Genomic DNA, 57,671 nt, shown 5'->3' with positions numbered 1-57,671 from the left:
CAAGGCCGATACGGCCGCCGGCCAGTTCCGCGCGGACGGCGTCGCCGTCACGCTGTACAACCCCGCGTATCGCGCGAAGAAGGCGGCCGCCACGCCCGCCGCCACCGCGCGCGATTTCGTCGCGTCGCAGGCGACGCAGCTCGGGCTCGACCCGGCCGCGCTCGCGAGCCTCGCGGTCACGTCGGAGCGCGACGACGCCGATTTCACCGTCGTGCGCTTCCAGCAGCAGGCGGCCGGGCTGCCCGTGTACGGCAGCGACATCGCGGTGACGGTCGCGAAGGACGGCCGCATCCTGTACGTTGCGAGCAACACGATCAACGGCGTGGTCGCCACCGCGCGCAAGGCGCAGGCCGTCGACCAGCAGCAGGCGCTCGACCGCGCGCGCGCGTATCTCGGCGTCGGCGGCTTCACGAACCTCGACGCGCAGCTCGTCGCGTTCGTCGACAAGGCCGGCACGCATACCGCATGGAAGGTGCGCGGCCGCCCGCAGGACGGCCCGAAAGGCGACTGGGAACTGCTGATCGACGCGGGCAGCGGCGAAGTGCTGCGCGCCGAGGACAAGGCGTTCTATGCGACCGACGGCACCGGTTTCGTGTTCCGGCCGGATCCGCTTTCGTCGACGAAGAGCAGCTACGGCAGCACGGGCTACAAGGACAACAACGACGCGGACTCCACGCAGCTCACGGCCTCGCGCGTGCGCGTGACACTGAAGGATCTTGCGCAGTCGAATTCACGCTACGTGCTGTCGGGCCCGTACGCGTCGTGCGTCGATTTCGATGCGCCGCGCGACAACGCGTGCCCGGCACAGGCGACGCCCGCGTTCGAGTTCACGCGCGGCAACCTGTACTTCGAGGCGGTGAACACGTATTACCACATCGACACGTTCCTTCGTTACGTGAACCAGACGCTCGGCATCAAGGCGATGCCGTATCAGTACACGGGCGGCGTGCAGTACGACCCGCACGGCGAATCGGGCGACGACAACTCGTCGTATTCGTCGAGCAGCGGCCGGCTCACCTTCGGGCAGGGCGGTGTCGACGATGCGGAAGATGCGGACGTCGTGATCCACGAGCTCGGCCACGGCATCCACGACTGGGTGACCAACGGCGGCCTGTCGCAACAGGAAGGCCTGTCGGAAGGCACGGGCGACTATCTCGCCGCCGCGTACAGCCGCGACTTCAACCAATGGAGCCCGTCGGACGCGCAGTATCACTGGGTCTACAACTGGGACGGCCACAACGAATACTGGGGCGGCCGCGTGACGAACTGGAACGTCGGGCGCACCTACGCGCAGGCACGCGGCGCGGAGATCCACACGGCCGGCCAGTACTGGGCGTCGTGCAACCTCGTCGCGCGCGATGCGATCGGCGCGCAGGCGATGGACAAGGCGTTCCTGAAGGGGCTGTCGATGACCAACAGCTCGACGAACCAGAAGGCTGCCGCGCAAGCGGTGCTGACGGCCGCCGCCGCGCTCGGATACAGCAGCGCGCAGCTCACGGCGATCGGCAACGCGTACAACAAGAGCTGCACGTACGGCGTGACCGTGCCGCAGAAGTCGTAATTCCGCAGCAGGCGGGGCGGCGTCGCACGACCTGCGGCGCGCCCTCTTCCTCGACATCGCCATCCTCACGAGATCGAACATGCCTACTCTGACATTGACCCGCCTGAGCGCCGCGCTGGGCGGCATGCTGCTGACCGCCGCCGCGCACGCGACGCCGGTGTGGATCACGCTCGGCGACACCGCTTTCCGCCAGCTTCAACGCATCGATGCGAGCGCGACCGCGCAGTACAGCACGACGGTCGACGCCGGCAAGACGGCCGACGGCGCCGCGCGCCGCGAAACCGTGCACGTCGTCGAGATCGATGATGCGCGGCTCGGCGAACTCGCCCACGCGGTACACCATGCGCGCGGCCACGGGCCCGGCTACATCGTGCACGACTCGTTCGACGACGCGCGCCAGGCGTTGCAGCCGATACCCGCGGCGCTCGCGAAACAGGCGGCCGCGACCGCTTATACGGTGTCGAACGCACCGCAGATCAAGACCTGGATCCAGCAACTGCAGGCCAGTAACATCGTCGGCACGATCACGTCGATGTCCGGCTTCACGAACCGCTACTACACGACGTCGCACGGCGTCGCCGCATCGGACTGGCTCGCGCTGCAGTGGAAGCAACTGGCCGGCTCGCGCACCGACATCGCCGTCGAACAGTTCGCGCATACGGGCTTTCCGCAGAAATCCGTCATCCTGACGATCCGCGGCAGCGATCCCGCCGCGGGCACGGTCGTGCTGGGTGGCCACCTCGATTCGACGGTCGGCCGCACGACGGAAAACACGCGCTCGCCCGGCGCCGACGACGATGCGTCCGGCATTGCCAGCCTCACCGAAGCACTGCGCGTACTGCTCGCGAACGGCTACCGGCCGAAGCGGACGATCAAGTTCGTCGGCTACGCGGCCGAAGAAGCCGGTCTGCTCGGATCGAAGGCGATCGCCAAGCAGTTCCGCACGCAGAATGCGAACGTGGTCGGCGTGCTGCAGCTCGACATGACGAACTACAAGGGCGATCCGAAAGACATCTACCTGATCACCGACTACACGAACGCCGCGCAGAACACCTATCTGACGAATCTGGCGAAGACCTACCTGCCGGAACTCGCGATCGGCACGTCGCAGTGCGGGTATGCCTGTTCGGATCACGCGTCGTGGAATGCGCAGGGCTATCCGGCGTCGTTCCCGTTCGAGGCCGACCAGAACGACAGTCCGTATATCCATACCGTGAACGACACGCTGGAGAATTCGGACCGGCAGGCGAACCATGCGCTGAAGTTCGGCAAGCTGGCGCTCGCGTATGCCGTCGATCTCGGCGGTGACGGCACTGCGACCGTCAAGCACTGACGGGGCCGCGGTCGCTCAACGCCTCGCCGAACGGGCGCGCGTCACGCGCGCCCGTTCGAGTCCGATTTCCCGTTCCGGATAGAATCGTCGTCCGATCACTTCCGCGACACGGTGCACCTCCATGACCGACTTCTCCCGCTCCGCCGACGATCTCTCGCCCGAGCGCGTCACGACCGCGTTCGACCTGCCCGGCCACACGACCGTCCGTTCGCTCGGCGTCGCGCAGGGCATCATCGTGCGTTCGCGCTCGATCGTCGGCTCGTTCGGTGCATCGCTGCAAACCATTTTCGGCGGCAACATCACGCTCTATACGTCGCTGTGCGAGAAGGCGCGGCAGCAAGCGTTCGACAAGATGCTCGCCGACGCGCGCAAGCTCGGTGCGAACGCGATCGTCGCGATGCGCTACGACTCGACCGATATCGGGTCGGGCATCACGGAAGTCATCTGCTACGGCACGGCCGTGCGCGTGACGCAGGACGCCTGACGCTCGTCATACGTCGCGTTCGAGCGACTTCATGTTGGTCAGCTGAGGAAACAGCTTCATCCACGTCAGCGCGACGGCGATCGTCGCCGCGCCGCCGACGACGATGGCGGCCGGCGCGCCCCACCACGCCGCCGTCACGCCCGATTCGAATTCGCCGAGCTGGTTCGACGTACCGATGAACAACGAGTTGACCGCGCTCACGCGGCCGAGCATGTCGTCGGGCGTACGCAGCTGCACGAGCGACAGGCGCACGACGACGCTCACCACGTCCGACGCCCCCAACGCCGCCAGCGCGACGAGCGACACCGCGAAATCCCTCGACAGCCCGAATACGATCGTTGCGATGCCGAACGCGATCACGCCGCCGAACATCGCGCGGCCCGGCCGCCCCTTCAGCGGAAAACGCGTGAGCCACAGCGTGCCCGCGAGTGCGCCGACCGCGGGCGCCGCGCGCAACGCGCCGAGCCCCCACGGCCCGACCTGCAGGATGTCGCGTGCGTAGATCGGCAGCAGCGCGGTCGCGCCGCCGAACAGCACCGCGAACAGGTCGAGCGACAGCGCGCCGAGGATCGCCGGTTCGCGCCGAATGAACGCGATACCGGAAAACACCGAACGCAGCGTGACCGGTTCGCGCGCGGGGGGCGCGCTGCGCAGCGGAATCGTGCCGCTCAGCACCGCCGCGATCGCGAACGCGACGACGCTCGTGCCGAACGCGGCGGGCGCACCAACGCCATACAGCAGCCCGCCGAACGCCGGCCCGAGAATCTGCGCGGCCTGGTTCGCGGACGTCGACAGCGCGGTCGCGCGCGGCAGGTCGCCGCGCGGCACGACGGCGGGCAGCAGCGACGACACCGACGGCGATTCGAACGCGCGCGCGGTGCCGACGATCGCCGCGAGCGCGTACACGCCCGGCGCGGTGAGCCCCCCTGTCGCGGCGCCGAGCAGGAACACGCCGGCGGCCAGCGCCTCGACGCTCTGGCAGATCGTCGCGATGCGCCGGCGATCGTAACGGTCGGCCACCTGCCCGACGACCAGCGTCAGCGCGAACATCGGCACGAACTGCGCGAGTCCGACGAGACCGAGCGCGAACGCGCTGTGCGTGAGCGCATAGACGTACCAGCCGATCGCGACCGACAGGATCTGGAACGCGAGCGACGACATCACGCGCGTGCCCCAGAAGCGCTGGAACGGTGCGTGGCGAAACAGGTTGGCGGGTAACGGCGACGGCGAACGGGATTCGGGTAACGGGGCGGTCATCGGAGGGATGTGCGAGAGCGGGCGATCGGCGAGACGCAGGGCGCGTCAAACCGCGATGATATCGCCAACCGCCGAAACCGCGTCTCGCGCGCGTCCGTCATGCGCGGCAGCCCGCCTTACAAAAAAAAGCGCGAACCGCGGTTCGCGCCAAAGAGAGACCTCGCTGAAGACGTCGAATGAACTACCCTACCCCCGCTCAGAACGAATGCCGCATCCCGATCCGCACGTCGGCCTGCGTCTGCGTCGTCGACGGCGTGAAGCTGTAGCCGATCACCGCATCGACACCCTGCGAAGCACGCAGGTAGTCGCCGGAGATGTACACGTCGGTGCGCTTCGACAGCAGGTAGTGCAGGCCGGCCGTGCCCTGGTTCCAGTGGTGCCCTTCGAAGCGCGTGTGCTGGTAGCCCGCGATGAAGCTCAGCGCCGGCGTGAACTGGTACAAGCCGCCGCCTTCGTATACCTGCATGTGCGACGACTGGCCGAAGCCCTTGATCGTCGTGTACGAGAAGTTGGCGTCGAGCGACAGCTTGCCGATCGTGTAGCTGGTGCCGATGCCGAACGTGCCCTGGCTGTCGACGTCCATCGCGGTGTTCGCGAACAGGTCGGTGCGCGCGCCGGTCGCCGGATCGACGGTCACGGTCTGCTGGCCGAGGAACGTATGCGTGCCGATCATCGCGTACGGGTCGAACGCATAGATGCCGTTCGGGTTGTTCAGGCGCGTGTAAGCGGCGCCGATCGAGAAGTCGCCTTTCGTGTAGCTTGCGCCCGCGCTCCATGCGCTGTTTCGATGGAAGTTGCCGGCGACGTTGCCGAACGAGTACATCGCGCCGAACTTGAAGCCGCTCAGGTCGTTCGACAGGAACTTGACCGAGTTCGGCAGGCGGTCGCCGTTGAAGCGGTCGAAGTCGCCCTGGTGGATCGCGTAGCCGCTGCCCCATGCCGAGATGTTGTAGATCGACACGAGCTCGTTGGTGATGTCCAGCTGGTTGCCGAACGACAGCGTGCCCCAGTCGTTCTGGAGACCGACATAAGCCTGCCGCCCGAACTCCGCCCCGCCGAAGCCGAGCTGCCCGTTGCCGAGGTGGAAGCCGCTCTCGAGCGCGAACACGGCCTTCAGGCCGCCGCCGAGATCTTCCGTGCCTTTCAGGCCGAAGCGGTTCCCGTACGAGACGCCGTCATCGAACTTGACCACGTGCGAACCGCCCGTGTTGTTCACGTACGTAATGCCCGCATCGAGAATCCCGTATAGCGTCACGCTGCTCTGCGCGTGGCCGATGGCGGGAATACAGGCCGCGCATGCCAGCGCGGCGGCTACGGCAACTTTCTTTTGCTTCATTGTCGACCACCCTCCCTGAACCCTTCGATGGAAAGAACCGTGGCCTGGCGCGCGCAGCAATACGCCGGCTGATTCGAATTCGGTACGTCCGCTGGCTTCGGCATTTCGTTTTCCGCAATAACGGAGCCATTGGCGAAAAATACAAACCCATATTTCAGGCCACCCGTCTGAAGGCGACACTAAATGGTCTTGATGCGACGGTTCGGGAAAACACGGAGACGGGCGGCACGGCAAAAACCGGCCGCCCGGAGGCAGATCAGCGGGCGTCGAGCGCCGCGCGCACGGCCGGAAGTGCCGGCGTGCCGGATGCGGTCGTGACGCCGTCCAGCCAGCCCTCGACGAGCGCCGGGTCGGCCTTCAGCACGTGCTGCGCCGCGAGCGCGGGCGACGTCTTGTTGTCGAGCATGTCGGCGATCATCCGGTTCTCGACGTCCACGGAGAACGTCATCTGCCGGAACAGCCGCGCCAGGTTCGCGCACTGGCCGGCAAAGCCCGGGCGCGTCACCGTGTTGACGGTCGCGCCGCCATAGTTCGGACCGAAATACGCGTCGCCGCCCGACAGGTAGGTCAGGTGGAACTTCGTGTTCATCAGGTGCGGCTCCCACGCGAGAAAGACGATCCAGCGCTTGTCCCGCACCGCGCGCTCGACCTGCGTGAGCATCCCCGTCTCGCTCGATTCGACGAGCGACCAGTTCGCGGACCCGAGCGCATGGTCGGACAGCATCCGCTTGATGTTCTGGTTCGCGGGGGCGCCGGGCTCGATCCCGTAGATCTTGCCGCCGAAGCGGTCCGCGTAGCGCGCGAGATCGGCGAACGTGTGCACGCCCGCGGCCGCGACGTAGTCGGGCACGGCCAGCGTGAACTTCGCACCGCTGAGGTTCGCGTGCAGCACGTCGATCGACTTCTCGTCGACGAACGGCTTCACCAGCGGCGCCTGCGCGGGCATCCAGTTGCCGAGGAACACGTCGACCTGCCCTTTCTTCAAGCCCTGGTACGTGATCGGCACCGACAGGTTCGCGACGTCCTGCCGGTAGCCCAGCGCCTTCAGCACGACGCCGGCCATCGCGTTCGTCGCGTCGATGTCGGTCCAGCCGGGCGCCGCCATCTTCACGTCGCGACACGTCTGCGGATCGGCGGCGTGTGCGGACTGCATCGCCACCACGCACGCGGCCGCGGCAAGCGCCGTGCCGAGCCTCCTGATTGCTGCATTGCATTGTCGTTTCATGATTCGCTTCCTCCGTCGTTCGTCAATGACCGCGATGCGGTACGTTCAGCGCCCGACGCGCGGAAAGCGCGCCATCGCTTCGAGCGTGTCGAGTTCGATGTGATTGCGCATGTAGCGCTGGCTCGCATCGGTGAATGGCTGCCAGTCCCATGCCTGGATGCGGCCCTGCGTCGTCGCCGCGTAATGGAAGCGGCGCCGCCGCTGGCTCGCGCGCACCTGGGCGTCGAGTTCCGGCAGGTTCCAGCGCCGCGTGGCCTCCGTACGGAATGCGGCGAGCACGTCGGCGGCTTCGGGCAGGCCGGCCAGGTTCGTGCGCTCGCGCGGATCGTCGGCGAGGTTGTAGAGCTGGTCGGGATCGGCCGGGCAATGCACGTACTTCCAGTCGCCGCGGCGGATCATCACGACCGGCGCGACCGCTCCTTCCGCGAGGTATTCGCCCAGCGCGACGTCGTGCGCCGGCGCGCCCCGCAGATGCGGCACGAGGCTCGCGCCGTCGACCGGGTCGGGCCAGCCGCCGGCCGGCGCCGCGCCGGCCAGGTCGACGAGCGTCGGCAGCAGGTCAACGTGCGACACGGGCCCGCGCACGCGCGCGGCGTCGAAGCGGCCCGGCGCGTGAACGATCAGCGGCACGCGGCAGCCGCCCTCGAAGAACGTCATCTTGTACCAGAGTCCGCGCTCGCCGAGCATGTCGCCGTGGTCGGACGTGACGACCACGATCGTGTCGTCGGCGAACCCGCATTGCTCGAGCGCGGCCAGCACGCTGCCGAATTGCGCGTCGACGTAGGACGTCGCGCCATAGTAGGCGCGGCGCGCGGCGCGGATCTGCGCGTCGGTCGGCGGCGTGCGGTCGTTTTCGCACACGAAGCGCAGCCGCTGCGAATGCGGATCGCTTTCGGCCGCATCGAGCCGCACGGCCGGCATGTCGATCTCGTCGTCGCTGTACAGATCCCAGTATTCGCGCGTGATCGCGTACGGATCGTGCGGATGCGTCAGCGACACGACCATGCAGAACGGCCGCTCGTCATGCCCGGCCGCACGCTCGCGCGCGACGTCGTACAGCTTCTGCTTCGCCGCGAACGTGACCTCGTCGTCGAAGTCGAGCTGGTTCGTGCGCACGCACGGGCCGGCCTCGAGCACCGAGCTCATGTTGTGATACCAGCTCGGCCGCTCGGTCGGGCGGTCCCAGTCGGGCACCCAGCCGAAGTCGGCCGGATAGATGTCGGTCGTCAGCCGCTCCTCGAAGCCGTGCAGCTGGTCGGGGCCGCAGAAATGCATCTTGCCGGACAGCATCGTGCGGTAGCCGCCCGCGCGCAGGTAGTGCGCGAAGGTCAGCGTTTGCGCCGGCAATTCGGCGGCGTTATCGTAGGCGCCAATACCCGACGGCAGCTTGCCGGTCAGCAGCGAGAAACGCGATGGCGCGCACAGCGGGCTCGCGCAATACGCGGCATCGAACACCACGCCTTGCGCGGCGAGCCGGTCGAGCGTCGGCGTGCGTGCGACGCGGTTGCCGTAGGCCGGCAACGCGAACGGCGTCAGCTGGTCGGCCATCAGGATCAGGATGTTGGGAGTCGGGTTCGTCATCGGCGGTCGTGGGGAAATCGGTGTTCGAACGGAACGGCGCGACGCTTCGGCAGCGGCGCGGCCAGCATGACGGACGCGGCCTGAAGAAAGTGCCGCGCGCACCGGCCGCGACTGGCTAGAATCGCGGAAGAACCGGCACGGTGCCGTGCCGTCCGAAGCACTATCCCCCGCCCGAATTCGCGCGGGAAGGCGTCCGGCCCTTATGGGGCCATTAGAGAGACTTATGTCGAAATCGGAACCGTTACCGTCGATGCAGGCGCTGCGCGCGTTCGAATCGGCCGCCCGTCTCCAAAGCTTCACGGCCGCCGCGCGCGAACTCGGCTCGACGCAGCCGGCCGTGAGCCAGCAGGTGTTCCAGCTCGAGGCGGAACTCGGCGTGCCGCTGTTCGAGCGCAGCCCGCGCGGCGTCACGCTGACGAGCGACGGCCAGTGCCTGTACGAAGCCGTGCGGGTGAGCCTCGACACGCTGCGCGGCGCCACCGCGACGCTGCGCGCGCGCCGCGAGCATGGCGCGCTCACGATCGTCACGGATTTCGGTTTCGCGACCTACTGGCTGATGCCGCGCCTCGCGGGCCTGAAGCGCGTGATGCCGGACGTCGACGTGCGGGTCGTCACGTCACAGGATTACGACGCGCAGCGCGACCACGCCGACATCGCGATCCTGTTCGGCGACGGTCACTGGCCATCGTGCACCGCCGCGCGGCTCTTTCCGGAATCCGTCACGCCGGTCTGCTCGCCCGCGTTCCGCGCCGCGCATCCGCACGTCGCCCGGCCCGACCACCTGCATGCGCTGCCGCTGCTGCACGTGCAGCCGACGCGCCCCGAACGCTGGCTGTCGTGGGCCGGCTGGTTCGACGCGCATGGCCTCGATGCGCCGGCCGCCGCGCGCGGCGTGACCTTCAACAGCTATGCGCTCGTGATCCATGCCGCGCTGCTCGGCGAGGGCGTTGCCCTCGGCTGGTCGCCGCTCGTCGATGAGCTCGTCGCGTCCGGGCAGCTCGTGAAGCTCGTCGACGCGCCCGTCGTCACGTCGCGCGGCTACTTCCTGGTGCGTCCTCCGCAGCGACCCGAGCCGGACGCGACCCACGTGTTCCGGCGCTGGCTGCTGGATGCGTGCGCACCTGCGTAAATGGCCGTCCGGCGTCCAGCGGATATTCTCCTGACGCCGGCTGGGTTGGCGATGGCCGCCCCGCTTGACGCCCGCCGCCCGCCCCGCACGCAGCCCCGCCCTCGTCCCTCAGCCGCGCTGGCGCGCCGATACCAGCCACACGGCGGGTTGGTTCTATCCGCGCCAGAAACGTCCTGATTTACTTGAGTCTCCCGCTACCCGCGTAGCCTGGCGCCCCGGCGCGCCGCCGCGCGGGTTCGCGCTCCATGACTCCGAGGAATCTCATGACCGCCGACTCACGCCCCGATCAATTCGTCCTGACGCTGTCGTGCCCGAGCGCGGCCGGCCAGGTCGCCGCCGTCGTCGGCTTTCTCGAGCGCCATCGCTGCTATGTCGATGCGCTGAACGTGTTCGACGACGATCTCAGCAACCGCTTCTTCGTGCGCTGCGTGTTTCATCCGACGGATGAGACGCTGCAGATCGACGCATTGCGCCAGGAGTTCGGGCCGATCGCGACCGCGCTCGGCGGCGGCGGTGAAAGCGACACGCAATGGGCGATTCACGACGTGAACGCGCGCCCGAAAGTGCTGATCATGGTGTCGAAGCTCGAGCACTGCCTCGCCGACCTGCTGTTCCGCTGGCGGATGGGCGAGCTGAAGATGGACATCGTCGGCATCGTGTCGAACCATCCGGATTTCGAGCCGCTCGCCGTGCAGCACGGGCTACCGTTCCGCCACTTCCCGATCACGGCCGACACCAAGGCGCAGCAGGAAGCGCAGTGGCTCGACTTCTTCGAATCGAGCGGTGCCGAACTCGTGATCCTCGCGCGCTACATGCAGGTGCTGTCGCAGGAAACCAGCGCGAAGCTCGCGAACCGCGCGATCAACATCCATCACTCGTTCCTGCCCGGCTTCAAGGGCGCGAAGCCGTATCACCAGGCGCATGCGCGCGGCGTGAAGCTGATCGGCGCGACCGCGCACTTCGTGACCGACGATCTCGACGAAGGTCCGATCATCGAGCAGGTGGTCGAGCGCGTCGATCACGCACTGCGTCCCGAACAACTGCTCGCGGTGGGCCGCGACGTCGAATGCATCACGCTTGCACGCGCGGTGAAGGCGTTCATCGAGCGCCGCGTGTTCCTGAACGGCGACCGAACGGTGGTGTTTCCGTAAGCGCATCCGTTCGGCGAGCGGCCAACAAAAAACCCGACCGGCAGCAGCCGGTCGGGTTTTTTATCGCCTGGCATTCGACGCTTCGCGCGACGGCCCCGGGTGCGGTGTCCGGGTTCGTCGCGCGAAGTGCGTGCCGCGGTCAGGTGCTTACTTCACCCACGCGAAGTAGTACGACAGCCAGATCGTCAGCGCCGCGCCGATCAGCGCCGCATACGGCATCAGGTTCAGCCACATCGCGCGCTTCGGCACCTCGAGTTCCATGTCGCGCTGCATCTGCGCGGGGAAACGGCCGCGATCCTGCCAGTAGTGGCGATAGAGAAACACCGGCACGATCAGCAGCATCGCGATCAGCCCGTTGCGCAGCGTGCCTTCGCCCTGCAGGTTCGCACCCGCGCCGACATAGACGAGGTTCGCGTAGCCGCAAATCGAACCGGCGACGAGCAGCCAGGTCGGGCAGCGGAACGGCCGATCCCAGTTGCCGCGATCCATCCGGTGGATCCAGCCAGACTGGAGGTTCAGGAATACGAACAGCATGTAGCAGACGTTCGAGATCGACAGCACCGTCATGTAGTCCGACATCATCAGCAACACGAGGTTGAAGCCGAGATCGGTCCACATCGCGCGCGTGGGCGAGCCGTGCTCGTTCACGTGCGACAGGTACTTCGGCAGCCAGCCATCGACCGATGCCTGATACAGCGTGCGCGAAGAGCCCATCATCGACGTCATCACGATCAGCAGGATCGACAGCATCAGCATCACGACGACCGCATTCGCGACCCATGCGCCGCCGCCGACGATCTTCGCCATCGCGGCCGCGACGCCGGTGCCGTCGCCGATCGACGGATCGAGCATCGCCTGCGTGCCGAGCGCACCCTGGAACGCCATCGGCACGAGCGTCATCACGACGAGACACAGCGCGCCCGACCAGAAGATCGCCTTCGCGGTGTCGCGACGCGGATCGCGGAATTCACGCGTATAGCAGACCGCCGTCTCGAAGCCGTACGACGCCCAGCCAGCCATGAACATCGCGCCGAGCGCCATCGTGACGCCCTGCCCGTTCCACGAGCCGAAGGTCGCGGTCGTGAGGTTGCCTTGAGCGTCATGGCCGAGCGGCAGCAGCGGGAGCAGGTTCGACATCGGCACGTCGCCGGTGACGAACGGCACGATGCCGACGATCAGGAGCGGCGTGAGCGACGCGATGCCGAGAATGCGCTGCGTGCGTGCCGCCTTCGACGCGCCGCTGTGCTGCAGTTTGAACGTGATGAGAAGCAGAATCGTCGCGATGATGAACGTCGCGTTGATTCGCAGGGAAAGCCCCGGCTTGATGAAGCCGAGATCCGCAACCTTGAGTTGCCAGTGCAGCACCGCCGCATCGGCGGGAAAGAGACTCGTCAGCGCATAGCTCGCCGCGAGGCCGCAGCCGAGCGCGAGCATCGGCGACCACGCGAGCCAGTTGCACCACACGGAAACCGGGGCAATCAGCTTGCTGTATCGGACCCAGCCGATCGCGCCATACACCGACGCGCCGCCCGATTTATGAGGAAATAGCCCCGATATTTCCGCATAAGTCGCGCTTTGAATCAGCCCCATCGTGATCGCGGCGATCCAGATCGCCCACGCGGGCTGGCCGATCGTCGCGCATACGCCGCCGATCGTGAACAGTACGCCTGCCGGCACACCGCTCGTAACCCAGAATGCGTCTTTCCAAGTCAGGCCACGGTGCAGCGTGTGGCCCGTCGAATCATGTGAGATGTTTGCCTCAACATCACTGGTGCGATTAGCACGCAGTCCTGCCTGACTCATCCAATTCCTCCTCTCGATCAGAGTGAGCGCTTCAGCGCTTACTCTCGTCCGATACAAAGCAGATGACTCCGCACGAGGGCGCTAGTGTAACAACTTGCGCGCATTTTTGCAGAATCAGAAAAAGAAAACCGGGATATGGCCGCATGAATTCACGATTATTTCGGATTCCTGCGGGTCATTCCCGGCGTGTTGTTTTATGATTGCGCGCGATGAATCGCCGCGGTGTTACTGCGTGCCTTCAGTCCACGAATTCACGCGGTCCGCATGCGCAGCAATCCATGCATCGGCGGCTGCTTCCGGCTTCGAGCCGTTCTGGATCGCGAGCATCACGCTGTCGATCTCGCCCGGCTTCCACTGGAACTTCTTCAGGAACGCGACGACCGGCTTGGCCTTCGTTTCGAGCTGCGGGTTCACGACGCTGTCGACGTGCTCCGCGCCGCCGAACACCTTCTTCGGATCCTCGAGGAAGCGCAGTTTCCACTTCGCGAACATCCAGTGCGGCGCCCAGCCGGTCACGATCACCGGCTTGTTCGCGCCGACGGAGCGCGACAGCTCGGCCGTCATCGCGCTGCCCGAGCTCGGCATCAGCGTGTAGTTCAGGCCGTAGCTCTTGATCGCTTCGTCGGTCTTGCGCATCACGCCCGCGCCTGCATCGATGCCGACGATCCGGCCGCCAAAGCTGCTTTTCTCGGCATTCAGGTCGTCAATGCTCTTCGCCTTCACGTAGTCGGGGACGATCAGGCCGATCTTCGCGTCGGGGAAGTTCGCGCCGAGATCGACGACCTTCGCCTTGTATTCGCCCCAGTAGGAACCGTGCGTCACGGGCAGCCACGCGGACAGCGTCGCGTCGAGATCGCCGCGCGCCACGCCCTGCCACATGATCCCGGCAGCAACCGGTACGAGCTGGACCTGGTAGCCGAGCTTCTTCTCGATCACGCGGGCGGCAACGTTCGACGTCGCGACGCTGTCATCCCAGCCTTCGACGTAGCCGATCTTCAGCGTGGGCTTCGTATCGGCGAGCGCCGACGCGCTCAGTGCCACCATCGCCGACAGTGCGCCGGTCCACAACAGTTTTCCGAACAACTTCATGGTCGATCTCCTTGAAATGCGCACCGTGCGCGTTGTCTCTCTAGGTTCTTCAACCACAATTCCGCGGTATCGTTGTTTTCCGACGGATGCTTGTCCGGACGCGACGCGACGCGGCCGGACAAGCGATGGCTTGTTTTGACTACTTGTCGATCACCAGATCCGACAGCGGCTTGCTGCAGCACAGCAGCACCATCCCCTGATCGATCTCGCGCTGGCGGATGCCGCCGTTGTGCTTCATCTCGACCTGCCCCGACACGAGCTTCACCTTGCAGGTGCCGCACATGCCCTGCGTGCACGACGCCGGCAGCCGCACGCCCGACTGGCGTGCCGCGTCGAGCACGTGCTGCTCCGAGCCGCACGAAATCTCGCGGTTGCTCTTCGCGAAGCTGACCGTGTACTGCTTCGTCGCGGCGTCCGCGCCGTCGGCGGCCGGGACGAGTTCGGCGAGCACGTCGTCGCTCGCGGTCTGCGCGAGCGTTTCGAACGAGAAGCTTTCCTCGTGATACTGCTTGCGATCGAAGCCGGCTTCGTCGAGCAGGTCGCGCACGGCCTTCATGTACGGCGCGGGGCCGCACGTGAAGATCTCGCGCTCCATGAAGTCCGGTGCGATCAGCTTCAGCAGCGGCAGCGTCAGGAAGCCCGTGACGCCCGGCCAGTTGGTGCGTGCACCGACGCGCTCGACGACGAACGACGTGCGGAAGTTCGTATGGTTCGATGCGATCAGATCGAGTTCGCGCGCGAAGATGATGTCGTCCGGCGTGCGTGCGCTGTGCACGAACAGGATGTCGCGATCCTCCGCGAGATCATGATGTGCGCGGCTCATCGACATCAGCGGCGTGACGCCCGAGCCGGCCGACAGGAACAGATACTTGCGCGCCGGATGCCGCGCGCACGTGAATTCGCCGGCCGGGCCGAGCACGCGCACCGCCGCGCCCGGCTGCAGGTTGTCGTGCAGCCAGTTTGACACCTTGCCGCCCGGCACGCGCTTGACCGTGATCGAGATCGTGTGCGGCCGCGCCGGCGACGACGAGATCGTGTAACAACGGTTGATCGTCTCGCCTTCGATGTCGAGCTCGAGCGTGATGAACTGCCCGGGCTCGAACGAGAACGCACGGCCTTGCGGCGAACGGAAGAAGAAGCTCTTCACGTCGTGGGTTTCCTGCCGCACGTGGCAGCACACCAGCGTTTCCTCGACGTCGCTCGTCCAGCGCTCGGGGAGCGCGTTCCAGAAGGCCGGGTGCGTAACCCGGCTGTCCGCCGGCTCGAAATTGGCCGCATCTCGCATCATGTGTGACTCCGCTTGCTGTTCCGCTGACTACTACGCGCCGGTTTTTTCGGCGAGCCGGCCGATGTACCAGGCCGAGAATTTTTCGACGAGACCTTCCGTGTACGGCGAATACGGGCCCGGCTCGTACGCGCTGCTGGTCGCGCCGCGCTGCGAGAACTCGACGAGCGCGCGATCCTGGTCGTTGGTCGCGTTCCACACGGCCGTCAGGTTCTTCACGTCGTAGTCGATGCCTTCCTTCGCATCCTTGTGCACGAGCCACTTGGTGCGCACGAGCGTCTTGCCGGCCGACAGCGGAATCACCGAGAACGTCACGATGTGATCGCTCATGAAGTGGTGCCACGAGTTCGGTTGCGTCCAGAACGACAGGCCGCCGAGGTCGGCCTGGTCGAACTTGCCGAGCAGCTTCTTCGATGCGACCTTCGCGTCGAGCGTCTGCGATTCGCCGTGGCGGTCGAGCGGCAGGCGCTGCGTACGGAAGCCCGTCACGTCGAGCAGCTTTTCGATTTCGGCGGACGGCAGGCCCATTTCGGCCCACTCCTTGCCACGTCGCACGCAGGTTTCCGCGAATGCGTCCATGCCTTCGGCGTTCGCTTCGGAACGCTGATAGCCGAAGCCGTATTCGTACAGCGAGATCGTCAGCTCGGGATGGTTCGCGACGCAGTGATAGCACTCGCGGTTGTTCTCCATCGTGAGCTTCCAGTTGCCTTCCTCGATGATGTCGATCTGTGCGGCGATCTTCGTGCTCGGCAGATCGTGCGGCAGCAGATACGGCTCCATCTGGGCGCGCAGTTGCGCGAAATCGACCGGCGGCTCCTCGGCGAGGCAGATGAAGATCAGGCCCGCGAGGTTCTGCACGTGCACCGACTTCAGGCTGTGCTTGCAGCGGTCGAACTTCTCGCCCATGTGCTCGGCGAACATCAGCTGACCCGTCAGGTTGTAGGTCCAGCTGTGGTACGGGCACACGATGTTGCCGACCGAGCCCTTGTCCTCGTTGCACAGACGCGCGCCGCGGTGACGGCACACGTTGTGGAACGCGCGGATTTCCATGTCGTCGTCGCGCACGATCAGGATCGAGTCGCTGCCCAGTTCCACGGTCACGTAGTCGCCCGGCTCGGGAATGTCCGGTTCGACCGCGACCTGGATCCAGTGCTGGCGGAAAATCGCCTCCATGTCGAGGGCGAAGATTTCCTCGCTCGTATAGAACGGCGCCTCGAGGCTGTAACCTTCCTTGCGTCGTTCGATCAGTGCGCGAATGTCTGCCGATACTTTCATCGTTTGCTCCGGATTCCTTGCGTCCCAGTGTGGTTGCCGACAGGCATCAAAATCAGTAGTCGATGAGCTGATGCTCGCGCAAATACGCGAGGATCACTTGTGCTTTTTCGACTGAACTCCCTTCATTTACGACGTTGCCGCCGCGGCTTTCGGTCGTCGTCGCCGACAGCATCCGGGCATGCCCGGAGCGCTTCTCGGCAGCGACCAGCTTTACGGGTTTACGCTCGATCGGGCCGACCTTCCACGCGGCGGCATCGGCATCCGCGCCGGTCGACGTCAGCGCCGGACGGATCGCGCCGGCCCGCAGCCGCGCATACGCGTAGCGCGGCGCCACGTTGGCGAGCGGATGGACCGCGACGACGGCGGGCAGCGCCGCGTCGACGCGCCGCCGCAACCCTTTCGGCAAGAATTGCCGGACCGCCGCGCGACCGCCGTCGACCGTCACGTCGACGGCCGAGCCGACGAGCGGATAGCCGAGCGTCGCGGCGACGCGATACGGCAGCATCCCGGTGTCATACGCGCCCTCGGCGCGGGTGCCGGTCAGCACGAGGTCGTAGCCTTCGACACGCGCGGCGAGCGCATGCGCGGCATCGTCGCCGTCGTGGCAGGCCAGCACCTCGACCTGCCGCGCACCGAGCGCGAGGTATTCAGCAAGCGCTTCATTCGCGGGGTCTCCCGCATGGAGCACGTCGAGCTGCGCGCGATGCCGCTCCGCGAGCTGACGGCCGACCTCAAGCGCGGCCGCGTCGTTGCGGCTGTAGCGCGCGGCGCCGCTGACCGGGTGCCGGCCCACGGAGACGAGCACCGCGATGCGTTGCAACTGGCGGGGGGCGTTCATGCTGCGACTCCTTCGGATTCACGGGCGCCGACCGCAGTCGGCGATTGTCCGCGCGACACGCGTGCGGCCTGCACCTGTTCGATCAGCGCGGCGATCGTCGCCTGCGCGTCGCCCACCACCGTCAGGTTCGCGCGCTTCGCGATCGGCGCGCTGCCGTCGAGGTTGACCGCGATCACGTGACGGCAGTCCTTGATCCCCTGCAAGTGCTGCACCGCGCCCGAGATGCCGAACGCGATGTACACGCTCGCCTCGACCGTCTTGCCGGTCGCGCCCACCTGCTTGTCGCGCGTGAAGTGACCGTTGTCGACCGCGACGCGGCTCGCGCCGATCGCCGCGCCGAACGCGCCGGCGAGCCGCTCGAACGCGCCAATGTCAGACACGCCGTTGCCGGCCGACACGATGAAATCGGCCTCCTCCAGCGCGACTTGCGCCGCGTCGATTTCCTCGAGGCCGAGATCGCGGTACGGTTGCGCCGCGTCGCGGGCCGGGCGGATGAAGTCGGCGGCCAGGCGCTCGCCGGCGCCGACGAAGGGCAGTTTCGCTTCGACCGCGTTCTGCGCGAGCAGGATCACGTCGGGCAAGCCGCGCGTCGCGAACGCACGGCCGGCCTGCGCATACGCGCCGACATGCTTCGCGTCGATCTCGACCACGTGGGTCGCGACGCTCGCGCCGGCGGCCGCCGCGTAACGCCGGCCGAGATCGCCGTCGCCGGTCGCGTTGTCGGGCACGAACACGTGCTTCGGCGCGAGCGCCGCAGCACAGGCCTGCAACGCTTGCAATTCGCTTTCGGGCGCGAAGGCGCGACGGTCGAAGTCGGCCAGCTCGATCAGCTTGTCGACGCCGAGCACCGCTGCGTCATCCTTTAGTTCACCGAACGCCAGCAGCGCGACTTCCGTCTGCGCGTCGGCGAGCACCGCAGCAGCGGCGATCGCCTGCCGTGCATGGTCGTCGAGCGCGCCGCGCTCGGTGTGCGCCACCACCAGCATCACGTGCTTCGGGTCCTGCACCGCGCGGCGCGGCTTCGCGGCGGCGGCGCCATGACCGTGCGCGGACCACTGCGCGGCGTTCGCATCGGCGCTGCCTTCCTCGCCCAGCGTGATGCGCTTCAGGCCCGCGGCCGTGATGATGAACGGCCGGCGCGGATCGATTCGTTTGATCGTGTTCATCGATTCACTCCAGCGAGGCGGCAACGAGTTCGGCCACGTCGAGCACGTCGGGGCGCGGGCCCACGACGCCTTCGAGCATCGCCGTGCAGTTCGGGCATCCGACCGCGACCACGTCCGCGCCGATGGCGCGTGCGTCGTCGATGCGGATGTCGGGAATACGCTGCTTGCCCGGGATGTCGGTCAGCGGCGCGCCGCCGCCACCGCCGCAGCAGCGGCCGCGCATGCCGTTGCGCTCCATCTCGACGACCTGGATGCCGATCGTCTTCAGCAGCTTGCGCGGCGATTCCGTCTCGCCGTTGTAGCGGCCGAGGTAGCACGGGTCGTGATACGTGGTGCGCTTCTCGCGCAGCGCGTCGACGGCCTTCGGCGCGATCTTGCCGCTGTCGGCCAGCTCGGCGAGGTACGTCGTGTGATGCTTGACCGTCACGCGCAGCCCGAGCGCGCGGTATTCGTTGCGCAGGCTGTGCATCACGTGCGGGTCGGCCGTCACGATCTGCTTGTACGACAGCGAGCCGAGCGTGCCGATCAGGCGCTTCGCCATCTGCTGGAACGTCGCTTCGTCGCCGAGGCGGCGTGCGACGTCGCCGGTGTCGGTCTCGGTCCCGCCGAGCACCGCGTAGTCGACGCCCGCCTTGTTCAGCACCTTCACGAATGCGCGCAGCGTGCGCTGGTAACGCATGTCGAACGCGCCTTCACCCGCGACGAACAGCACGTCGACCGGCTTGCCCGGTTGCGCGACGGGTGCGTTCAGGTCGACCGACCAGTCGTAACGTGCAGCCGTGTCGTAGCCGCCCATCGTGCCGGTCTCGCGCAGGTTCGCGAGCACTTCCTGGCCCTTGCCCGGCACCGTGCCGTGCACCAGCGTGCGGTTGCGGCGCATGTCGACGATCGCGTCGACGTGCTCGATCAGCATCGGGCACTCCTGCACGCAGGCACGGCAGGTCGTGCACGACCAGAGCGTCTGCTCCTCGATCAGGCCGGACACGATCGGGCCGTTCGGCTCGCCGCGATGCTGGCCGACCGCGAGGCCCGGCGTCGGGCTGCCGGCGTACGCGGCATCGGTGCCGCCCGCCATGCCGACGACGAGATCCTGGATCAGCTTCTTCGGGTTCAGCGGCTGGCCCGACGCGAACGCGGGGCACGCGGCTTCGCACTTGCCGCACTGCACGCACGCGTCGAAGCTCAGCAGCTGGTTCCAGCGGAATTCGACCGGCTTCGCGACGCCATACTCCTCGTGCTCGATGTCCGGCAGCTTCAGCGCGGTCGGCGGCGTGGCCGTGCCGTTGCCCGTGAACGAATCACGGGTGGCCGCGAAACGCTCCTGGCGCGGGTGGAACGCAAGGTGCAGCAGGCCGGCGATCGCATGCTTCATCGGGCCGCCCTTCGCTGCGCCGACGGTCATCGTGAATGCACCGGCGCCGATCAGCAGCGCGCAGAGCACCGCGAACGCACCCGACATCGCGCCGGTCGGCACGACCATGAACAGCACGAGGCCGAGCGCGAACGAGCCGAGCAGCCAGGGCAGCGCGTTCCACGGGCCGCGCGACAGGCGCGCCGGCACGTCCTTGGCCGCGCGGCGGCGCCAGACGAACACCACGCCGACGAGCATCGCGAGCGCCGCGAGGAAGATCAGCTTGTCGAGCCACGGCGAGTAGATCGCCAGGCCGTAGTTGACGAACACCAGCGCGAGCGCGGCGATCGCGCCGCCGGCGGTCGCGACGTGGGTCTTCGCGATGTACGGATCGCGAGCAACCACGTGGTGCAGGTCGACGAAGTAACGCTTCGGAATCGCGAACAGGTTCGCGACGCCGAACGAGCCGGGCGCCGTCGCGCGCCCGAGACGCCAGTAGGACGAGCGCTTCGCGACCGCGAACGCGAGCCCCGCCACCGACAGCCACAGCAGTGCGGTAATGAGGAATGCCGGATTCATCTTTAGAAATCCTTGACGAGACGCAGCGAGTCGTAGATCGCACCGTGGACGTTGTGCATCGAGATGCAGTCGCCGACACGGAACAGCAGGAAGCGGCCGTTGCCCAGTTCTTCCGACAGGCACGGCTGCGGCTCGGCCGCGAACAGCGTGTGCGGATCGATCTGGCCGCGGTTCACGGACTCCGGCTTGAGCTTCCAGTACAGTTCGTCATTCGGCGACGAACCGTTCTCGATCACCACCTGGTCGACCGCGCGCTCTTCCAGTTCCTCGGTGTATTCGTTGCGCAGCACGGCGATCATCTTGCCGTCTTCCTCGTACACGCGATCGAGCATGGTGTTCGGCGTCGGGATCACGCCGAGCGCATACAGGCGGCGATAGAAGATCGGGAACGTCGTGCCGCCGCAATCGTCGGCCACCTTCACGTCGGGCGTCACGACCTCGACCTTCGAGCCGCGGCTCGCCATGAAGTCGGCCACGCCGGCGCCCGCATGGGTGCTCACGCCGTCGAACAGCAGCACGTTCTGCTTCGGCTCGACCTTGCCGGTCAGGATGTCCCACGAGCTGACGGCCAGCCCTTCGGCCACGCCCCAGGCCGGCACCTGCCACGTGAAGCTCGAACCGCCGGTCGCAAGCACGACGATGTCCGGCTTCTCGGCCATGATCATCTTCTCGTCGGCGGCGACGCCCAGGCGGCGATCAACGCCCAGGCGCTTCGTTTCCATGTCGAACCAGCGGATGATCCCCGACATCTGTTCGCGCTGCGGCGCCTTCGCGGCGATCATCACCTGGCCGCCCACTTCGGCGTTCTTCTCGAACAGCACCACGTCGTGGCCGCGCAGCTTCGCGACGCGTGCGGCCTCGAGCCCCGCGGGGCCCGCGCCGACCACCACCACCTTGCGCTTCGGGCCGCGCGACTTCTCGATGATGTGCGGCATCGTCGCTTCGCGCGACGTCGCGGCGTTCTGGATGCAGAGCACGTCGAGGCCGTTGTACTGGCGGTCGATGCAGTAGTTCGCGCCGACGCACTGCTTGATTTCGTCTTCCCGGCCGTCGCGGATCTTGATCACCATGTGCGGATCGGCGATCTGCGCACGCGTCATGCCGACCAGGTCGATCATGCCGTTCGCGAGCAGGCGTTCGGCCTGGCCCGCATCACGAATGCTCTGCGCGTGCATCACGGGAATCTTCACGACCGATTTGATGCCGGCCGCGAGGTGCACGAACGGCTCCGGCGGCAGCGCCATCGGCGGCATGCAGTTGGCGATCGTGTTGTGCGTGTCGCCGCCCGAGCCGACCACGCTCAGGTAGTCGATCAGGCCCGTCTCCGACATCGCCTGCGCAATTTCCTTCAGCGCCTCGTGATCGAGACCGTCCTCGTGGAATTCGTCGCCGCACATCCGCAGGCCGACGCAGAAGTCCTTGCCAACCGCTTCGCGCACGGCCGTCAGCACCTCGATGCCGAAGCGCAGACGGTTCTCGAGGCTGCCGCCCCATTCGTCGGTGCGATGGTTCGAACGCTTGCTCCAGAACTGGTCGATCAGATGCTGGTGGGCGGCGGAGATTTCGATGCCGTCCATGCCGGCTGCCTTCACGCGCTTCGCGGCCGCCGCGAAGTCGCCGATGATGCGGCGGATTTCCTCGATCTCGATGATCTTCGCGTTACCGCGGTGCACCGGCTCGCGCACGCCCGACGGCGACATCAGATGCGGCCAGTGCTCGCCGTGGAACGACGAGCGGCGGCCCATGTGCGTCGCCTGGATCATGATCTTCGCGCCGTGCTTGTGCATCGTGTCGGCCAGGCGCGTGAGCGGGTCGATGATCTTGTCGTTCGACAGGTTCACCGACTTCCACCAGCCCTGCGGGCTGTCGATCGACACGGGGCTCGAGCCGCCGCAGATCGCGAGGCCGACGCCACCCTTCGCCTTCTCTTCGTAATAGCGGATGTAGCGGTCGCCCGGCAGGCCGCCCGGCTCGGCATACACCTCCGCGTGCGCGGTGCTGACGATCCGGTTGCGCAGCGTCAGCTGGTTCAGCTGCATGGGTTTGAACAGGTGGGGATAACGCATCGCAGGCGACCTCTGGCGTTCGAATGTCTCGTGTTGCGGGTGTTGTTGTGTTGCTGTGTCGTGATGTCAGCGCATCAGTGCGCGATCGGCGACACTTCGAAGACGCAGTGGTCGTGGTGCTCGGCCGCACACTGCACTTCCTTCGACTGCGAGCGCGGCGCGCCCTTGCCTTCCGGCGTCGTGTCGTTGACCCAGTCCATCGCGCCGGCGAACCAGCCCGCGAACATGTAGCAGAGCTTGCCTTCCTTGCCCGGCTGCTGGAGCACGAACGACGAGTGGCGCAGCTCGATCTTCGCGCGCGCGCTGGCCGGATCGGCCTCGATGATCGAGAACAGGCCCCAGCCGCGTTGCGACAGGCGCTTCAGGTAGTGCTCGAACACGGCCATGCCGGTCAGCCCGTGCAGCTTCGCTTCCTTGTCGCACCAGTGGTATGCGGACTTGTAGCCGGCCTTGTAGAGGATCTCGGCATACGCCTCGACGCCGAGCGCTTCCTCGACGGCGACGTGGTTGTTCGTGAAGAAATGGCGCGGCACGTACAGCATCGGCAGCGCGTCGGTGGTCCAGACGCCGGTATCGGGATCGACGTTGATCGGCAGTTGCGGTTGCATCGTGGTGACTCCGTGAGGAAAAAAAGCCGCGCGGCTCGGGTCCAGGCGCGACATCGTCCGCGTGCCCGCGCGACAGGCGCCGGCACGTTCCGATTGTTCTTGTGTTGAATCGCGGGTGGCGGTTCGGTTCGGCGGGCGCTTACGCGCCCCACACGTCCTTGAACACGCGCACCCAGTTCTCGCCCATGATCTTGCGGATGCGCGACTCCTTCCAGCCGTGGCGTTCCATCGCCGCAGTCAGGTTCGGGAATTCGCCGATCGTGCGGATGCCGTCCGGGTTGATCACCTTGCCGAAGTTCGTCAGCTGGCGATAGCGGCCCTTGTCATGCGTCAGCATGTCGAAGAATTCCTTCGCGAAATCCTGCGTGAAGTCCGTGCCGATGCCGACTGCGTCTTCGCCGATCAGGTTCACGACGTAGTCGATCGCCTCGATGTAGTCGTCGATGTTCGCCTCGATACCGCGCTTCAGGAACGGCGCGAACATCGTCACGCCGACGAAGCCGCCGGCGTCGGCAATTTCCTTCAGCTGCGCGTCGCTCTTGTTGCGCGGATGTTCCTTCAGGCCCGACGGCAGGCAGTGCGAGTAGCACACCGGCTTCTTCGAGAACGCGATCGCTTCCGACGACGTGTTGCCGCCCACATGCGACAGGTCGACCATGATGCCGACGCGGTTCATCTCGGTGATCACTTCGCGGCCGAAGTCCGACAGGCCGCCGTCACGCTCGTAGCAGCCCGTGCCGACCAGGTTCTGCGTGTTGTAGCAAAGCTGCACGACGCGCACACCCATGTCGGCGAACGCCTCGATGTAGCCGAGGTTGTCCTCGAACGCGTGTGCGTTCTGGAAGCCGAGGATGATGCCGGTCTTGCCTTCCTTCTTCGCACGGAAGATGTCGTCGGTCGTGCGCACGAGCGTCAGCAGCTCGCCGTTCTCGCGGATCTTCTGCTTCATCACGCCGATGTTGTCGACGGTCTTGGTGAAGTTCTCCCACACCGACACCGTGCAGTTCGCGGCCGTGATGCCGCCCTTTCGCATGTCCTCGAACACCGGCTTCTCGAACTTCGAGATGTTCAGTCCGTCGATGATGATGCTGTCCTGATGCAGCGTGCTCATATCTGTCTCTCGCTCCAGTGTTGTCGGTGTCGATCAGTAAATCGGGAAGCGCTCGCACAGCGCGAAGATCTCGCGGCGCACGCGCTGTTCGGTTGCGCGGTCGCCTTCCGGGTTCGCGCGCAGCGCGTCGAACACTTCGAGAATCAGACGGCCGATCTCGCGGAACTCCGCGACGCCGAAGCCGCGCGTCGTGCCGGCCGGCGTGCCGAGGCGGATGCCCGACGTGACGGTCGGCTTCTCGGTGTCGAACGGAATGCCGTTCTTGTTGCAGGTGATGCCCGCACGTTCCAGCGCCTGCTCGACCGGCGCGCCCTTCAGGCCCTTCGGGCGCAGGTCGACCAGCAGCAGGTGGTTGTCGGTGCCGCCGGTGACGAGATCCACGCCGCCTGCCTTCAGCACTTCGCCGAGCGCCTGCGCGTTCGCGAGCACGTTGTCGATGTAGGTCTTGAAGTCCGCGTGCAGCACTTCGCCGAATGCGACGGCCTTGCCGGCGATCACGTGCATCAGCGGGCCGCCCTGCAGGCCGGGGAACACGGCCGAGTTGATCTTCTTCGCGATCTCTTCGTCGTTGGTCAGCACGAAGCCGCCGCGCGGGCCGCGCAACGTCTTGTGCGTGGTCGACGTGACGACGTGCGCGTGCTCGACCGGGTTCGCATGGCGGCCGGCGGCGATCACGCCCGCGATGTGCGCCATGTCGACCATCAGCTTCGCGCCGACGCTATCGGCGATCGCACGGAAGCGCGCGAAGTCCAGTGCGCGCGGGTACGCCGAGAAGCCGGCGATGATCAGGCTCGGCTTGTGCTCGTGTGCGAGCGCTTCAACCTGGTCGTAGTCGATCCGCATCGTGTCGCGATTCACGCCGTATTGCACGGCGTTGAACCACTTGCCCGACAGCGCCGGCTTCGCGCCGTGCGTCAGGTGGCCGCCGGCGTCCAGCGACATGCCGAGGATGGTGTCGCCCGGCTTCGCCAGCGCAAGCATCACCGACCCGTTCGCCTGCGCGCCCGAGTGCGGCTGCACGTTCGCGTAGCCGGCGTTGAAGATCTGCTTCACGCGCTCGATCGCCAGCGCCTCCACCTCGTCCGCGAATTCGCAGCCGCCGTAGTAACGCTTGCCCGGGTAGCCTTCCGCATACTTGTTGGTCAGCACCGAACCTTGCGCCTCCAGCACCGCGCGCGACACGATGTTTTCCGACGCGATCAGCTCGACTTGCGACTGCTGGCGCTCGAGTTCCTTCAGGATGGCGCTGCGCACCGGCGCGTCGCGCTCGGCAAGGGGCTGCGAGAAGAAAGGCTGGGTGTTCGACATAGTGCGTCCGTGACGAAGAATAAAGGGCGTGTAACCGAAGCTCGAGGCCCGCCATACCTGGGTTTCCAGCGCATCCAGTGCAAGGCTGCCGACGGCTCTATTCTTGTCGTTCGGATTTTCGGCGGATTGATGAATTTAGACGCGTTCTTTGCCTTTTCCGCCATGTGCGTCCGTTTTGTACAAGTGACCGGTCGTGCTTTTCCAGATGACCCGGCAAACCGCCGCATATGGTTCATCCATGGACAGGCACTTCGCCGGTGCCTGCGCTGCGCGTCGAGGTGCAGCGCAGCCCGCTTACGGTGCAGTGCAGCATCCGCCTTGGGCCCATACAACGTATGGAGCTAGGGTTTAGCCGTATGGCACGCTTGTTGCGCTCGCTCACACAATACGGCAGCCCGATCCGTGCCCCCCGGGCCAAAAGCTATTAGAGATTCAAGGAACGCTCCCCATGTCCCCCGACCGCACAGCGTCGCTGTCCCACTTCGCGTTCATGCCCTTACCGGACTTCACGATGATCGCGTTCACCAATGCGATCGAGGTGCTTCGGATGGCGAACTACCTGAGCGGCCAGCCGCTCTATCGCTGGTCGATCATCAGCCCGGACGGCGGCCCGGTCACGGCGAGCAACGGCCTCACGGTCGACACGGGACCGGCCGAATGCGTGGGGCAGCCGGATATCGTATTCGTGTGCGGCGGTGTCGACGTGCAACGCGCGACCACGCCTGCCCATCTGTCGACGCTGCGCCGCTTCGCGCGCATGGGGCTGCCGCTCGGCAGCCTGTGCACGGGCACCTATGCGCTCGCGAAGTCGGGGCTGCTCGCGGGCTATGCGTGCGCGATCCACTGGGAAAACATGTCGGCGCTGAAGGAAGAGTTTCCGGACACGCGCTTCCTGAAGGAACTGTTCGTGGTCGACCGCGACCGCATCACGTGCACGGGCGGCGTCGCGCCGCTCGACATGATGCTGAACCTGATCGCCGCGCGCGTGGGCACCGCGCGCGTCACGCAGATCGCCGAGCAGTTCATCGTCGAACACGTGCGCGACACGAGCGCGCAACAGCGGATGCCGCTCGTCGCGCGGCTCGGCTCGGCGAACAAGTCGCTGTTCGAAGTGATCTCGCTGATGGAGAACAACATCGAGGAGCCGCTGTCGCGCGAGGAACTCGCACGACTCGCGAACATGTCGCAGCGCCAGCTGCAGCGCCTGTTCCGCGAGCATCTCGGGATGACGCCCACGCACTATTACCTGACGCTGCGGCTGCGCCGCGCGCGCGAGTTGCTGCTGCAGACCGACATGTCGATCATGCACATCACGATGGCGTGCGGCTTCCAGTCGGCCTGCCACTTCAGCAAGAGCTATCGCGATGCGTTCGGCGTCGCGCCGACGCGCGAGCGCCGCAAGCAGGTCGCACCGCTCGCGCAGGGCGCGGCGGCTACCGCACCGGCGTTTCCGGCTCATCTGATTCATGCGTGACACGGGCGCGGCGCGATAAAAAAGGCGGCCTCGAAGGCCGCCTTTTTGCTGGTGCTTACGATCCCCACACCTGCATTTCGTCGAGCGAGTAACCCCACTGCGTCGCCCGCTTCGTGCCAAGCATCCGCACGTAGCGGCCCTGCGCGTTCAGGTTCGGCAGCGTGACGTGACCGTACGACACGCCGTTGTTCGTCGAGTAGACCGTCGTCCAGTTCGCGTTGTCGGTCGACGTCTGGATCTGGTAGACGAGCGCGCCCGCGTCCCAGTAGAGATCGACGCTGCTGATCTTCTTCACCGCGCCGAGATCGACGGAGATCCATTGCGGATCGACGCCCGCGCCTTCCGGCGAATCCCAACGCGTGCTCGTCGTGTTGCCGTCGAACGCCTTGTCCGGCGTCAGCGATGCGTTGTAGCTCGCCGACGCGGCAGCCGGACGACCTTGCGACAGCAGCGTCGGCTGCGCGACGGCCGGGCCGCCATAGTAGCTCGAGCCGAGCTTCGCCTTGGTCGTGTCCGCGTTCACGCCGAATTGCGACAGGCTCCAGCGCTGGCCGGTCGTCACGTCGCCCACATAGAGCTGGTAGCCGCCCGCCGTCGTCGACGAGAAGAACACGTAGTTCGTGCCGCTCACCGGCGCCGGGTCCGAGTTGTTGCTCATGCAGTCGTTGAGCGCCAACTGGTTCGGCGTCGACGCCGGGTCCGCCGTCTTTACGTAGATCTGGTCGGCGCCGCCCGTGTCCTTCCAGCGCGCGTAGAACACCATGCCGTCCGCACGCACGATCGGGTAATACGTCTGCAGCCCGGCCGGCTGATCGAACACCGCCGCCGTGCCGGTCGCGATCGTGCGCTTCATCAGCCCCATGTTCGAGCCGGTGCCCGTCGCGTAGTAGACGGCGCTCGCGTCCGGCGCGAGGAACGGCATCGAATATTCGGCGCCGGACGGTGCGTTGGTCAGGCTCACGACCGACGTGAACACCGGGCCCGCGCTCGTGTACGACAGCGTGCCCTGCTTCACGTCGCCGTTCTGCTTGAACACGAGCGTCTTGCCGTCGGCGCTGAACTTCGGATCCTCGTTGCGCGTCGCGCCCGTGCTGTTCGTCAGGTTGACCGGCGGCGTGCCGGCGCCGAGCTGCAGCATGAACACGTTCCATGCGCCATTGCTGATGCCCATGAATGCAAGCCACTTGCCGTCGGGGCTGAACACGCCGTTCATCGGATCGGTGATGCCCCAGCTGCTCTTGCTCAACTGCGTGAGCGTGCGGGCCGAAAAGTCGTACAGAAACAGCTGGCTCGTACCGTCGCCGTACTTCACGTAGCTGTGATAGACGAGCTTGCCGGTCAGTGCGGCGGGAAACGTCGCATTGGATTGAGTCGGGGGATAGTTGGTGCAGGCCGCTTCGGCGGCGCCGCCAAACAGGTTGAGTGCGACGCCGGCCGCGAGGCCCGCGACGAGGAACTTCGATTTCACGCTGGTTGCTTCCGGGTAAGGTAAGGGCGGTGCGGACCCGGTCCCGCACACGATGCGCGGGCGTGACGGATCCGCCGTCGGGGAGCGTGAACACCGTATCGATCACGCGTCGGGAATAAGGCTTGCGAAGAATGCCGGTTCGCTGGTCTGAAGAAAAGGATCAGAGTCGGTCGAAAACGTGCGTATCAGCGAGTTGCGGATGAACTCGCGGATGAGCGATTGGGGGCGGGATTGAACGCGGCGGACGCCGTGCTACTCTTTTTTCAGCGACGGCCGTGATCGGCCGGAGGCCAGGCATGAAGCGATATGCGGTGCTCGCGCAGACGATTGCCGATTCGATCCGGCGCGGCGATTTGCCGGCAGGTGCACGCATCCCGACCGTGCGCTCGGCGTGCCGCGCCTATCGTGTAAGTCCTTCCACCGTGTTTCGCGCGTACTACGCGCTCGAAAGCGAGGGCCTGATCGTCGCGCGCGCGCGTTCCGGCTATTTCGTTGCGAACCTCGATGACAAGCGCGTGCGCGCGAGTCACGACACACCGCGCAAATCGGCTGCATCGCAGACCGGCGACGACGATGCACTGTTCCAGCTGATCGACTCCCTCAAGCGAGACGACATCGTGCCGCTCGGTTCCGCATTCGCCAGCTATTCGCTGTTTCCGATGAGCAGCCTGTGGCGATACGCGGCGACGGCCGCCCGCAACATGGACCGCGCGAAACTGCTGGCCGGCCTGCCGCCCGGCAACGAAGCGCTGCGCCGCCAGATCGCGTTGCGGTACCTGAACGCGGGCGCGTCGTTGCCGATGGAAGAAATCGTCATCACGACCGGCGCGGCGGAAGCGCTGACGCTCAGCCTGCAGGCGCTCACGCGCCCCGGCGACATCGTCGCGATCGAACGCCCTGCCTTTCCCGCGGTGCTGCAGGCCGTGCAGCGGCTGCATCTGAAGGCCATCGAGATTCCGGTCGACCCGCGCGCCGGCCTCGACCTCGACTCACTCGCCGAAGCACTCGACACGCATCCGGTGCGCGCGTGCTGGTTCATGACCTCGTTCCACAACCCGACCGGCGCGACGCTGCCCGACGAGCGCAAGCGCGCGCTGATCGAACTGCTCGCATCGCATCAGGTGCCGCTGATCGAGGACGACGTGTTCGGAGAACTACATTTCGGCCCGACGCCCACGCGTCCCGCGAAGCTGTATGACGATAACGGGCTCGTGCTGCATTGCGGTTCGTTCTCGAAGTGCCTCGCCCCCGGATTCCGGGTCGGCTGGGTCGCGGCCGGACGTTACGTGAAGCAGATCAGGCAGGTGAAGAACGCGAGCGCGCCGGCGGCCGACGTGCCCGCGCAGATGGCCGTGTCCAGTTACCTGCGCAACGGCGCGTACGACCGCTTCCTGCGCAGGCTCCGGCGCAACCTGGCCGCGCACCAGGCGCAGATGCTCGCGGCCGTTCGCGCGTATTTCCCGGCCGACACGGAGGTGTATGCCCCGCGCGGCGGATATTTCCTGTGGATCGAATTGCCGCCGCACGTGGATGCGATGCAGTTGTTCGGCGACGCGATGGAGAACGGGGTCAGCCTTGCGCCCGGGCCGATCTTTTCGATGACGGGCGCCTTTCACCGCTACGTCCGGCTGAACTATGGCCGACCGTGGACCCCTGCCGTCGAAGACGCGATGCAGACGATCGGAACGCTCGCGGGGCGGCAACAGCAGACGAGGTAGCAACGATCATGCAAGTCCTGCCCAACCGGAAAGTCCGCACGCGCGACACGCTGCGCGGCGCACTGAACCTGCGTGCCGAGCCGCGCGCCGCCGTCAGCCAGCGCTGCCGGCAGTGCGGCTTCATGGCGTTCCGCGCCAGCGAGCAGTGCCCCGTCTGCGGACTGAGAGACTGGCCGTTCGCGCCGCTGCATCAATCGAGCGACGATGCATCCGCCGCGCAGGCCACGCCCCCGCGCGAGGTGCGGCCCGTCCCGACGTGGGCGTCGCGCGTCGCGGCCGCGGTGCGCGGCGCGGCGGTCCAGCGGCCGAGCGCGTCGAGCGCGCCGCTGCTGAGCATCCTGACCCTCGTGATGCTGGTCGGCGGCTATGTGACGTATGACCGGACGTGCCGGGCGGATCCCGTCTGTCGCGGACCGGGCACGTCGCGCCCGGTCACAACGGCCTATGCGAGTCTGCATGCGGCTGACGCGCCAACGTTGCCGGTCGGGCACGCGCCCGCGCCCGCGGCGGCGCCCGTCCAGGCATTTCATCCGGCCGAGCGCGCGGCAGTCGATACCGATCGGCTCGCCGACGCCAACGTCGACACCGATCGGTCGAGCACGGCCGCTCAACCCGGCAATGCAGGCACGCCCCGACCCGCGGCAGGACGCCCGACGACGACGCTCGCACGGCACGCGCCGCCGATTCACGGACCGAACGGCGCGCGCGGCGGCGGCGTTCGCGTCGCCGACTGGAAAGGCGGCGCCGCCGCAACGCGACACGGGCACGCGATACGCCGCGTGAGCGTGCATACGCGTCATGGTCGGCGAACCACTGCGAGCGGAGCCGAATTGGCGATGGTCTATCGCGGGCATTGAGCGCGCGGCGCATCGCGACCGCAGCCATGCCCACAGCGAAAAACGGGCGGCACCGTCTCCGGTGCCGCCCGCTTCATGCGTGTCGTTCGTGCGTCAGGCCGCCAGCAAGCCGTGCGGATCGATCACGAATTTGCGCGGCGCGCCGCCGTCGAACTTCTTGTAGCCTTCCGGCGCCTGATCGAGCGAAATCACCTCGACGTTGACGATCTTCGCGATCGGCAGACGGTCGAACAGGATTGCCTGCATCAGGTTGCGGTTGTACTTGAGCACCGGCGTCTGGCCCGTGAAGAACGAGTGCGACTTCGCCCAGCCGAGGCCGAAGCGGATGCTCAGGCTGCCGTGCTGCGCGGCCTTGTCCTTCGCGCCCGGATCGTCCGTCACGTACAGGCCCGGGATGCCGATCGCGCCGGCCGGCCGCGTGATTTCCATCAGCGAGTTCAGCACCGTCGCGGGCGCTTCCTCCGAATGGCCCGACGAACCGTGGCCGTGCGCCTCGAAGCCGACGCAGTCGACCGCGCAATCGATCTCCGGCACGCCGAGGATCTGCTCGATCTGCTCGCCGAGCGACGCGTCCTTCGACAGGTCGACCGTCTCGAAGCCCATCGCCCGCGCGTGCGCGAGGCGTTCCGCGTTCATGTCGCCGACGATCGTCACCGCCGCGCCGAGCAGGCGCGCCGACGCGGCCGCCGCCATGCCGACCGGGCCCGCGCCCGCGATGTAGACCGTCGAGCCCGGCTTCACGCCCGCGCTCACCGCGCCGTGATAACCGGTCGGCAGAATGTCGGACAGGCAGGTCAGGTCGCGAATCTTCGCCATCGCCTGATCGCGGTCCGGGAATTTCAGCAGGTTGAAGTCCGCGTACGGCACGAGCACGTACTCGGCCTGGCCGCCGATCCAGCCGCCCATGTCGACGTAGCCGTAAGCACCGCCGGCACGCGACGGGTTCACGTTCAGGCACACGCCCGTATGCGTGTCCTTGCACATCGCGCAGCGGCCGCATGCGACGTTGAACGGCACCGACACAAGATCGCCGATCTTCAGCGTCTCGACGTCCGGGCCCACCTCGACCACTTCGCCCGTGATCTCGTGACCGAGCACGAGGCCGACCGGAGCGGTCGTGCGGCCGCGCACCATGTGCTGGTCGGAACCGCAGATGTTCGTGCTCACCACTTTCAGGATCACGCCGTGGCCGATCGCGCGGCCGGTCGGATCGACCATCTTCGGATAATCGATCTTCTGAACTTCGACCTTGCCCGGCCCAAGATAGACGACACCTCGATTGCTGCTCATCGTATTGTCTCCATGTCTCGTTGGATGGCGCTGCTGTGCGCCGGCAGATGCGGTGCTACGCAACGTGCTGTTCGAGAGTAGTCCCGGAGGTGGGGGGCCCGATGTCTCAAACGCGACATGCGTTTGAACGGTGCCGACATCGATGGCGGAAATGCGAAAGTCGGGTCAGGGAGAACGGCCGGAGGGCGGGATCGTGGAAGGCACGGAACACGTGAGCGCGCGCCCCGGCCGGCCGGCGCGATCGGCCCGCCCAGTCGGTCGGGCGCGCCGGTCGGGAGCGCGTTAGCCGCCCTGATTCTCGCGGATGATCGCGGCGGCGGCCGCTTCCGCGTCGCTCGCCACCCCGTCGTGCACGCGCGTGCTGACGGCCGGCGTCGGCGGCTCGCTGTCGAGCGCATGGCCGTCGCGGTTGCGCGTATCGACCGTCGCGCGCATCGACAGCCCGACCCGCAGCGGATGCGCGGCCAGGTCGCGGGGATCGATCGCGATCACGACCGGCACGCGCTGCACGACCTTGATCCAGTTGCCGGCCGCGTTCTGCGACGGCAGCATCGAGAACGCGCTGCCGGTGCCGGCCGAGAAGCCCTGCACGCGGCCGCGATAGGTCACGCGCGAGCCGTAGAGATCCGACACGACCTCGACCGGCTGCCCGATGCGCATGTGGCGGATCTGCCCTTCCTTGAAATTCGCCTCGATCCACAACTGACTGAGTTGCACGATCGACATCAGCGGCACGCCGGGCCCGACCTGCTGGCCGACCTGCACCGAACGCTGGCCGATCGTGCCGTCGACCGGCGCGACGATCGTCGTGCGCTTCAGGTTCCGGTACGCGAGCTTGAACTGCGCAGCCGCCTGCACGACGGACGGGCTTTCGTCGACGGGCAATCTGGTGCCGAGCGCGCGCGCCGCATCGAGCTGCGCCTGTGCGGCCGCGAGATTGGCCTGCGCGCCGGCGACCGCCGCGCGCGCGCGCGCCAGTTCCTCCGGCGCGACGATCTCGACCGACGCGCCCGAACGCGCTGCGAGCGCGCGCTGCGCGAGCGACAGGTCGGCCTGGCGCGCGTTCACGGCTTCGACGTACATCGTGTTCGAAATCTTCGCGTTCGCGACCTGCCGCACGGCTTGCACGAGTTGCGCCTTCGCCTGCGCGAACGCGACGGACGCCTCGGTGTCGTCGAGCCTCGCCAGCGTCTGCCCGGCGCGCACGGCCTGCGTATCGGCGACCAGCACGTCGGTCACCGCACCCGGAATCTGCGCGGCAACCTGCACGATGCTGCCCGCGACGTACGCGTCGTCGGTGTCTTCGTAATAGCGGTCGCGCAACAGCCAGAACGTGATCCAGACGAGCGCGGCCAGCAGCACGACCGCGAAGAACAGCATGAAGCGCTTGCGGCGCGTCGCCCGGCGCGCGTCGAGTGCGGGATCGTTCAGGGCAGCCGGCTGCGCGGCGGTATGAAGGTTGTCGTGGTGCATCAGTCGCTTTGCGTAACGATCAGGCGGTCATGCTGGAACAGGGGGATCGGCGCTGGATTCGCCGCCGCCGCGCGAGCGGAAACGGGAGCGCCGCGAGGCGTGGTGCCGATGGCCGGCATGCGTGCCGCCTCGTCGCGTCGTGCGGCCGCCGCATTCGATGCAGCGACGACCTGCGGGGCAGCCACGCTCTGCGCACGCGCATCGGCCGACGGCCCCGCCACCGACTGGCTCGCGGCGGCGGCGGCGGTCGGTGCGGTCTTGGCGGTCGCAGCCGCCACGCCGGGCGCGGCGGGCGAAGTGCCACGCTTCGCCGCCCCGCCACGCGCCCGATGCCCGGTCGGCGCCTGCGCGACCGTCGCGCCCGCGTCGAACCCGCCGCCCAGCGCGCCGATCAATCCGACACGCAGCGTCCGCTGCCGGCCAAGCAACGCGATCATCTGTGCGCGCTCGTCGATCAGCGTGAGATCCGCGACATCCACGTCCTTCTGCATCAGCACGCCGCGCCGATGACGGTCGGTCGCAATCTCCACGATCTTTTGCGCGGCCGCGACCGCGTCCTGCTGCTGCGCGACGAGCGTCTGCGACGTACGAAGAGACGTGACGATCTGCGCGACCTGACCAAGCGCGTCGTCGACGGTCTTGTTGTACAGCCCGATCGCGACGTCGGCCTGCGCGACGTCCGCGCCGAGTTTCGCCTTCAGCCGGCCGCGATCGAACACCGGCAGCGAGATCGCCGGGCCGACGGACGCGCCGAGCGCGTCGCGCGAGAACAGCGACGCGGGCGTCAGCGCGAACAGGCCGCCGAGCGCGACGAGGTTCACGTCCGGATAGAACTGCGCGCGCGTCGAATCGGCATTCGCGAACGCGGCTTCGACACGCAGCCGCGCGGCGACGATGTCGGGCCGACGGCCCAGCAGATCGGCCGGCAGCCGCGCGGGCAGCGTGCCGCCGGCCAATGCGCCGACGCGTGGCCGCTGCAGCGCGAGCCCGCGCTCCGGGCCGCGGCCCGACAGCACCCCGAGCTGAAGTTGCGCGAGCTTGATCTGCTCGTCGTTCAGCGCGATCTGAGCGAGCAGCTTGCTGCGCTTGATCGACGCATCGCTCGCGTCGTACGCGTTGTCGAGCCCGCGCGCGGTACGCTCGCGCAGCACGGTCGTCACGCGCTGACTGACTTTCAGCTTCTGCTGAAGCAGATCCTGCGTCGCGTACGCCTGGTCGAGCTGGCAGTACACGGTGACGATCGCGACCGCCAGCGTGAGCCGCACCTGCTCGGCCTCGACCCGCGCCGCTTCACGCAGCGACATCAGGCTCTTCGTCGCCGCGCGGTTCTTGCCCCACAGGTCGAGCTGGTAGTTGAGCCCGACGAACACCGACGACGGCGATACGTTCGGATCGCCAAATATCTCTACCGGCACGCGATAGCCGCCGACCGACACGTTGGCGACGTCGTCGCCCGGCTTCGGCATCCGCGCGCGGCTGACCGTCGCGCCGGCCGTGCCCGTCAGCCCCGTCAGCGAATCGAACTGCTGAAGCTGCGCCTGCGCGATCCGCAGCCGCGCCTGCGCGACCTGCAGGTCGGGGTTGTTTTGCGATGCCTCGGCGACCAGCGCGTCAAGCTGCGGATCCTGCAGCTGCTTCACCCAGTCGGGTGCGGGCCATACACCGTCCACGCCGGGGCCGGCCGTAAGCGCGAGCGCATCGTCGGCCGGCGCGCGCAACGACAGCGACGGCAGGAAACCCGTCGGCACGCATCCGCCCAATGCCATCGCCACCGCCGCGGCTCCGATCAACGCACCGCCCTTCACGCTACGCGCCCGCTCTGCCGCATTTTCTTTCACACGCCGCATCGCTTCCCTCACCCTTGCTGGACGCGCTGCGCCCGTGCGGCCAGACGTGGCCGCGTGCGCTCGAGCGGACCGAGCCGGCCGAACAGACCGTCCGCGATGCCGAACAGGATGCCGGCGAGCTTGTCGCGCTTGTCGCGCTCGACGAGCGCGATCTGCACGACCTGCCACACGGTCAGCAGGTTCGGCACGATCGCCACCGGAAAGCGCAGCCCGTACTGCATCCCGAGCTGCACCGCATTGCGCGCGCTGTAGTAGCGCCGTTGCCACGAGTGATTCATCGACGTCATTTCGAAAGGGCCGAACGCGTGACGCTGTTTCGCGCCGATCCGGTGCGGCAGCACCAGCGACGGCACGACGTAGAGCGGCACGTTGCGCGCAAGCGCGCGGAAGCTGTACTCGGTGTCGACGTGATCGATGAACAGCGTCTCGTCGAAGCGGCCGAGCACGTCGAACGCGGCGCGCGACACGACGCAGCCCGACGAGATCAGGAACGCGCAGCGCTGCAATTGCGCGTCGGGATCGACGCGCAGCCGGCGCAACGCGATCCCGTTGGTCGCCAGCTCGGGCAGGAAGCTGCGCGCGTTCTCGTCGAAGATGCGCGGGCCGGCGAGAAACGCGCGCCCCGCGAGCCCCGCACACGCGTCGCGCATCGTCGCGAAGTAATCGGCCGGCACCGACGAATCCTGATCGAACAACGCGACCGCATCGACGTTGTCGCGAAACAGCGCCGCGAGCCCAGCGTTGTATGCGCCCGCGATTCCGCCGCGATTGCCGTGATGCAGCAGCGCGATGCCGTCGCGCGCGCATGCTTCACTTGCGCGTGCGTCCGGCTGCGGCGTGTTGTCGACGACGAGCAGCGCGTCGCACGCATGCCGCCACGCGCCGAGCGCCGCGAGCTGCGCGTCGGTCGGGTGATACAGGATCACGAGTGCGCCGAGTGTCGTCATGCCGCTCTCCTCAATGTCCGAACGAAGCCGCCGCGCCGCGCTTCGGCCGCGTGAGCCACATCATCGCGGCGAGCACGAGGCAGGTCATGCTCGCCATCCAGAACATGTCGCCCGTCGCCATCATGTACGCCTGCTGCATCACGACCTGGTGCAGCGTGGATAGCTCGCGCACGCCGTCCACGCCCATCGCGTTCAGCGTGTGCACGAAGCGCTGCGTGTTCGTCGATGCGTGCGTGACCGATTGCGACACGACGTCGTAGTGATAGGTCGCACGGTTGTCCCACAGCGTCACGCTCATCGCGGTGCCGAACGCGGCCGACAGCGTGCGCAGGAAGTTCGACAGGCTCGACGCGGCCGCGAGCCGGTCGTCCGGAATGCGCGACAGCGTCGCGGCGGTCAGCGGAATGAAGAAACACGGCAGCCCGATCCCCTGGATCAGCCCGGGCGCGGCGATCTGCGCGAACGTCATCTTCAGCGTGAAATGCGCGTCCCACGCGAGCACGGCCGCGAACACGAGAAAGCCGAAGGTCGCGAGCACGCGCGCGTCGAAGCGGTGTGCGTGCAGGCCGACGAGAATCGAGAACACGAGCGCGAGCACGCCGAGCGACGCGGTGGCGAGCCCCGCGTGGAACGCGTTGTAACCCATCACCGCCTGCATCCACAGCGGGAACACGACGCCCACTACCGAGAAACTCATCATCCCGAGCGAGATGATCAGCACGCAGAACGAGAACGTGCGGTCGCGAAACAGGCTCAGGTCGACGACCGGATGGGCCTCGCCCGCCTCCCAGATCAGCAGCGACACGATCGCGAGCCCCGCAACCACCGCGAGCGTGACGATCAGCGGCGAATCGAACCAGCCCTTGTCGTGGCCGAGATCGAGCATCGCCTGCAGCGAACCGACACCGATCACGAGCAGCACGATGCCCGGCACGTCGATCGGGCCGGCCGCGCCGCGCTGCGCGTCGGGGCGCAGCATCGCGGTGCAGACCGCGAACGAGAACAGCCCGATCGGCAAGTTGATCAGGAAGATCCACGGCCACGAGAAGCTGTCGACGATCCAGCCGCCGACCACCGGCCCGAAGATCGGCGCGAGCAGCACTGTCATCGCCCATAGCGCGAGCGCGACGGTGCGCTTGTCCGGCGGGAACGTGCGCAGCAGGATCGTCTGCGACAGCGGCACCATCGGCCCGGAGCACAGCCCCTGGAGCGCGCGGCAGACCACCAGCACGTGCAGATCGCGCGCGAGGCCGCACAGCAGCGACGTCAGCGTGAACAGCAGCACCGCGCCGACGAACAACCGCAGCTCGCCGACGCGCCGCGCGAGCCAGCCGGTCAGCGGCACCGCGATCGCGGCCGCGACCGAATACGAACTGATCACCCACGTGCCCTGGCTGTTCGAGACGCCGAGACTGCCCGAGATCGCGGGCACCGCGACGTTGGTGACGGTCGAGTCGAGCACTTCGATGAAGGTCGCGAGCGACAGCGCGAACGTCAGCAGCGCGAGCCGCGCGCCGCGCACCGGCGGCGCAACGGGTGCGGGTTCGCTCGCGTCGAAGACGGCGGGTGTGTCCCGAAGCGGCGATGCCGTGCTCATGTGCCCGCCATCGCGACAACGGGCCGCGAGATCGCGCGTCCGTGGCTCGGCGCGAAGCGCTCGATGTAATCGGCAGCCGTTTCGCAGCCGTCCGGCGCCGCGTGAATCAGCGCACGCGTGCGTTCGGCATGCACGGAGAATTCGGGTTCATCCAGCACGCGCGCGAGCGCCGCACCGAGACGCACGCCGTCGACCGCACCGTCGACGCGCACGCCGGCGCCGCTAGCCGCGACGCGCTGCGCGTTGTCGAACTGGTCGTGCGCGAACGGCGTCACGACCTGCGGAATTCCGGCTTCGAACGCGAGCGCCGCGGTGCCGATCCCGCCGTGATGCACGAGTGCGCGGCAACGCGGCAGCAGCGTGCGCATCGGCACGAAGCGACGCACCAGCAGCCGGTCGCCGTCCGGTGCCACATCGTGCGGGCTCAACAGGATGCCGCGCGCGCCGGTGGCATGCAGCGCGCCCGCGACCGTGCGCGCATATGCTGCGTGATCGACCAGCGTCGATCCGGCGGTGAAGACCACGGGCGGCTCGCCGGCGGCGAGAAACGCGTCGAGCGCGCGATCGCGGTCGGGCGTCGCGACGTCGTTGAACAGCGGAAAGCCGCTTTGCAGAACGCCAGCAGGCCAGTCGCGCTGCGCCGGGGCGAACCAGTCGGGAAACAGGCACAGCACACCGTCGGTCGAATGCAGCCAGCGTCCGAGCACGCGCCGCGCGGGCGCAAGACCGAGGTCGCGGCGCACCGCGTTGAGCGCCGGCCCGCACACGCGGTCGAGCACCTGTCGCTCGATCAGCGTCATCAGCGCCGCCTTCACCGGCAGCGGCCAGCGCGCGGGAATCGTCAGGCGCGGATGCGTCGGCGGCACATGCGCGGACAACAGCGTCGACGGCGACACCTGCACCGACACATACGGCGTGCCGTGCAACTCCTGCATGAAGCGCGCGGAAAACGCCCACAACGTGCCGACCAGCACGGTGTCGCGATCGGTCAGCGTGCGCAGCGTGTCGTAATGCGGGCGCAGCACCGGCGCGATCACCTGCCACAGCGTGCGGAACGACGTGCGCGGATCCCACAGCGCCGGGTTCGCCATCGCGGCCTCGTACTCGGCCGCCGTGCCGACCGGCACGAACGTGAAGCCGCAGCGGCGCGCGGCCGCCGCGAACGGCGGATGCGTGCAGAACACGACGTCGTGGCCGCGCAACGCGAGCGCGCGTGCGACGCCGAGCAGCGGATGCACGTCGCCCGCCGAGCCGATCGCGGTCACGATCACCTTCGCCATCGCGCGCCTCGCGGGGGTCAGTAGAAGCCGGGGATCAGCGCCGCGACCTCGCGGCGATACTGCGTGTACGCCGGCCCGAAATGACCGGTGAGCCAGCTCTCCTCGACGCGTACCTTGTATGCGAGCGAAGCGAACACGAGCGCGACGCCGAACGCGCCGCGCCACTCGCCGCCGATCAGCGCGGCGCCGACCAACGCGATCAGGCAGCCGGTGTAGATCGGATGGCGCACGAGGCCGTACGGGCCGGTGCGGACGAGTTCGTGGTTTTCCTTCAGCGTGACGGACACGCTCCAGTTCGTGCCGAGATGCAGCCGCGCCCACACGGAGAACAGCAGCCCCGCGACGAGCACCGCGAGCCCGCATTGCGCCTGCAGGCCGAAGCGCTGCCAGTCGGGCACGAGTGCCTGCCACGACGGATCGGGCAGGATGATCAGCGCGCCGCCGACGATCAGCGGAATCGACTGCAGCGTGCGCGAGCGCGACGCCTCCTTGCGCACGGTCGTCTTCACGGCCTGGGACGTCATGATCCAATAGGCGAGCCACGCGGCCCAGGGAACGACGATGGCGATGGTCTGAACGATATTCACGGCTGGCCTGCCTCGTGTGGAAGAGAATTCGGATGCGCCCGGTGTGCCCGGTGCGCGACGTGCTGCGTCATGACGACAGCGCCGGCATCGGCGCGGACACGCATGCGTGCGCGGCGCCGAGCGCGATGCCCGCGGCGACGGGCGGCGTGTCGCAGAAGAAGTCGAGCAGCGCCGCGCGCGTGGTTTCGCGCTGCGCGCGGCCTTCGATGTCGAGGAAATGGCCGGCGTCGGGAATCGTCGCGAAGCGCGCGCGCGGGACGTGCCCGGCGAGCTGGCGGACATCGGCCGGCGTCGTGTATTCGTCGCGCTCGCCGTTCAGGAACAGCAGCTCGCAGCCGATGTTCGAGAACTCGCTCAGGTAGCGCTCCGGCTGCAGCGACAGGATCTGGTCGACGTGGAACGCGACCTGGTCCTGCTCGTCGCGCGGCAGGCGCGTCAGATAGCGGTAGTTGTACAGCTTCATGATGCGCGGCAGGTAGCGGCCGACCGTATCGTTCAGCAGCTGCGCAGCCTTCAGGTTCTCGCCGGCGGCGATGTGGTCGCGTGCGCGCGTCACGTAGTCGATCATCGCGTCGTTCAGGAACGGCGAGAACGAGCAGATCGCCGCGCGCCGCACGCTCGGGCAGCCGCGCGCGAGCGCGAACAGCGACGCGACGCCGCCCCACGACACCGATACGAGGAACGCCGGCGCGAAGCGCTCGACCAGATGCTGGAGGATCGCGGCCTCGTCGTCCTTGGTCAGGATGAAGCAGCCGGGGTTGTGCTGGCGCGACTGCCCCGCATACGGCAGGTCGAAGCAGATCGTGTTCATCCGCTCGCCGAGATACTGGACGGTCTGCCCGAACGATGCGGTCGTTGCGAGCGCGCCGTTGACGAGCATCGCCGTGTCGAACGACGGATCGAACACGTTCCGTTCGACGTAGACCTTCAGACCATTCGGTAGCGGGACCACGTATTTTTCGGTCGGCATCGTCGTTCTCCGGTGGATGCGGCGTCTCGGCGTCGCGGCATGCTGCAGGTGCGCAATGGCGGGCGCCGGCGCTGTCGCGATCGTTGGCCGCGCCCATTGCCGACGCACCGCGGGAAAAACCCGCGGCGCCGATTCATTCCTTTTGGTTCGGCGCCATACTAATACGGGCAATATTACTTACTCAAGTCATTCCAACGATCCCCTCTACTCCATCTGGAAATAGGCTCGATTCAAATATTTTTGGCATTTTTTATGGTAGACGGACTCGATCACGGGTTGATGGCAATCGTTTGCGATCAAGCCGATAAACGATCTAAAACCCACCATATTTCCTTTAAATTCAATGTGATATGAAGTTTCAATCGATCGATTGAAACGAATTCCATGAAATTCCCTATGCCGGTACGCGAGATCAGAATTTTCGGATTTCCGAAAATCTCACATAGCTCGACATTCTTTCGACGTGTAATAAATCGAATCGGGAAACTTTCCAAACCATTGAGCCATCTTTTCGGAAATCGTTTTAAACAAACTTCAATTTATTTAACCTCCTTTCAATTCGTTTTTCCGCACCTGCACAATCGCAGCGGCAGCATCTGCCCCCCTAATCGACCTCCCGATTTCCCGTCGGACCCCGATTTTTTGTTGATTGAACGTTCAATAAAAAACCGCTAAGCTCTCGACTTCCAGGAACGGCCCGTCCGGGCGAAGGGAGTCGCGATGCCGAAAGTCGGAATGCGGGAGATTCGTCGCGCACAGTTGATCGACGCGACGCTGCGCTCGATCGACGAGGCCGGCCTGCCCGGCACGACACTCGCATCGGTCGCGCAGCGCGCGAACATCTCGACGGGTATCGTCAGCCATTACTTCGGCGACAAGGACGGCCTGCTCGAAGCCACGATGCGGCACGTCCTGCGCGATCTGTGGGTGGCCACCACGCGCCGCCGCGTCGCGGCACGCAAGGACCCGCGTTCCCGGCTGCGCGCGATCGTCGCCGCGAACTTCGACGACACGCAGGTCAGCGCGCCCGTGATGAAGACCTGGCTCGCGTTCTGGTCGCAGAGCATGCACGACGCGATGCTCAAGCGCCTGCAGCACGTCAACACGCGGCGCCTCCATTCGAATCTGTGCGCGGAATTCGCGAAGGCGTTGCCGCGCGCGAAGGCGCGGGAAGCCGCCAGCGGCCTCGCCGCACTGATCGACGGCCTGTGGCTGCGCGGCGCGCTCGCCGGCGGCCCGATCGACACACGGGCTGCACTGAAGCTCGCCCACAATTACATCGACCTGCTGCTCGCGTCGGACTGACGCGTCACGCAGTCGCCCTCAAGGAGATTCTCATGTCCGTATACGGTTTGCAGCGCCTCTACATCGGCGGCGGTTACGTCGACGCCACCAGCGGCAAGACTTTCGATACCTTCGATCCCGCCACGGGCGAACTGCTCGCGCAGGTGCAGCAGGCGAGCGCGGCCGACGTCGACCGCGCGGTCGCATCGGCGCAGGAAGGCCAGCGTGAATGGGCCGCGATGACCGCGATGCAGCGCTCGCGTATCTTGCGCCGCGCGGTCGACCTGCTGCGCGAACGCAACGACGAACTCGCGGCGATCGAGACGCGCGACACCGGCAAGCCGATCGGCGAGACGCTCGCGGTCGACATCGTCACCGGCGCGGACGTGATCGAGTACTACGCGGGCCTCGCGACCGCGATCGAGGGGCTGCAGGTGCCGCTGCGCGCCGAGTCGTTCGTCTATACGCGCCGCGAGCCGCTCGGCGTGTGCGCGGGTATCGGTGCATGGAACTACCCGATCCAGATCGCATGCTGGAAGACGGCGCCCGCGCTCGCGGCCGGCAATGCGATGGTGTTCAAGCCGAGCGAAGTCACGCCGCTCACCGCGCTGAAGCTCGCCGAAATCTATACGGAAGCCGGCGTGCCGGCCGGCGTGTTCAACGTCGTGCAGGGCGACGGTTCGGTCGGCGCGCTGCTGACGGGCCATCCGGACATCGCGAAGGTGTCGTTCACCGGCGGCGTCGAGACCGGCAAGAAGGTGATGTCGCTCGCAGGCGCATCGTCGCTGAAGGAAGTGACGATGGAGCTCGGCGGCAAGTCGCCGCTGATCGTGTTCGAGGACGCCGATCTCGATCGCGCCGCCGACATCGCGGTCACCGCCAACTTCTTCAGCTCGGGCCAGGTCTGCACCAACGGCACGCGCGTGTTCGTGCACAGATCGGTCAAGGACGCATTCACGCAGAAGGTGCTCGAACGCGTGAAGCGCATTCGCGTCGGCAAGCCGACCGATGCCGACACCAACTTCGGCCCGCTCGTGTCGGCCGCGCAGCTCGACAAGGTGCTCGGCTTCATCGAGAGCGGCAAGGCCGAGGGCGCGAAGCTGCTCGCGGGCGGCACGCGCCTGACCGACGGCCACTTCGGCAACGGCCAGTACGTCGCGCCGACCGTGTTCGGCGACTGCCGCGACGATATGAAGATCGTCCGCGAAGAAATTTTCGGGCCGGTGATGAGCATCCTCGATTTTGAATCTGAGGACGAAGTGATTGCCCGCGCGAACGACACGCACTACGGCCTCGCGGCCGGCGTCGTGACCGAAAACCTGTCGCGCGCGCATCGCACGATCCACCGCCTCGAAGCCGGCATCTGCTGGATCAACACGTGGGGCGAATCGCCGGCCGAGATGCCGGTTGGCGGATACAAGCAATCCGGTGTCGGACGCGAGAACGGCATCACGACGCTCGAACACTACACTCGAATCAAATCGGTACAGGTCGAGCTCGGCCGCTACAACCCGGTGTTTTGAGAACGACAGGAGATACACCGTCATGACGACACGCGAATACGACTACATCATCTGCGGCGCCGGTTCCGCGGGCAACGTGCTCGCGACGCGACTGACGGAAGATCCGAACGTCACGGTGCTGCTGCTCGAAGCGGGCGGCCCCGACTACCGCTTCGACTTCCGTACGCAGATGCCGGCGGCACTCGCCTATCCGCTGCAGGGCCGTCGCTACAACTGGGCCTACGAGACCGACCCCGAGCCGCACATGGACAACCGCCGGATGGAATGCGGCCGCGGCAAGGGGCTCGGCGGCTCGTCGCTGATCAACGGGATGTGCTACATCCGCGGCAACGCGCTCGACTACGACAACTGGTCGACGCACAAGGGGCTCGAGAACTGGACGTATCTCGACTGCCTGCCGTACTTCAAGAAGGCCGAGACGCGCGACGTCGGCCCGAACGACTATCACGGCGGCGACGGCCCCGTGTCGGTCACGACCAGCAAGCCGGGCGTGAACCCGCTGTTCGAGGCGATGGTCGATGCGGGCGTGCAGGCCGGCTATCCGCGCACCGATGACCTGAACGGCTATCAGCAGGAAGGCTTCGGCCCGATGGACCGCACCGTCACGCCGAAGGGCCGCCGCGCGAGCACCGCGCGCGGCTACCTCGACCAGGCGAAGGTGCGGCCGAACCTCGAGATCGTCACGCATGCGCTCGCCGACCGCATCCTGTTCGACGGCAAGCGCGCATCGGGCGTCACGTACCTGCGCGGCAGCGAGCGCGCGACCGCGCATGCGCGCCGCGAAGTGCTCGTGTGCAGCGGCGCGATCGCGTCGCCGCAGTTGCTGCAGCGCTCGGGCGTCGGCCCCGGCGCGTGGCTGAAGGAACTCGACATCCCCGTCGTGCTCGATCTGCCCGGCGTCGGCCAGAACCTGCAGGATCACCTGGAGATGTACATCCAGTACGAGTGCAAGGAGCCGGTGTCGCTGTATCCGGCGCTCAAGTGGTGGAACCAGCCGAAGATCGGCCTCGAATGGATGCTGAACGGCACCGGCCTCGGCGCGACCAACCACTTTGAGGCGGGCGGCTTCATCCGCACGCGCGACGACGATCTGTGGCCGAACATCCAGTATCACTTCCTGCCCGTCGCAATCAACTACAACGGCTCGAACGCGATCGAAATGCACGGCTTCCAGGCGCACGTCGGCTCGATGCGTTCGCCGAGCCGCGGCCGCGTGAAACTGCGCTCGCGCGATCCGAACGATCACCCGAGCATCCTGTTCAACTACATGGCCGAATCGCTCGACTGGCGTGAGTTCCGCGATGCGATCCGTGCAACGCGCGAGATCATGCGGCAGCCCGCGCTCGACCGCTATCGCGGCCGCGAGCTGAACCCGGGTGCCGACTGCAAGACCGACAAGGAACTCGACGCGTTCGTGCGGGCCCGCGCGGAAACCGCGTTCCATCCGTCGTGCTCGTGCAAGATGGGTTACGACGACATGGCCGTGGTCGACGAGGAAGGTCGCGTGCACGGGCTCGAAGGGCTGCGTGTGGTCGATGCATCGATCATGCCGATCATCACGACCGGCAACCTGAACGCGCCGACGATCATGATCGCGGAGAAGATCGCCGACAAGATTCGCGGTCGCACGCCGCTGGCGCGGGTGGATGTGCCTTACTTCGTCGCGAACGGCGCGATGGCGCGCAATATCGCGAAGGCGGTGCGGCAGCCGGAGACGGCGTAACCGCGCAAGCGCCCTCCCCGGAGCGCAGCAGCAGCAACCTGCACGGCTCGTGGCGTTCTCGCCGCGGGCCGTTTTTCATTTCATTGGCTGCTCTCGCCACCCGTGCCGAAGCGCGTGATCGCAGCCCCCCTCGGCCGCACGCGTTTCGCGCGCACGATCGGATTCGATCGCGACGTCAGGCTCATCGCGCCGCTCAGACGCTCGAACGCGACATCCTCCTTCATCCCGAAGCGGCCGACCGCCGGCCACGCGAGCACTTCATCGAGCCACGCCTGCCACGCGTCGCCATGAAAGCGGCGCGCGAACTCGCGCACCATGCCCGGCGTCGCGATCACGATGCCTGCCAGCAGGTAATACGCCCAGAAACTGCCTGCGCCGACGAGCCGGTCGAGCCGGCACACGGACACCGCCGCGAGCAGTCCATCGACCGACGCGAGATCGGAGCGTCGTTCACGAATCGCGCGCGCAACCAGATTGTGCCGACCGCCGTACGCGGTGAAGGACATCCCCTTGCCGGCGGCAAGCTCCGCGCAGTACATCGCGAGTGCGGCCATCTCGTCGATGCGCGCTGCGTCGTCGCGCGGCCCGCAAACGCGCAGCACGATCGCGTCGATGACGGCCCCTGGCCCGGCCGACGGCGCCACACAGGCCGCGGCGACGGCCGCATGTCGTTCTCTCAGGTTCTTCGCAGGCGGCGCCTCGCCGTTCGCGAGTCGCTCCCGCATTTCGTGCCCGCCGACTTCGTCGCTGCCGGGTCCGACGCCGCCGGCAATCCGCTCGAGCGCGGCCCAGCCGTCGTTCGGATCGTCGAAGGCCCACGCATCGATGAAACCATGCGCCGCATCGAATACCGCGCGCGATCCGGGGCAGCACCGTTCCGCGTGCGCGAGCTGCCGCGCGTCGGGAACGTGCATGCACGCATCGGTCGTATCGCACGCGCAACCGCCGCCGTCCGTTGCGATCCATGGCGCGAGTTCGTGCAGGACGGCGATCGCTTCATGCGACAGGTTCGCGCCGGCACGTACGCGTGCCGCGTGCGTCGGCGTGGCGGCCGTCGCGCCGACGTCGTCCGTCGCCACGCACGCCGCTTCGCTCAGGTTCTCGATCAGGTACTGCAGCCACGCGGCCGTGCGCAGCCGGTCGGGCGTCGCAGCGCGGGCATCGCCATACTTCGCTGGGTCGGTGAGCATGGGTGGTCCGGAATGATTGTTTTATGTCGTTCGAAGCAGGCGGCACGGTGCATCGCACCAGCCGCTGCATGGCCGCCCGCATCGGATCGCGAAGCAGGCGGCCGGCCGGTCGTCACGCCGATACGCGCGACGACGCGAATGCATCGCGAAACCGGAACACCCGCCGCGCATCGTTGCACGGCCCTCATCCCTGGCGGGCGCCCGGTTCCGATCGCGCGACGCTTACTGCACGTGGAACTTCGGCGACGTGGCGACCGTGCCGCTGACCGTGCAGTCCGGCGTCAACACCGCGTTGTTGAACGTCAGCGACGAGTTCGGATCGCTCCACGTCGTCACGACCTTGCTCGGCCCGCAGGCGCCGAGCAGCGAAACGGTCACCTTCGCGTTGTTGATCGACAGTTGCGTCGTGCTGTCGGCCTGGCCCGTCCACGGCGATGCGCTGGTCGCGCTGCCACTGATCAGGCCGCACGTCGCGGCGCCCGTAAACGTCGTCGACGTGATGTTGACGATGCCCGTCGAGGAGATCGTGCCATTGAACGTCGCGTTGCAGGTCGCATTGATCGACCCCTTGGCCAGGACCGTGAGGCCCGTCGCGGAGAACGGCTCCCCGTTCGGGTTCATGGCCTGCCCGTCGGCACGCGAGACGGTCACGGCGAAAGCAGGCGCGGCCGAAACCGCGGTGAATGCCACTGCAGCAACAAGCGATACGATTTTGCGAATGCTCATTTGAACTGCCCCCTCTCTCTTCACAAATGGCGGCATGCCGCCAGGAACGCGACGCCCCGGCCGGATCGGTCCGGCCGCTCGGTCGCAGGAAGCCGCCGGCGTGCGCAATGCACGCCGGACGGCTCAGAACTTGTAGGAAATCCCGACGAACGTGATCAGCGGATCGGCCTTCAGCCGCGTGCGCGTGGTCGCGAGCGTCGAACCGTCGGCGGCCTTGATCACAAGCGACGAGTAGGTCTTCAGCGGCATGTAGGTCAGCGTCGCCGTCAGCCCCCAGTGCTTGTCGATCGCATAGCTCGCGCCGACGTTGTAGACCGGCGTGAACGACGACGATGCCTTGCCCTCCACCGACGTCGGCCCCGGCTTGCCGGCGCCGGCCGCGAGCACGCTGCCGAGGTTCTCGTTGATGTCCTTCGCGAAGTTGCCGTTCAGTTCGATGTTGCTGAACCAGCTGTAGGCCACGCCGATCCCGACGAACGGGCGGAACTTCGCGGTCGGTGCATTGAAGTAGTACTGCAGAATGATCGTCGGGCTCCATTGCCGCGCATTCTTCACGGCCGGCTGATTCGACGGATTGTCCATGTTGACGCTGCCGAGCGAACCGGCCGGGCCCGGTGGCCGGATCACGCCGTGCCCGGTCAGCCTGAACTCGGGCGGCACGCCGAGCACCGACGTCACCGCGATATGGTCGGTGAAGAAGTGCGTGAGCGTGAGGCCGACCGTATCGGCGTTGTTGACCGTCAGGCTGGTGCCCGGCGACGTGAACGAGCCGGGCAGCCGCAGCGGCCCGTTGATCGGCATGCTCGCGAGATTCGTCGTCAGCCCGTTGGTCGAATCCTGCGGCATGATGTGCAGCCAGCCCAGCGTCGCGACGTTGTCGCCCGCCTGCTGGGCCGATGCGAGCGTCGACACGCCTGCGACGACACCCGCGACAATCAGCTTCTTCATGAAGTCTCCCCCTCGTTCTTTCGGAGCGCCGCGCAGCCATGCGCGACGCCGCCGTGTCTCCATCCGCGTGTGATCACTGCACGAACGCGCCGACCGTGAAGTACGGATTGCTCGTATCGGCCATGTCGAGGAACCCGAACACGCCGCCCGTGAACACGAATTTGCCGGTCGCCGGCCCCGACGCCGCGTCCGCGTGCACGGTCGTCACGACGCCCGGCACCTTCTGCGTGTAATCGAGGTTCAGCGCGCGCGTGAGCGCGGCCTGAGACGCGTTGAACGGATCGAGCAGCGTCGCCTGCGCACCGACGAGCGCGGTCGCGCGGTAGTTGAACGCGCTGTCGACACCCGTGTACTCGCCGTTCTGCGAGCCTTGGGCGATGGCCGTCTGCGGGCTCAGGAACGAGATGCCCGATTCGTCGTCCGCGCTCGGCGGGCCCTGCGTGAGGTCCGCGTTCGCGGCACCTGTGCGGATGAAGACCGGCACGAGCTGGTTACGCAGCTTGCCGACGATCAGCATGCCCTTGCCGGCCTTCGCCGGATCGAGCGCGGCGAGGGTGGGCGGGATCTGCGGCTGGTAGTTCAGCGACTGGAACGCCGGCGCATCGGGGCGCAGCGTGAACGGCTGGTTCACGGTCGCACTCGATACGAGCGGCTGCCCGCCGTTCTTCTTGCCGAAGTTGTCGGTCTCGACGTAGCTGCCGTCCGCGTTGATCGTCACCTGCTGGTCGAGCGCCACCGGCTGGAAGTTCTGCGACGGCACCTGGTGGTAGCCGAGCTGGTTGTACGTGCCGGCGATCTTCGTCAGATCGGTTTCGAGCGACGAAAAGCTGATGAACGGATAGTACGGAAACGTCGTCTTCGGAATCTTGCCCACGCCGATCACGCCGTCGAACTGGATCGTCGCGCCCGGAATCGCGCCACCCAGCACGCCGTCACCGAGGAACAGGCGCGCCGGCCGGCTCGGGTCGAGGCTCGCGTTCTGCATCCGGAACGTGCACTGGTTCAGCTTTATGGTCGGCAAGCCGGTTTCGTCGGCCAGCGTGCCGTCGACGACGTTGGCCGGCGCCGTGTCGCGCGTCGGCTGCACCGTGCCGGTGGTCGTCGGCACCGGCGATGCGAGGTAGGTCATCCGGTACGTCATCTTCGTCGTGTCGAGCTGCACCTTCACGAGCTCGCCCGAGCCGGATCCGCCGATGAACACCGTGTTGTAGTCGATCGTCTGCGGGCACAGCCGGACCACCGGTGCGGGCGGCGGGTCGCCGTCGCCACCGCACGCGACCAGCACGGGCGCGAGCGACGCCGCGGCCATCCAATGCTTCACATTCATAGGAATCCTTTTGAATTTCGATTCGCCGGCGGCGACGCGTGCGCCGCCGGTGTTCCGTGTTAGGTGTGCCGCCGTTACTGGACGAACGCGCCGACCGTGAAGAACGGGTTGACCTTGTTGTTGTTGACGACCATCGCGTAGATGTTCCCGGCCGTCACGAGCCAGCCGGTGTCGCCCTTGCTGAAGATCGCCACGTTGCCGTTCGCCCCCTTCGCGTTGAAGTCCTGCGAGGCCGTGACCTTGATCTTGCCGGGCGTGGCCTGCGTGTAGTCGAGCGCGAACTGCGACGTGACCGACGACGTCTGCGGGTCGATGAACGCCGCGGTGGCGCCCTGGAACAGCGTCGACGTATAGTTCGCGGCCATCGTCGATACGGCGGTACCGTCATTGCAACTGCCGGCCTGTGCCAGGAAGAAGGTGCCGTCGAACGTGCCGGGCAGATCCGGATGCGGGATGTTGTTGTTGAAGCTCGGCCCCGCCGTCGCGATCGCGAACGTCGCTGTGCTGGGCGCCACGACGCCGCACGCGGACGCGCTCGTTGCGCCGATGAAACCGCCCTTCAACGAATTGGCCGCGACGGCCGTGGTCCGCGACAGCATCGAGATCCCGACCTCGGCATCGGCGACCGACGCCAGCAGGTTGCTCGCGTCGATATGCGTGTAGCCCACGCGAATCACGACCGGCACCAGCACGCCGTTCAGCTTGCCGACGATCATGATGCCCTTCGCCTGACTCGGCGCGACGATGACGATCGCCGAGCCCTGCCCCGCGAACGGATAGATGAGGCTGCCGCCCGCGTTCGCCAGCGGATGGCTCACGAACACGTTGTCGGACGAACCGTCCGCGTTCTTGCGCAACGCCCACGGCGTTCCGGTGGTCTGGCACGAGTAGTCGCTGCCTGCCGTGATGGTGCACGAGCCGTCGGCGTTGAACGTCTGGTTCCAGTTGACGACATCGGGTTGCCAGCCGACCGCCCCCGTGCTGCTCTGCGCGCTGCCGCCGACCGGCGACAGGTGGATGCCGAGTTCGTTGTAATTCCCTGCGACCTTCGAGAAGTCGGTTTCGGTGTCGGTGAAGCCGATGAACGGATAGAAATCGAAGGTGCGCGACGGCACGGTGCCGAGCACGACGCCGGGGAACGGCTCGAGACCGGCGAACGCGATCGTCGCACCCGGAATCCCGCCGCCGACCACCCCGTTGCCGACGAACAGCATCGGCGGATCCGCGCGATTTATCGTCACCGCATACGCGCCGTCGCTCGTCGCGCCGCTGTCGAGCACGAACGCGCAGCGGTTCTGCTCGGCGGTCGGCAGATTGGTCGGATGGTGGAATGCACCGCTGATCGTCAGGCCCGCACGCGTGTTGTTGACCTGCCCCGCCGACGTCGGCACCGACGATTCGATGAACTGCATCTGGTAGGTGAGCTTCGTCGTGTCGAACTTCACCTTCACGTATTCGCCGCTGCCGGCGCCGCCCGTGTAGGTCGTCGTGTAGTCGAGCGAATCCGGGCACAGCTTCGTCACGACGGGCGGCGTCGTTTCCGCGCCGCTCGGCCCGCATGCGCTGCCCGAGCACTGCGGCACGTTGATCGGGCCCGGATCGTCGCCGCCGCCGCAACCGGCAACGAACGGCAGCGCCAGCACGGCGCACGACAGGATCGCCTTCCGCCAATCAGGAATGCAAAGCATCAACCCCTCCTTGTGAGGTAAGACAGGTCTCGCCCGAACGGGCTGCGTGGCCCGCCGGTTGGTATCGCGCCGTCGCGACGACGCGCGGCGCATGACGATGCGCGCAATGCGCGCCGCGTCGCCGGTCACGCGAATGCGATCAGGACCGACGCGGCAGGCAAGCGCTATCCGGCGCCGCCGTCATGCGGCACGGCGCCATCGGGGAAATCGAAATGGAATGTGGTGCGTCGCTACAGCGACAACGCGATGCGATGACGCAGGCAGCACGCGATGCGCGTCGTGCCCGCATCCGGCGAAAAGCAGGAAAACGGCGATGCGACAAGGCCCTCGGATAGGCGTCTCATGTATTGGTCTCCGTACGTACGCTTGATTCGTTATCGTGATGCGTCGTTTGTCGAGACTATGAGCGGACGCTACGCACAAGTAAATGGATGCAGAGTTCCAAACGCGCCGAACCGCGCGATCCTAGTGCGAGCATGGTGTTTGACAATTTTTCAAACAGCCTTCAATTTATTTGCTCAGACAAATACCGAGACTGTATAACGCGCGTTTGAATGTCGGCGGTCGACCTCGTGCAAGGCCCGGCGTGCGGGCCTCCGGCGACCGCACGCATGCCGTGACGCAAACTCACACGTCGATGATCGCGAGCGTGCCGTGACTGCCCGGCAGCACCGCGTGGCGCAAGCCGGCGACCGCGAGGTACATCTGCCCGGCCTCGACGACGACCGTCTTCGCGTCGACCTCGAGCATCAGCCTGCCATCGAGCACCAGCAGCCCTTCGTTGTAGTCGTGCACTTCCGCTTCGTACGGCTGCGCGTCCATGCGCAGCACCTTGATCCGGGCGGGCCCGACTTCGCCGACGATCGTGGATTTCCATGCAACGGCCTGCGCGGCCGCGACAGACTTGAAATCGATCAAAGACATGCGTTTCGCTCCGGGACGTGAAAGGTACGCATTATCGCGAGCGCGGCGCACGCCGTCCCGGTACGGCGCGACGGCGTTCGGGCGGCACAGTCGGCCTGCGGCGCGCCACGCTGTCGCGCGCAAGCGCGATCATTGTCCGATTGCCCGAAAACCGCACGCATTGTTCGCCCGATTCAAATAAAGCATCGCTTTATTGAATGACTCACACAAATTTGCCGCAAATCCGGCACCCGCATCGCACGTCCTTTGCGTCGAAATGCATTTCCATCTTCCGATTGCTAATATGGCGGTCCTGCGATCCCGCACCACAACGCCGTTCGACATGACGCCCGTTCGCCATGCCGCGCTCGACACCGGCCGCTTCGCAGCGGTGGCGCCGGGCACGCGCGGCGCACAGCGTCGAACCGACCGGCCGTGCCATCCGTGAGCATGCAACCGATCCTTTCCGTCTCCGACCTCTCCAAGACTTACGCGTCCGGCTTCCAGGCGCTAAAGCACGTGACCCTCGACATCCGCCCCGGCGAGATCTTCGCGCTGCTCGGGCCGAACGGCGCGGGCAAGACCACGCTGATCGGCTCGATCTGCGGCATCGTCACGCCGACCGAAGGCCGCGTGACGGTCGGCGGGCACGACATCCGCGATCAATACCGCGCCGCCCGCGAAATGATCGGCCTCGTGCCGCAGGAGCTGACGACCGACGCGTTCGAAACCGTCTGGGCAACCGTATCGTTCAGCCGCGGCCTGTTCGGCAAGGCGCCCGATCCGGCGCACATCGAGAAGACGCTGAAGGCGCTGTCGCTGTGGGAAAAGCGCGACAACAAGCTGATGACGCTCTCGGGCGGCATGAAGCGCCGCGTGATGATCGCGAAGGCGCTGTCGCACGAGCCGCGCATCCTGTTCCTCGACGAACCGACGGCCGGCGTCGATGTCGAGCTGCGCCGCGACATGTGGAAGCTGGTCGACTCGCTGCGCGAAAGCGGCGTGACGATCCTGCTGACCACGCACTACATCGAGGAAGCCGAGGAAATGGCCGACCGGATCGGCATCATCCTCGGCGGCGAGCTCGTGCTCGTCGAAGAGAAGCGCGAGCTGATGCGCAAGCTCGGCAAGAAGCAGCTGACGGTGCAGCTCGAGCATCCGCTCGCGACCGTGCCGGGCGAACTCGCTGCGTTCGGGCTCGAACGCGCGGACGACGGCGCCGCGCTCGTCTACACGTACGACTCGCAGCGCGACGACGCGAGCATCGCGAAGCTGATCAACGCGCTCGGCTCGGCCGGCATCGGCTTTCGCGACCTGCATACGACGCAGAGCTCGCTCGAGGACATTTTCGTCAGCCTGATCGACAACCGCCGCAACGGCACACAAGGGGCCTAACGCACATGGCGAACTGGAATTTCCACGGCATCCGCGCGATCTACCGCGCCGAAATGGCCCGCACGCGCCGCACGCTGATGCAGAGCATCATCGCGCCGGTGATCTCGACGTCGCTGTACTTCGTCGTGTTCGGCTCGGCGATCGGCTCGCGCATCAGCGACGTGAACGGGATCGGCTACGGGTCGTTCATCGTGCCGGGCCTCGTGATGCTGTCGCTGCTGTCGCAGAGCATCTCGAACGCGTCGTTCGGCATCTACTTCCCGCGCTTCACGGGCACGATCTACGAGATATTGTCCGCGCCCGTGTCGTACTGGGAGATCGTGATCGCGTACGTGGGTGCGGCCGCGTCGAAGTCGTTGCTGCTCGGGTTGATCATCCTCGCGACGGCCGGCCTGTTCGTGCCGCTGCACATCCTGCATCCGTTCTGGATGGTGCTGTTCCTCGTGCTGACGTCGATCACCTTCAGCCTGTTCGGCTTCGTGATCGGCATCTGGGCCGACAGCTTCGAGAAGCTGCAGCTCGTGCCGCTCCTGATCATCACGCCGCTCACGTTCCTCGGCGGCAGCTTCTATTCGGTCGACATGCTGCCGCCCGCATGGCGCATCGTCACGCTGTTCAACCCGATCGTCTATCTGATCAGCGGCTTCCGCTGGTCGTTCTACGGGCTGGCCGACGTGCACGTGGGGATCAGCCTCGCGGCCACCTCGCTGTTCCTCGCGATCCTGCTCGCGATCGTCGCGTGGATGTTCCGCACCGGCTACAAGCTGAAGAACTGACGCGGCGCGCCACGGGGTTGCCCCGGTTCGCGGATCCGGAGCGGCGCTGCTAGACTGGATCGGAAGATCGACTGCCGCCGTCTGCCGCACCGCAACGCGCGGTGCGCGGGCGGCGCGGCGCCCGCCCCCTTCCCTGCGCGAGGATCCCCGATGAGCGCCTCCCGAATCGACGCCGTCCGCGACGGCCTGTTTCGCGCCACGTCCTACGTCGACACGCTGAACCTGAGCTTCAGCCAGTTCTTCGTACGATCGTCGCACGGCGACGTGCTGTGCGTCGAAACGGGCACGCGCTCCAACTTCACGCAACTGAGCGCGGCGCTCGACACCGTCGGCATCGCGCCGTCGATGGTCAGCAACGTGATCGTCCCGCACTTCGAGGCCGACGAAATGGGCGCGCTGCCCGACTTCCTCGCGGCCAACCCGGCGCTCGTCGCGTACGGACATCCGATGTGTACATGGGGGCTCGCCGACGTGTTCGGCGTGCGCGCGATTCCGTTGAAGGACGGCGAGCCGACGACGCTGTCGGGCATCGACGTCGTGCCGGTCTTCACGAAGCACGTGCATCAGTGGGATGCGCTCGTCGTGTATCTGCCGGCGTACAAGGCACTGCTGTCGTCGGACATCCTGATGCGCTTCGGCAGGGAGGAGACCGACGACCCGCTGCCGGCGATCCTCGACGCGATCACGCGCTCGGACTACCTGCCGTCGCTCGCGCACCTGGCGAGCGCGCTGCGCCGCATCCAGGCGCTCGATCTCGACATCATCCTGCCGATGCACGGCCCGGCGATCACGCACGACATTGCGCGCGTGATCGCCGGTGTGATCGCGTATTGCGAGGCGGCCGCGGCGTAACGCACGCGCTGCCGCGTGCGGCCGCCGGACGCCGGCCGCCCGTCGCCGATCAGACGCCGGTCACGACGAATTCGGCGGCCGCCTTGCTCTGGATAGCGGCCATCACCGCGAGTTCGCGCTTGCTGCGCGGCTCGCCGGATATGACGCCCGTCGCATGCTTGGCCTTCGCGCCGAGCGGGAAGAACACGAACGACGCGCCGGCCGGCGCATCCGGCTCGGCACGCAGGCGTTTGTTCAGAATCTTCAGGTACTTTTTCTTCGAGACTTCCTTCGTTGCCATGGCGCCCTCCACATGAACGTGATGCTGACCAGCATACCAGTTTTGCCCCAGGGCTCCGACGCGCCGCCGCACGATCGCCCCGTACCGGAATCGGCCGGCTTGCGCGACTCGCCGCGCCGCGCCGCGGCCGTTACCGGTGCCATTCACATCCGGTCGCACGCGCGAGCGAATCGTCCACGCCGGGCGCCTCGTCCGTTACGTGATGCTGCGAACGCCTGCCGCCTCCCCGTCGTCGGCGATCAAATTTTTTGCAGGCGATGTCGATTCGCGCGATCGTCACGCGTCGTAGTGTCGTAACCGATCGTTTTGCCGTCCGCACGGCCGGCCGATTGCGGATTCCCCCTTTCCCGTTCAAGGAGTAGCGACAATGCGCGTCATGGTGATCGTCAAGGCAACGGCCTTTTCCGAAGCGGGCACGATGCCCGATACCGAACTGCTGGCCGCGATGGGCCAGTACAACGAGGCACTCGTGAAGGCCGGCGTGATGCTGGCCGGCGAAGGGCTGCACCCGAGTTCGCGCGGCAAGCGCGTGCACTTCTCCGGCAAGGACCGGACCGTCATCGACGGCCCGTTCGCCGAGACCAAGGAACTGATCGCCGGCTACTGGTTGTGGCAGGTGAGTTCGATGGAAGAAGCCATCGAGTGGGTCAAGCGCTGCCCGAATCCGATGCCCACCGAATCGGACATCGAGATCCGCCAGGTCTTCTCGCCCGAGGACTTCGGCGAGGCATTCACGCCGGAACTGCAGGAACAGGAAGCACGGCTGCGCGCGGAGTTGGACGCCAAGCACGGCGCGTAAGGGTAGCCCGGCCGGGGCGCAGCAGCGCAATCGAAACAGGCGCCCTGGCCGAATCCTCTGCATAAACGGATTGACGGCGCCTCGCCGAGTAACGTATCGTTTTGATACGTTACTCGGCGAGGCCTTGTCATCATGCATTCTCGTTTCGACCGCTTTCGCGCGACACCCCTCGGCGTGCAGCTCGAAGCGCTGATTACGCAACCCGGACGCTATGTCGAATTCGCGGCGCTGTCGCGAGTCGGCGTCGCGGCGATCGGCGCGATCCAGCACGAGATCGCGCACAAATTCCCCGAAATTGAAGCTGATACGACCGCCCGACAGTTCTGCGGCGCGATGGTCGCCGACGTGATGCGCCGCCACGGGCACGACGTCGTGCAGGCGCGCGGCCGGATCGGCGGCGCGTTGTTCAGCTACGGCGCGGTATTCAGCGCGTTTCCGCTGGTGTTGCCGTTCGCCGACGTCGTCGCCACGCTGGCCGCGATGCCCGACCGGGTCGCCGCATATACCGCGCACGTTCCCGCCGCGCTGATCACGCGCCGCCCCGCCGGCACAGGCTTCTCGCTCGTCGAGCATGCATGCCACCTGCGCGACCTCGACACGGTGTTCGCCGAACGCATCGAAGTCGTGCGTGCGCACGAACTGCCGGTGATCGCCTCCGTCGACGGGACGGCACTCGCCGCGCAGCGCGACTACCTTGCACAGCCGCTCGACGACGCGCTTGCCGCGTTCCGCACCGGGCGCGCCGCGCTATGCGCGACGGCCACCGCGCTGCGGCCGTCGGAACTTGCGCGCTGCGGGCTGCGCGACGGCATCCGCCGGATGTCGCTCGACGAGCTCGTGCGCGAACTGCTCGACCACGATCGCACCCACGTGCTCGAACTCGACGAACTGCTCGCCGAACTCGAATTGCCGCCCCTTCCGTCGTCAACCGCCCAATGAGCCCGCCCACCCCGCCCGTCGTCTTCGTCCACGGTTTCATCGGCACGTTCGACGTGCCCGAATGGCCCGGCCCGCATCTCGCCCCCGACCTGCTCGGCTACGGCATCCATCGCGACGCGCCGTTCGACGCGATCACGCTCGCCGCACAGGTCGAGCATCTGCGGCAGGCCATCGACGCCCACTTCGGTGCGCAGCCGGTCGATATCGTCGGTCACTCCGTCGGCGGTGCGATCGCGATGCTGTTCGCTCATGCGCATCCAGCGCGCGTGCGCCG

The 57,671-nt window shown here is 66.8% G+C and carries 48 protein-coding genes (2 of these 48 running past the window's edge); 17 read left to right on the top strand and 31 right to left on the bottom strand.

The window, feature by feature from the left end; genetic code table 11:
* The 3 genes from HWX22_RS15575 to HWX22_RS15565 form a co-directional block, all read left to right on the top strand.
* Nucleotides 1–1,561: the 3' portion of a M36 family metallopeptidase gene (locus HWX22_RS15575; RefSeq protein WP_175915955.1), read on the top strand. Its footprint begins 152 nt before the window's first position; only the last 1,561 of its 1,713 coding nucleotides appear in the window; its start codon lies beyond the left edge, outside the window; it ends in the stop codon at nucleotides 1,559–1,561.
* Nucleotides 1,562–1,640: 79 nt separating this feature from the next.
* Nucleotides 1,641–2,894, top strand: a complete 1,254-nt coding sequence (locus tag HWX22_RS15570; RefSeq protein ID WP_175915954.1) for a M20/M25/M40 family metallo-hydrolase — start codon at nucleotides 1,641–1,643, stop codon at nucleotides 2,892–2,894.
* 121 nt (nucleotides 2,895–3,015) lie between these two features.
* Complete coding sequence (locus HWX22_RS15565) at nucleotides 3,016–3,378, top strand: YbjQ family protein (protein WP_059692038.1); 363 nt, start codon at nucleotides 3,016–3,018, stop codon at nucleotides 3,376–3,378.
* A gap of 6 nt (nucleotides 3,379–3,384) precedes the next feature.
* Here the strand turns inward: HWX22_RS15565 and HWX22_RS15560 are convergent, their stop codons facing one another.
* From HWX22_RS15560 to betC, 4 genes are all read right to left on the bottom strand, one after another.
* Nucleotides 3,385–4,635, bottom strand: coding sequence for an MFS transporter (locus HWX22_RS15560; protein WP_175915953.1), 1,251 nt, complete (start codon nucleotides 4,633–4,635; stop codon nucleotides 3,385–3,387).
* A 196-nt stretch (nucleotides 4,636–4,831) separates the two neighbouring features.
* Entirely contained in the window at nucleotides 4,832–5,971 is a 1,140-nt protein-coding gene (locus tag HWX22_RS15555) for a porin (protein WP_059534205.1), read from the bottom strand.
* 256 nt (nucleotides 5,972–6,227) lie between these two features.
* Entirely contained in the window at nucleotides 6,228–7,196 is a 969-nt protein-coding gene (gene choX, locus HWX22_RS15550; RefSeq protein WP_175908785.1) for a choline ABC transporter substrate-binding protein, read from the bottom strand.
* A gap of 45 nt (nucleotides 7,197–7,241) precedes the next feature.
* Entirely contained in the window at nucleotides 7,242–8,777 is a 1,536-nt protein-coding gene (gene betC / locus HWX22_RS15545) for a choline-sulfatase (RefSeq protein ID WP_175915952.1), read from the bottom strand.
* A gap of 202 nt (nucleotides 8,778–8,979) precedes the next feature.
* On the opposite strand from betC, the gene HWX22_RS15540 reads away from it, so the two are divergent.
* Both HWX22_RS15540 and purU read left to right on the top strand, forming a co-directional pair.
* On the top strand, nucleotides 8,980–9,906 hold the full coding sequence (locus tag HWX22_RS15540) for a LysR family transcriptional regulator (protein WP_082725391.1): 927 nt from the start codon (nucleotides 8,980–8,982) through the stop codon (nucleotides 9,904–9,906).
* Between the two features lie 263 nt (nucleotides 9,907–10,169).
* Nucleotides 10,170–11,057 carry a formyltetrahydrofolate deformylase gene (gene purU, locus HWX22_RS15535; RefSeq protein WP_175908783.1) on the top strand — a complete coding sequence of 296 codons (888 nt, stop codon included), beginning with the start codon at nucleotides 10,170–10,172 and terminating at the stop codon, nucleotides 11,055–11,057.
* 147 nt (nucleotides 11,058–11,204) lie between these two features.
* Here the strand turns inward: purU and HWX22_RS15530 are convergent, their stop codons facing one another.
* From HWX22_RS15530 to HWX22_RS15480, 11 genes are all read right to left on the bottom strand, one after another.
* The gene (locus HWX22_RS15530) at nucleotides 11,205–12,860 is read right to left on the bottom strand and encodes an APC family permease (RefSeq protein ID WP_175915951.1); all 1,656 of its coding nucleotides are present in this window, start codon (nucleotides 12,858–12,860) and stop codon (nucleotides 11,205–11,207) included.
* 225 nt (nucleotides 12,861–13,085) lie between these two features.
* Nucleotides 13,086–13,949: a glycine betaine ABC transporter substrate-binding protein gene (locus tag HWX22_RS15525; protein ID WP_059819541.1), complete on the bottom strand. Its 864-nt coding sequence runs from the start codon at nucleotides 13,947–13,949 to the stop codon at nucleotides 13,086–13,088.
* 139 nt (nucleotides 13,950–14,088) lie between these two features.
* Complete coding sequence (locus tag HWX22_RS15520; RefSeq protein ID WP_059702351.1) at nucleotides 14,089–15,237, bottom strand: hybrid-cluster NAD(P)-dependent oxidoreductase; 1,149 nt, start codon at nucleotides 15,235–15,237, stop codon at nucleotides 14,089–14,091.
* Nucleotides 15,238–15,267: 30 nt separating this feature from the next.
* Nucleotides 15,268–16,509, bottom strand: coding sequence for an aromatic ring-hydroxylating dioxygenase subunit alpha (locus tag HWX22_RS15515; RefSeq protein ID WP_059534190.1), 1,242 nt, complete (start codon nucleotides 16,507–16,509; stop codon nucleotides 15,268–15,270).
* A gap of 52 nt (nucleotides 16,510–16,561) precedes the next feature.
* Entirely contained in the window at nucleotides 16,562–17,347 is a 786-nt protein-coding gene (locus tag HWX22_RS15510) for an electron transfer flavoprotein subunit beta/FixA family protein (RefSeq protein ID WP_175915950.1), read from the bottom strand.
* Nucleotides 17,344–18,513 (bottom strand): electron transfer flavoprotein subunit alpha/FixB family protein, encoded by a 1,170-nt coding sequence (locus HWX22_RS15505; RefSeq protein ID WP_175915949.1) that lies wholly within the window; start codon nucleotides 18,511–18,513, stop codon nucleotides 17,344–17,346. Before HWX22_RS15505 ends, HWX22_RS15510 begins: the two co-directional genes overlap by 4 nt.
* A gap of 4 nt (nucleotides 18,514–18,517) precedes the next feature.
* Entirely contained in the window at nucleotides 18,518–20,443 is a 1,926-nt protein-coding gene (locus tag HWX22_RS15500; RefSeq protein WP_175915948.1) for a (Fe-S)-binding protein, read from the bottom strand.
* A gap of 2 nt (nucleotides 20,444–20,445) precedes the next feature.
* Nucleotides 20,446–22,509: an NADH:flavin oxidoreductase gene (locus HWX22_RS15495; protein ID WP_059819544.1), complete on the bottom strand. Its 2,064-nt coding sequence runs from the start codon at nucleotides 22,507–22,509 to the stop codon at nucleotides 20,446–20,448.
* 74 nt (nucleotides 22,510–22,583) lie between these two features.
* The gene (locus HWX22_RS15490; RefSeq protein ID WP_175915947.1) at nucleotides 22,584–23,117 is read right to left on the bottom strand and encodes a DUF5943 domain-containing protein; all 534 of its coding nucleotides are present in this window, start codon (nucleotides 23,115–23,117) and stop codon (nucleotides 22,584–22,586) included.
* 139 nt (nucleotides 23,118–23,256) lie between these two features.
* On the bottom strand, nucleotides 23,257–24,228 hold the full coding sequence (locus HWX22_RS15485) for a dipeptidase (protein WP_044844362.1): 972 nt from the start codon (nucleotides 24,226–24,228) through the stop codon (nucleotides 23,257–23,259).
* Nucleotides 24,229–24,261: 33 nt separating this feature from the next.
* Nucleotides 24,262–25,536, bottom strand: a complete 1,275-nt coding sequence (locus HWX22_RS15480) for a serine hydroxymethyltransferase (RefSeq protein WP_175915946.1) — start codon at nucleotides 25,534–25,536, stop codon at nucleotides 24,262–24,264.
* A gap of 448 nt (nucleotides 25,537–25,984) precedes the next feature.
* Between HWX22_RS15480 and HWX22_RS15475 the strand changes: the two genes are divergently transcribed.
* Nucleotides 25,985–27,010 carry a GlxA family transcriptional regulator gene (locus HWX22_RS15475; protein ID WP_059692028.1) on the top strand — a complete coding sequence of 342 codons (1,026 nt, stop codon included), beginning with the start codon at nucleotides 25,985–25,987 and terminating at the stop codon, nucleotides 27,008–27,010.
* A 55-nt stretch (nucleotides 27,011–27,065) separates the two neighbouring features.
* Here the strand turns inward: HWX22_RS15475 and HWX22_RS15470 are convergent, their stop codons facing one another.
* Complete coding sequence (locus HWX22_RS15470; RefSeq protein WP_175915945.1) at nucleotides 27,066–28,478, bottom strand: discoidin domain-containing protein; 1,413 nt, start codon at nucleotides 28,476–28,478, stop codon at nucleotides 27,066–27,068.
* A 296-nt stretch (nucleotides 28,479–28,774) separates the two neighbouring features.
* Between HWX22_RS15470 and HWX22_RS15465 the strand changes: the two genes are divergently transcribed.
* Nucleotides 28,775–30,196, top strand: coding sequence for a PLP-dependent aminotransferase family protein (locus HWX22_RS15465; RefSeq protein ID WP_175908775.1), 1,422 nt, complete (start codon nucleotides 28,775–28,777; stop codon nucleotides 30,194–30,196).
* An 8-nt stretch (nucleotides 30,197–30,204) separates the two neighbouring features.
* Nucleotides 30,205–31,053, top strand: a complete 849-nt coding sequence (locus tag HWX22_RS15460) for an ATP-dependent serine protease (protein WP_175908774.1) — start codon at nucleotides 30,205–30,207, stop codon at nucleotides 31,051–31,053.
* Nucleotides 31,054–31,146: 93 nt separating this feature from the next.
* Here the strand turns inward: HWX22_RS15460 and fdhA are convergent, their stop codons facing one another.
* The 8 genes from fdhA to HWX22_RS15420 all read right to left on the bottom strand — a co-directional run bounded on the left by fdhA (nucleotide 31,147) and on the right by HWX22_RS15420 (nucleotide 41,044).
* On the bottom strand, nucleotides 31,147–32,343 hold the full coding sequence (gene fdhA / locus HWX22_RS15455) for a formaldehyde dehydrogenase, glutathione-independent (protein ID WP_059600256.1): 1,197 nt from the start codon (nucleotides 32,341–32,343) through the stop codon (nucleotides 31,147–31,149).
* A 282-nt stretch (nucleotides 32,344–32,625) separates the two neighbouring features.
* A complete protein-coding gene (locus HWX22_RS15450) occupies nucleotides 32,626–33,816 on the bottom strand; it encodes an efflux RND transporter periplasmic adaptor subunit (RefSeq protein ID WP_175908773.1) in 1,191 nt (396 codons plus the stop codon).
* Nucleotides 33,816–35,663, bottom strand: coding sequence for an efflux transporter outer membrane subunit (locus HWX22_RS15445; protein ID WP_175908772.1), 1,848 nt, complete (start codon nucleotides 35,661–35,663; stop codon nucleotides 33,816–33,818). Before HWX22_RS15445 ends, HWX22_RS15450 begins: the two co-directional genes overlap by 1 nt.
* 8 nt (nucleotides 35,664–35,671) lie before the next feature.
* Complete coding sequence (locus HWX22_RS15440) at nucleotides 35,672–36,610, bottom strand: glycosyltransferase family 2 protein (RefSeq protein WP_175908771.1); 939 nt, start codon at nucleotides 36,608–36,610, stop codon at nucleotides 35,672–35,674.
* A 10-nt stretch (nucleotides 36,611–36,620) separates the two neighbouring features.
* Complete coding sequence (locus tag HWX22_RS15435; protein WP_059819552.1) at nucleotides 36,621–38,207, bottom strand: DHA2 family efflux MFS transporter permease subunit; 1,587 nt, start codon at nucleotides 38,205–38,207, stop codon at nucleotides 36,621–36,623.
* Complete coding sequence (locus HWX22_RS15430) at nucleotides 38,204–39,487, bottom strand: nucleotide disphospho-sugar-binding domain-containing protein (protein ID WP_175908770.1); 1,284 nt, start codon at nucleotides 39,485–39,487, stop codon at nucleotides 38,204–38,206. Before HWX22_RS15430 ends, HWX22_RS15435 begins: the two co-directional genes overlap by 4 nt.
* A gap of 17 nt (nucleotides 39,488–39,504) precedes the next feature.
* On the bottom strand, nucleotides 39,505–40,074 hold the full coding sequence (locus tag HWX22_RS15425; RefSeq protein ID WP_175908769.1) for an isoprenylcysteine carboxylmethyltransferase family protein: 570 nt from the start codon (nucleotides 40,072–40,074) through the stop codon (nucleotides 39,505–39,507).
* Nucleotides 40,075–40,141: 67 nt separating this feature from the next.
* A complete protein-coding gene (locus tag HWX22_RS15420; RefSeq protein WP_175908768.1) occupies nucleotides 40,142–41,044 on the bottom strand; it encodes an alpha/beta hydrolase in 903 nt (300 codons plus the stop codon).
* Nucleotides 41,045–41,764: 720 nt separating this feature from the next.
* On the opposite strand from HWX22_RS15420, the gene betI reads away from it, so the two are divergent.
* Genes betI through betA form a run of 3 tightly spaced genes read left to right on the top strand, consistent with a single transcriptional unit; the run spans nucleotide 41,765 to nucleotide 45,574 of the window.
* Nucleotides 41,765–42,349, top strand: coding sequence for a transcriptional regulator BetI (betI, locus tag HWX22_RS15415; RefSeq protein WP_175908767.1), 585 nt, complete (start codon nucleotides 41,765–41,767; stop codon nucleotides 42,347–42,349).
* Between the two features lie 32 nt (nucleotides 42,350–42,381).
* Nucleotides 42,382–43,851, top strand: a complete 1,470-nt coding sequence (betB, locus tag HWX22_RS15410; protein WP_175908766.1) for a betaine-aldehyde dehydrogenase — start codon at nucleotides 42,382–42,384, stop codon at nucleotides 43,849–43,851.
* 22 nt (nucleotides 43,852–43,873) lie between these two features.
* Entirely contained in the window at nucleotides 43,874–45,574 is a 1,701-nt protein-coding gene (betA, locus tag HWX22_RS15405) for a choline dehydrogenase (RefSeq protein WP_059534150.1), read from the top strand.
* An 80-nt stretch (nucleotides 45,575–45,654) separates the two neighbouring features.
* Here betA and HWX22_RS15400 read toward each other — a convergent pair whose 3' ends face one another.
* From HWX22_RS15400 to HWX22_RS15375, 6 genes are all read right to left on the bottom strand, one after another.
* Nucleotides 45,655–46,764, bottom strand: a complete 1,110-nt coding sequence (locus HWX22_RS15400) for a hypothetical protein (RefSeq protein ID WP_175915944.1) — start codon at nucleotides 46,762–46,764, stop codon at nucleotides 45,655–45,657.
* 222 nt (nucleotides 46,765–46,986) lie between these two features.
* Nucleotides 46,987–47,490, bottom strand: coding sequence for a hypothetical protein (locus HWX22_RS15395; protein WP_059534146.1), 504 nt, complete (start codon nucleotides 47,488–47,490; stop codon nucleotides 46,987–46,989).
* A gap of 123 nt (nucleotides 47,491–47,613) precedes the next feature.
* Nucleotides 47,614–48,438, bottom strand: coding sequence for an OmpW family outer membrane protein (locus tag HWX22_RS15390; RefSeq protein WP_175915943.1), 825 nt, complete (start codon nucleotides 48,436–48,438; stop codon nucleotides 47,614–47,616).
* A gap of 73 nt (nucleotides 48,439–48,511) precedes the next feature.
* Nucleotides 48,512–49,765, bottom strand: coding sequence for a DUF2957 domain-containing protein (locus HWX22_RS15385; protein WP_175908763.1), 1,254 nt, complete (start codon nucleotides 49,763–49,765; stop codon nucleotides 48,512–48,514).
* 74 nt (nucleotides 49,766–49,839) lie between these two features.
* Entirely contained in the window at nucleotides 49,840–51,453 is a 1,614-nt protein-coding gene (locus HWX22_RS15380; protein WP_175908762.1) for a DUF2957 domain-containing protein, read from the bottom strand.
* 627 nt (nucleotides 51,454–52,080) lie between these two features.
* A complete protein-coding gene (locus HWX22_RS15375; protein WP_059534137.1) occupies nucleotides 52,081–52,377 on the bottom strand; it encodes a cupin domain-containing protein in 297 nt (98 codons plus the stop codon).
* Between the two features lie 429 nt (nucleotides 52,378–52,806).
* On the opposite strand from HWX22_RS15375, the gene HWX22_RS15370 reads away from it, so the two are divergent.
* The 3 genes from HWX22_RS15370 (at nucleotide 52,807) to HWX22_RS15360 (ending at nucleotide 55,379) form a co-directional block, all read left to right on the top strand.
* Nucleotides 52,807–53,751 (top strand): ABC transporter ATP-binding protein, encoded by a 945-nt coding sequence (locus HWX22_RS15370; protein WP_059688969.1) that lies wholly within the window; start codon nucleotides 52,807–52,809, stop codon nucleotides 53,749–53,751.
* Between the two features lie 5 nt (nucleotides 53,752–53,756).
* Complete coding sequence (locus HWX22_RS15365) at nucleotides 53,757–54,527, top strand: ABC transporter permease (RefSeq protein WP_059534134.1); 771 nt, start codon at nucleotides 53,757–53,759, stop codon at nucleotides 54,525–54,527.
* A 150-nt stretch (nucleotides 54,528–54,677) separates the two neighbouring features.
* The gene (locus HWX22_RS15360) at nucleotides 54,678–55,379 is read left to right on the top strand and encodes an MBL fold metallo-hydrolase (protein ID WP_059600272.1); all 702 of its coding nucleotides are present in this window, start codon (nucleotides 54,678–54,680) and stop codon (nucleotides 55,377–55,379) included.
* A gap of 49 nt (nucleotides 55,380–55,428) precedes the next feature.
* Here HWX22_RS15360 and HWX22_RS15355 read toward each other — a convergent pair whose 3' ends face one another.
* The gene (locus HWX22_RS15355; RefSeq protein WP_059805456.1) at nucleotides 55,429–55,659 is read right to left on the bottom strand and encodes a hypothetical protein; all 231 of its coding nucleotides are present in this window, start codon (nucleotides 55,657–55,659) and stop codon (nucleotides 55,429–55,431) included.
* A 367-nt stretch (nucleotides 55,660–56,026) separates the two neighbouring features.
* On the opposite strand from HWX22_RS15355, the gene HWX22_RS15350 reads away from it, so the two are divergent.
* From HWX22_RS15350 to HWX22_RS15340, 3 genes are all read left to right on the top strand, one after another.
* Nucleotides 56,027–56,458, top strand: coding sequence for a YciI family protein (locus HWX22_RS15350; protein ID WP_175908761.1), 432 nt, complete (start codon nucleotides 56,027–56,029; stop codon nucleotides 56,456–56,458).
* A gap of 132 nt (nucleotides 56,459–56,590) precedes the next feature.
* On the top strand, nucleotides 56,591–57,397 hold the full coding sequence (locus HWX22_RS15345; RefSeq protein WP_175908760.1) for a DinB family protein: 807 nt from the start codon (nucleotides 56,591–56,593) through the stop codon (nucleotides 57,395–57,397).
* Nucleotides 57,394–57,671, top strand: the 5' portion of a protein-coding gene (locus HWX22_RS15340; RefSeq protein ID WP_175908759.1) for an alpha/beta hydrolase. Its footprint extends 454 nt past the window's final position; 278 of the gene's 732 nt are visible here — the first part of the coding sequence; its start codon is at nucleotides 57,394–57,396; its stop codon lies off the right edge, out of view. Before HWX22_RS15345 ends, HWX22_RS15340 begins: the two co-directional genes overlap by 4 nt.

The organism is Burkholderia sp. BCC1638 (genome assembly GCF_902833195.1).
GTDB classification, from domain to species: domain Bacteria; phylum Pseudomonadota; class Gammaproteobacteria; order Burkholderiales; family Burkholderiaceae; genus Burkholderia; species Burkholderia diffusa.
This window is presented reverse-complemented; position numbering and strand designations above follow the sequence as displayed.

Excerpts from the sequence above, each read along its gene's own strand:
- betA (WP_059534150.1), top strand. The coding sequence starts at position 43,874 with ATGACGACACGCGAATACGACTACATCATCTGCGGCGCCGGTTCCGCG.
- betB (WP_175908766.1), top strand. The coding sequence starts at position 42,382 with ATGTCCGTATACGGTTTGCAGCGCCTCTACATCGGCGGCGGTTACGTC.
- HWX22_RS15515 (WP_059534190.1), bottom strand. The coding sequence starts at position 16,509 with ATGAAAGTATCGGCAGACATTCGCGCACTGATCGAACGACGCAAGGAA.
- HWX22_RS15390 (WP_175915943.1), bottom strand. The coding sequence starts at position 48,438 with ATGAAGAAGCTGATTGTCGCGGGTGTCGTCGCAGGCGTGTCGACGCTC.
- HWX22_RS15480 (WP_175915946.1), bottom strand. The coding sequence starts at position 25,536 with ATGTCGAACACCCAGCCTTTCTTCTCGCAGCCCCTTGCCGAGCGCGAC.
- HWX22_RS15370 (WP_059688969.1), top strand. The coding sequence starts at position 52,807 with ATGCAACCGATCCTTTCCGTCTCCGACCTCTCCAAGACTTACGCGTCC.
- HWX22_RS15350 (WP_175908761.1), top strand. The coding sequence starts at position 56,027 with ATGCGCGTCATGGTGATCGTCAAGGCAACGGCCTTTTCCGAAGCGGGC.
- HWX22_RS15495 (WP_059819544.1), bottom strand. The coding sequence starts at position 22,509 with ATGCGTTATCCCCACCTGTTCAAACCCATGCAGCTGAACCAGCTGACG.
- betI (WP_175908767.1), top strand. The coding sequence starts at position 41,765 with ATGCCGAAAGTCGGAATGCGGGAGATTCGTCGCGCACAGTTGATCGAC.
- HWX22_RS15560 (WP_175915953.1), bottom strand. The coding sequence starts at position 4,635 with ATGACCGCCCCGTTACCCGAATCCCGTTCGCCGTCGCCGTTACCCGCC.
- HWX22_RS15500 (WP_175915948.1), bottom strand. The coding sequence starts at position 20,443 with ATGAATCCGGCATTCCTCATTACCGCACTGCTGTGGCTGTCGGTGGCG.
- HWX22_RS15420 (WP_175908768.1), bottom strand. The coding sequence starts at position 41,044 with ATGCCGACCGAAAAATACGTGGTCCCGCTACCGAATGGTCTGAAGGTC.
- HWX22_RS15465 (WP_175908775.1), top strand. The coding sequence starts at position 28,775 with ATGAAGCGATATGCGGTGCTCGCGCAGACGATTGCCGATTCGATCCGG.
- HWX22_RS15380 (WP_175908762.1), bottom strand. The coding sequence starts at position 51,453 with ATGCTTTGCATTCCTGATTGGCGGAAGGCGATCCTGTCGTGCGCCGTG.
- HWX22_RS15430 (WP_175908770.1), bottom strand. The coding sequence starts at position 39,487 with ATGGCGAAGGTGATCGTGACCGCGATCGGCTCGGCGGGCGACGTGCAT.
- HWX22_RS15360 (WP_059600272.1), top strand. The coding sequence starts at position 54,678 with ATGAGCGCCTCCCGAATCGACGCCGTCCGCGACGGCCTGTTTCGCGCC.
- HWX22_RS15450 (WP_175908773.1), bottom strand. The coding sequence starts at position 33,816 with ATGCACCACGACAACCTTCATACCGCCGCGCAGCCGGCTGCCCTGAAC.
- HWX22_RS15460 (WP_175908774.1), top strand. The coding sequence starts at position 30,205 with ATGCAAGTCCTGCCCAACCGGAAAGTCCGCACGCGCGACACGCTGCGC.
- HWX22_RS15400 (WP_175915944.1), bottom strand. The coding sequence starts at position 46,764 with ATGCTCACCGACCCAGCGAAGTATGGCGATGCCCGCGCTGCGACGCCC.
- HWX22_RS15365 (WP_059534134.1), top strand. The coding sequence starts at position 53,757 with ATGGCGAACTGGAATTTCCACGGCATCCGCGCGATCTACCGCGCCGAA.
- HWX22_RS15440 (WP_175908771.1), bottom strand. The coding sequence starts at position 36,610 with ATGACGACACTCGGCGCACTCGTGATCCTGTATCACCCGACCGACGCG.
- HWX22_RS15530 (WP_175915951.1), bottom strand. The coding sequence starts at position 12,860 with ATGAGTCAGGCAGGACTGCGTGCTAATCGCACCAGTGATGTTGAGGCA.
- betC (WP_175915952.1), bottom strand. The coding sequence starts at position 8,777 with ATGACGAACCCGACTCCCAACATCCTGATCCTGATGGCCGACCAGCTG.
- HWX22_RS15385 (WP_175908763.1), bottom strand. The coding sequence starts at position 49,765 with ATGAATGTGAAGCATTGGATGGCCGCGGCGTCGCTCGCGCCCGTGCTG.
- HWX22_RS15510 (WP_175915950.1), bottom strand. The coding sequence starts at position 17,347 with ATGAACGCCCCCCGCCAGTTGCAACGCATCGCGGTGCTCGTCTCCGTG.
- fdhA (WP_059600256.1), bottom strand. The coding sequence starts at position 32,343 with ATGAGCAGCAATCGAGGTGTCGTCTATCTTGGGCCGGGCAAGGTCGAA.
- HWX22_RS15345 (WP_175908760.1), top strand. The coding sequence starts at position 56,591 with ATGCATTCTCGTTTCGACCGCTTTCGCGCGACACCCCTCGGCGTGCAG.
- HWX22_RS15570 (WP_175915954.1), top strand. The coding sequence starts at position 1,641 with ATGCCTACTCTGACATTGACCCGCCTGAGCGCCGCGCTGGGCGGCATG.
- HWX22_RS15555 (WP_059534205.1), bottom strand. The coding sequence starts at position 5,971 with ATGAAGCAAAAGAAAGTTGCCGTAGCCGCCGCGCTGGCATGCGCGGCC.
- HWX22_RS15445 (WP_175908772.1), bottom strand. The coding sequence starts at position 35,663 with ATGCGGCGTGTGAAAGAAAATGCGGCAGAGCGGGCGCGTAGCGTGAAG.
- HWX22_RS15520 (WP_059702351.1), bottom strand. The coding sequence starts at position 15,237 with ATGATGCGAGATGCGGCCAATTTCGAGCCGGCGGACAGCCGGGTTACG.
- HWX22_RS15435 (WP_059819552.1), bottom strand. The coding sequence starts at position 38,207 with ATGAGCACGGCATCGCCGCTTCGGGACACACCCGCCGTCTTCGACGCG.
- HWX22_RS15355 (WP_059805456.1), bottom strand. The coding sequence starts at position 55,659 with ATGGCAACGAAGGAAGTCTCGAAGAAAAAGTACCTGAAGATTCTGAAC.
- HWX22_RS15525 (WP_059819541.1), bottom strand. The coding sequence starts at position 13,949 with ATGAAGTTGTTCGGAAAACTGTTGTGGACCGGCGCACTGTCGGCGATG.
- HWX22_RS15395 (WP_059534146.1), bottom strand. The coding sequence starts at position 47,490 with ATGAGCATTCGCAAAATCGTATCGCTTGTTGCTGCAGTGGCATTCACC.
- HWX22_RS15540 (WP_082725391.1), top strand. The coding sequence starts at position 8,980 with ATGGGGCCATTAGAGAGACTTATGTCGAAATCGGAACCGTTACCGTCG.
- HWX22_RS15505 (WP_175915949.1), bottom strand. The coding sequence starts at position 18,513 with ATGAACACGATCAAACGAATCGATCCGCGCCGGCCGTTCATCATCACG.
- choX (WP_175908785.1), bottom strand. The coding sequence starts at position 7,196 with ATGAAACGACAATGCAATGCAGCAATCAGGAGGCTCGGCACGGCGCTT.
- HWX22_RS15375 (WP_059534137.1), bottom strand. The coding sequence starts at position 52,377 with ATGTCTTTGATCGATTTCAAGTCTGTCGCGGCCGCGCAGGCCGTTGCA.
- HWX22_RS15490 (WP_175915947.1), bottom strand. The coding sequence starts at position 23,117 with ATGCAACCGCAACTGCCGATCAACGTCGATCCCGATACCGGCGTCTGG.
- purU (WP_175908783.1), top strand. The coding sequence starts at position 10,170 with ATGACCGCCGACTCACGCCCCGATCAATTCGTCCTGACGCTGTCGTGC.
- HWX22_RS15485 (WP_044844362.1), bottom strand. The coding sequence starts at position 24,228 with ATGAGCACGCTGCATCAGGACAGCATCATCATCGACGGACTGAACATC.
- HWX22_RS15475 (WP_059692028.1), top strand. The coding sequence starts at position 25,985 with ATGTCCCCCGACCGCACAGCGTCGCTGTCCCACTTCGCGTTCATGCCC.
- HWX22_RS15565 (WP_059692038.1), top strand. The coding sequence starts at position 3,016 with ATGACCGACTTCTCCCGCTCCGCCGACGATCTCTCGCCCGAGCGCGTC.